This is a genomic window from Cobetia sp. 4B (assembly GCF_018831605.1).
GTDB lineage: Bacteria > Pseudomonadota > Gammaproteobacteria > Pseudomonadales > Halomonadaceae > Cobetia > Cobetia amphilecti.
This window is the reverse complement of sequence record NZ_CP059843.1, coordinates 4,199,515-4,257,033: the sequence shown is the minus strand read 5'-3', so window position 1 is coordinate 4,257,033 and position 57,519 is coordinate 4,199,515. Positions and strand designations below refer to the sequence as shown.

Genomic DNA, 57,519 nt, shown 5'->3' with positions numbered 1-57,519 from the left:
ATCCTACGCGGTGGCTATGTGCCACTGCCGGAAAAGCAGCTGCTGCACTGGCGTCAGCAATTGGGGCTGGAGGATGTGGATGCCCTTTGATTCGCCTTTGTCATCTCTCTGTCATCACTTGGACATAATCTCGGTGCCATACCCGCTTCATGCGTCTGCGGAGTCGACACTCCAGGGCGCGAATCCTTTCGTGGTGATATTTCATGTCGGCAGTTGATGCCTCCCGAATGCAGCGTCGTCGTCTGCGGCATGACCGTCTTGCCAGTCTGTGGCTGACAGCGGCCGGGCTGGGCGTGATGGTCATCGTCGTCGTGATGCTGGCCTATCTGGTCAGCGTGTCGTGGCCGCTGCTCAAGCCCGCCAGCGTCAAACCGCTTCCTCAGCAGGCGCTCGAACAGCAAGTGAGCGACCAGCAGATGCCTGCCGCGCAGACCGATCCTGACTGGCTAAGCGACCCTGACTGGCTGTCCGATCCTGACTGGCTGAGCACCTTGCCTGACATGCCGCTTGCCGCGCGTGACGGGCTGCCTCCCGTGCTGGCCAGTGATGATTCGACGGCGGATTCGCGCACCTCGCCGCTGGCGGGTGTCTGGCTCGCGGATGATCGCCTGCAGGTGGTTCAGCAGTCCGCCGCTGGCGTGCGACTGCGCGGCAGTGCCATCGAGGTTCCCGCTGGGCTTGAGCGCCGCCAGGCAAGCCTGGTGCTCAGCCGTGGCCAGCTGTGGCTGCGCATTCCGTACGAGGAGGGCGATGGTCTGTGGCTGGCGCGTCTGGCCTTGTCATCTCCACACGCCTCCGCCGGCGCGCTGGATGACGATGCAGCAAGCCAGACGCCGCACTCCGAGTGGCAGCAGCAGTGGTTGCCTGGCACGGCCAGGCTGTCTTCGCAGCAGGGGCGTCTGCTGGTCACCGCTGACCGCGATGGCTTCACCCAGTGGCAACTGAGCGAGGCCTCCACCGGGACCAAGCCGCTGGCGCGCAAGCTGGCACATCACGCTGTGAGCTCTTCTGCCTCCGCGTCATCGCCGGCGATCACCGCGATCAGCGTCCTGCGTGGCGGCAGAAGCCTGATCGTCGGGGACGCCGCCGGTGGCCTGAGCCATTACCTGTTGCCGGCGCACGCGCAGCCGCTGGTCAAGGCCGGCGTCTTTGACAGTGACCTGTCGGCGCCGGTGGTGACGATGGCCGCCGCCCATCACAGCCTCGGCTTTGCCGCGCTGGACGCCAACGGCCGCCTTGGCCTCTATCTGGCCACCAGCGAGCGTCGCCGTCAGGTGCTGGACTGGCTGGATGCCGCCCGGGTCGCGGCAGGCGTGGCGCTGGAATTTGACAATGATGACCGCCGCTTGCTGGCATCGGCGTCCCGGGAGGCAAGGCTGCCCGGCCAGCTCGCTCAGGACGCGCCGCTGGGGGCGCTCGGCAAGGCCTATGCCGGGCTTGCGATACACGACCCGCATCAGGCCGTCGGGCTCGACGCCATCTTCGGCAAGGTCTGGTATGAGGGGCGCGCAGCGCCGGAGTGGATCTGGCAGCTGGAGAGCACCGGCACCCACGAACCCCGTCTGTCGCTGGTGCCCATCATGTGGGGCACGCTCAAGGCGGCGCTGGTCGGGCTGCTGTTTGCCGTGCCGTTGGGGCTCGGCTGTGCCATCCATGTCGCCTGCTTCATGGCGCCGCGCCAGCGTTCCCGCATCAAGCCGCTGCTGGAGATGATGGAGGCGCTGCCGACCGTGGTGATCGGCTTCATCGCCGCCCTGGTGGTCGCGCCCTTCGTCGAGCGTGAGCTGATGGCGGTGTTGCTGGGGCTGGTCCTGATTCCGCTGGGCACCATGGTGGCCGGCTTCCTGTGGACCCTGTCGCCGCGCGTATGGCGCAATCTGCTGCCGGAAAACATGGCGGCCTTCGGGCTGTTGCCGCTGCTGTTCGTGCTGCTGTGGCTGGATGTGACCATCGCCGGCCAGGTCGAGCAGTGGTGGTTCGACGGCGACCTCCGCCAGTGGCTGTTCAGCCACTACGGCATCGATTACGCCCAGCGCAATACCCTGGTGACCGGCATGGCGCTGGGGCTGGCGGTGATGCCGACCCTGTTCACGCTCAGCGAGGATGCCCTCTCGTCGGTGCCGCGCGGTCTGGCCGCAGGCTCCGCGGCGCTTGGCGCGACGCCATGGCAGAGCCTGCGCCGCGTCATCCTGCCTGCCGCCGCCGTCGGGCTGTTCTCGGCGATGATGATCGGCATGGGGCGCGCCGTCGGTGAGACGATGATCGTGCTGATGGTGGCCGGCAATACGCCGCTGGTGGATGCCAGCCTGTTCGAGGGCCTGCGCTCACTGGCCGCGACCCTGGCCATCGAGCTGCCGGAGGCCGAGGTCGGCAGCAGCCACTACCGCTTGCTGTTCCTCGCTGCCCTGGCATTGTTCGTCTTCACCTTCGTGGTCAATACGCTGGCGGAAGTGCTGCGACAGCGCTTCACGCCACCCAATCAGGGGAGCTGGGGATGAGTCACCCTGACATCAATCGCGCCGGCTCCTCACTGCTGCGCCCGCGCGAGCCGCTGGTCGGACGCCTGCAGCGCTACTGGCGCGACGGCGGCCCGTGGGGCTGGCTGAATGCCATGGCGGTCAGTGTCTCGCTGGTGCTGGTGCTGGGCCTGCTCAGCCTGCTGGTGGTGGGCTCCTTCAGTCACTTCTGGCCCTCCCGGCTGGTCGAGGTGGAACTGACAGCACAGCCGGGCCAGAGCCCCACGGCCCTGACCACCACGCGCGGTGAGCCGGCGGCCGACAATCGCCATCTGCTCGGCGAGCTGATGCACGAGGAGATGCGCCGTGTCGCCTCGGGCGAGGGGGATGATGCTCGCCAGCAATGGTGGTTGCTGCAGACATCCTCGCGTGACGGGGCCGCGGCCAGCTGGCAGTGGCTGCCGGAGACGCTGCTCGACAGGATGACCTTCCCCAGCCAGGCGCTGATGCTGGAAATGCGCGATGGCCGCACTCTCTACGGCATGCCACGGGCGCTGAGTGATCCGATGACGGGGGAGATGGACCACACGCCCGAAGTCGACGACGGGCCTGCCCGGCCCTTGTCCGAGGACGCCGAGCCACTGTTTGCCCGCCTGAAGATGATCGAGAGCGAGCGCCGCCAGCTGCAGGCGCTGCGCCTGGACAGTGAAGCCTTGAGCAGTCGCTATCAGGCGCTGCAGCAGTCTCTGGCATCCCGGCGCAGCGCCACTGCTGACGGTGACGCGGCGCAGACACATGAGGATGCTGAGCTCGAGCAGCAGATGCAGGAGGAGTTGGAAGAGGTACGCAGTGCCTTCATCGAGCGTGAAGGTCAGCTGAGTGCCCTGCGGGATGCGCTGGCGGGCGGTCAGTTGCTGCTGGGCGGCAATGGCGGCTACGAAGGCCGCATCGCGCTCGATGATATCCGCAATGCCTGGCGGCCCAATGCGATGGGCTTCAGCGGCCGGCTGATGATGACCTTCAAGCGTTTCCGCGACTTCGTGGCCGGCGCGCCCACCGAGGGCTTCGGTGGTGTCTGGCCCGCCATCTTCGGCACCGTGCTGATGGTGGTACTGATGTCGATCATGGTGATGCCCTTCGGCGTGATGGCGGCACTCTATCTGCACGAGGTGGCCCATCAGGGGCGCCTGACGCGCCTGACGCGCATCGCGCTGCGCAACCTGGCCGGGGTGCCCTCCATCGTCTATGGCGTGTTCGGCCTCGGCTTCTTCGTCTATGGGCTGGGCGCCGGAATCGATGAGCTGTTCTATTCCGAGCGGCTGCCGACGCCGACCTTCGGGACCGGTGGCATTCTGTGGGCCTCGCTGACGCTGGCCCTGCTGACCTTGCCGGTGGTGATCGTCGCCACGGAAGAGGGGCTGGCGCGCGTGCCGCGTCGTCTGCGCGAAGGCGCGCTGGCGCTGGGGGCGACACGCCTGGAAACGCTCAAGCGCGTGGTGATTCCGGCGGCCTCGCCGGCGCTGATGACGGGGCTGATTCTGGCCGTGGCGCGTGCGGCGGGTGAAGTCGCGCCGCTGATGCTGGTCGGAGTGGTCAAGCTGGCCCCGGACCTGCCGCTGGATGACAGCTTCCCGTGGCTGCATCTGGACCGCAAATTCATGCATCTGGGGCATCAGGTCTATGATCTGGCCTTCCAGAGCAGCGATGCCTTCAGCAGTCGGCCGCTGGTCTACGCGACCGCGCTGGTGCTGGTGGTCGTGATTCTATGCCTCAATCTGAGTGCCATTCGCCTGCGTCACATGCTGGCACAACGTTACAAGGGAGCCACCGAATGAGGCGTGACTCTGAACAGCCCAAGCCCCAGTTGTTTCTTCAGGAGACGCCTGCGCGGCCGGCTGAGGACATCTGCCTGGAAACCCGCCACCTGAGCCTCGATTATCAGGCACGTGTCGGCAAGGAGAACCAGACGCGCCGCGCACTGGAGGATGTCAGCCTGCAGATCGCACGCAAGCGCGTGACGGCCTTCATCGGGCCTTCCGGCTGCGGCAAGTCGAGCCTGTTGCGTACCTTCAATCGCATGACCGATCTCGACGAACAGTCACGTCTTTCCGGCAAGGTACTGCTCGAGGGCGAGGACATTCATGCGCGCGGCGTGGACGTGCCGATGCTGCGCCGCCGGATCGGCATGGTCTTCCAGACGCCCAATCCCTTTCCGATGTCGGTCTACGAGAACGTGGCCTTCGGGCTGCGGCTGGTCGGCGAGAATGACAAGCGCCACCTCGATGACAAGGTCGAATCCTGTCTGCGCTCCGCGGCGCTGTGGGAAGAAGTGAAGGACCGCCTGCACGACAGCGCGCTGGGGCTCTCGGGTGGCCAGCAACAGCGGCTGGTGATCGCGCGGACGCTGGCGGTCGAGCCGGAGGTGCTGCTGCTGGATGAACCGGCCTCGGCGCTGGACCCCATCTCGACGCTCAAGATCGAGGAGCTGATCCGTTCGCTGCGCTCGCGCCTGACGCTGATCATCGTCACGCACAACATGCAGCAGGCCGCGCGGGTGTCAGACGATACCGCCTTCCTGCATGAGGGCCGCCTGGTGGAATTCGCCCCGACCGATCAGCTGTTCACCAACCCGCGGCGCCGCCAGACGGAAGACTACATCACGGGGCGTTTCGGTTAGCGCGCTCATGCGCGAACGTGCAGCCGGGTAGCCCTTTCGCCCTGATATTGCTGACGATGGCGGCCAGATAGCGCCTTTGCGCCATGGGTGAAACATAACTGCAATCAAGTGTCGGCATGCTGAGGGGGAGCCCGCTGTGTCAGTCAGTAGTGGGCCATACTTGTCACGTCATTCATGTCACGCCCCCTGACTCGGTGGGCGACTTTCCGGGAGAGGGAAATGGATATCACCAGCGATTCGCACGGCAAGCATATCTCAGAGCAGTTCAATCACGAGCTGGATGCACTGAAGACACACCTGCTGGCCATGGGCGGACTGGTAGAGAAGCAGCTGCAGGATGCCGTCACGGCATTGCTGGAAGGCGACAGTGAAACCGCCACGCGGGTGCGCGACAACGACAAGGCTGTCAACGACATGCAGCTCAAGATCGATGACGAGTGCACCCGGGTGCTGGCCCGCCGTCAGCCGGCGGCCTCCGACCTGCGCCTGGTGCTGGCCGTCATCCGCGCCACCTCCGATCTCGAGCGTATCGGTGATGAATCGAGCAAGATCGCCCGCAACGCCATCTCGCTGGTCGAGAACGGCCAGAGCCCGCGCGGCATGGTCGAGGTGCGTCATCTCAGTCAGCACGTGCGCAGCATGGTGCGTGACTCCCTGACGGCCTTCGCGCGCTTCGATACCGACCTTGCCCTCAAGGTGCTGCGTGAAGACGCCTCGGTGGATCTGGAATATCAGAGCGCGATGCGCTCGCTGATGACTTTCATGATGGAAGATGCGCGTCAGATCACGCCGGTGCTCAACGTGATGTGGATTCTGCGTGCGCTGGAGCGCATCGGTGACCACGCCGACAACCTGGCCGAGTACGTCATCTTCCTGGTCAAGGGCGTGGATGTGCGTCACACCGATACCCATGACCTGAAGCCGCAGGACCTGGACAAGAAGTGAGCTGACGCGCTTCCCTGCCCCTGTGTAGCGTCTTTCGCCCCGCTCCTGCTTACCGGCAGGTCGCGGGGCGATTGCGTCGTGGGAGCGCGAGCGGTGTCAGGCGGCCGACAGCTGCGCCGCGCAGGCGGGAGTGCTAGGGTGTGGCTCCGGCCAGCCCGCTGGCTGGCCGGTTCTTTTGAGATGACGAGGACGTCGCATGATTGATGCCGTATCGGCGCTGGTCCGCGGGACCCGCATGGTCTATACCCCCGGGCTGCGCCGCTTCGTATTCGTACCGCTGGCGATCAACCTGGTGCTCTACAGCATCACGCTGTGGGTGTTGTTCAACCAGTTCGGTGGCTGGATCGATTACTGGATGCTCAAGGTTCCGGCGTGGCTGGACTGGCTCAGCTGGTTGATCTGGCCGGTGCTGGTGGTGAGTCTGTTGCTGGTGGTGTTCTTCACCTTCAGCCTGGTGACCAACCTGATCGCCGCGCCCTTCTACGGCATTCTGGCCGAGAAGGTCGAGCATCGTCTGGATGGCACCCTGATCGACGATGATCGTGGCCTGATGAAGATCGGCGTCGACTCGCTGGGGCGTGAAATGGCCAAGCTGGGCTACTTCATCCCGCGCATGATCGCGCTGTTCATCATCGGCTTCATCCCGGGCCTGAACCTGCTCTCGCCGCTGTTGTGGGGACTGTTCTCGGCCTGGAGCATGTCGATCCAGTACCTCGACTACCCGATGGACAACCATCAGGTCAGCTTCGGTGACATGAAGCAGCGCCTCAAGGCGCGCTGGTGGCCCTCACTGACCTTCGGCGCCGCGGTGTTCGTCATGACGCTGGTGCCGCTGGCCAATCTGCTGTTCATCCCGGGCGCCGTCGCCGGGGCGGTACTGATGTGGCAGAGCCACTACCGTCAGTTGCCGGCACCGCGTCGTTGAGACAGCCTGTCGCAGAGCTGGCTTGTCGCTGAACTGATTCGTCGCTAAGTTGGCACGTCGCTGAAATAGCCGCAGCGTCGTCTGATTGACCAAACGAAACGCCCCGCAGACGCCTCCTTTCGAGGTGGCTGCGGGGCGTTCTGCGTTGGGCTGGCGTCCGGGTCAGATCATCACGGAATCAGCCCATCACTGGGCTAGCGCACTGCTGGCCTGGGGAGCGCTCGCCTGACAGGCACGCTCGTCGGGGAAGTGACAGCGGAAGCGCGCGCCCTCGCCGGGGTGGCTGTCGATCTCCAGATGGCCCTGATGGCGAATCAGCACATGCTTGACGATGGCAAGCCCGAGGCCGGTGCCTCCCGTGGCGGTGCTGCGGCCCTTGTCGATGCGGTAGAAGCGCTCGGTCAGGCGCGGCAGGTGGACCGGGTCGATGCCGTCCCCGTCATCTTCCACCTCGACCAGCAGGCCCTGGTCATCCGCCTTCCAGCGCAGGGTGATGTGACAGTCTTCGGGGGTGTAGCGCACCGCATTGAAGACCAGATTCGAGATCGCGCTGCGCAGCTCCTGCTCCTCACCGCGCAGAGACAGGCAGGCATCGGCCTCGATGGAGAAGGTGTGGCGCCCCTGGGACAGGCCTTCGGCGTCGTCGCGGATATGGCCGAGCAGGGCGCTCATGTCGATGCAGCGACCATTGTCGGACAGCTCGTCGGTTTCCAGGCGTGACAGGGTCAGCAGGTCCTCGACCAGGTGCTGCATGCGGTCGGTCTGGCTCTGCATCTGGCCCAGTCCACGCTGCCAGCGCGGTGGCAGGTCATCGGCGTAATCGGAGTAGGTCTCGAGATAGCCGGCCAGTACCGTCAGCGGCGTGCGCAGCTCATGGGAGACATTGGCCACGAAGTCGCGGCGCATCTCTTCAAGACGATAGAGGCGGGTGACGTCACGCAGCATGACCAGACGCTCGTTGTCACCGAACAGGGTGATGGAGATCTGCAGCGTCAGGTTGTCAGACAGCGGCGACTGGAGTGTCAGCGGCTCGCGGTAGGCCAGCCGATTGAAGTAGTCGATGAAGACGGGGTCACGCAGATAGTTGGTGATGTGCTGGCCACGGTCGTGGCTGGCCTTGAGACCGACCAGCTGCTCGGCAGCGCTGTTCCACCATTCCATGTCACCGTGGTTGTCCAGCATCACCAGGCCGTCGCGCATGGCCTCGGAGGATTCCTGGATACGGTTGAGGATGCTGCGCAGTCGCTCCTGAGCCTGACGCTGGCCCTTCTGGTAGCGGTAGAGACGATCGAGCAGGTCTCCCCAGACGCCATCGCCGGGAGGCGGCTCTTCATGGGGATTGGTGATCAGCCAGGTGTAGAGGCTCTTCAAGTGCTTGAGATGGACGAACAGATACAGCGAAAGGCCCAGCGCCAGGCCCCAGCCCAGATGGCCCAGCAGGCCACCGATCAGGCCGAAGCCACCGGCAAGGTAGCCGAGGCGCCATAGCTCGTTGGTCCAATAGCGCATGAATCCCTCAGGCCTGAGCGCTGAAGCGGTAACCGGTGCCGCGGACGGTCTGGATCAGATGCTGATGGCCTGTGCCCAGCGCCTTGCGCAGGCGACGGATGTGCACGTCCACGGTGCGCTCCTCGACATAGACGTTGCCGCCCCATACCTGGTCGAGCAGCTGGCTGCGCGTGTAGGCACGCTCCTGATGCGTCATGAAGAACTGCAGCAGGCGATATTCGGTCGGGCCGACATCCAGCGAGTTGCCGTGGGCGGTGACGCGGTGGCTGGCCGGGTCGAGCATCAGGCCCTCGACTTCCACCGCCTCCTCGACTCCCTTGGGAGTGGTGCGACGCAGCACGGCCTTGAGACGGGCGACCAGCTCGCGCGGCGAGAAGGGCTTGGTGATGTAGTCGTCGGCCCCGGCTTCCAGGCCTTGAATCTTGTTGTCTTCCTCGCCCTTGGCGGTCAACAGGATGATCGGCAGCTCCGAGGTGGTCTCGTCACGCTTGAGGCGCCGCGCGAGCTCCAGGCCACTGGTGCCCGGCATCATCCAGTCCAGCAACAGCAGATCGGGCTTTTCATCGACGACAATGGCGTGGGCGTCCTGGGCATTGTCTGCCTCCAGCACGCGGTAATCCGCCATTTCGAGGGCAACGGCGATCATCTCGCGAATCGAGGATTCATCGTCGACAATCAGTACGGTCTTGGAGCTCATCGCTAGATCCCATGCAGCAGTCGGCGCACGCGCCAGAATGACAAGTCGATGACGATTACAACCCGCTTATATGACAACGAGATGACAACTGCCAGCATGGCAGCTTGCACGCAAGCCTGCCAGCCGCCTTGGAGGCGCGGCAGGCAGGCATGAACCGTGGGCTGGGGAGCAACAGAGGGCAGAGGTCGCTTTAAATTAAATAATACTAATGTTTATGCAGGAGTCAGCTCATCGGCCAGGTCGCCAGGGCGATACCGGCGAAGATCAGCAGACCTGTCCAATGATTGTTGAGGAAGGCCTGGAAGCAGGGCGCACGCTCACGCTCACGGATCAGACGTTGCTGCCAGACGAAGGTGACGGCGGCGGCGGCCAGCCCCAGCCAGTAGAAGATGCCCAGCGCCAGCTGCAGGCCGATGCCGATCAGCACCGCCAGCATGCCCAGCTGCAACAGGCCGATCATCAGCTTGTCGGCACGCCCGAACAGCACGGCGGTGGACTTGATGCCCACCTTGAGGTCGTCGTTGCGATCGACCATCGCGTAGGCGGTGTCGTAGGCCACCGTCCACATCAGATTGGCCGCGAACAGCCACCAGCCGTAGGTCGGTACCTCCTCCAGCGTCGCGGCGAACGCCATCGGAATCGCCCAGCCGAAGGCGGCGCCCAGCACCACCTGGGGCAGATGATGGAAGCGCTTCATGAACGGATAGCTGGCCGCCAGCAGCACGGCGACGATCGACAGCAGCACCGTGGTCAGGTTGGTGAAGCACACCAGCACGAAGGCGGCCGCGACCAGCCCCCCGAACAGCGTCAGCGCCTCGCGCTCCGAAATGCGACCCGAGGTCAGCGGCCGGTCTCGCGTGCGCTCGACATGCTTGTCCCAATGGCGGTCGGCGTAGTCGTTGATGACGCAGCCGGCGGCGCGCATCAGATAGACCCCGGCGATGAAGATCAGCAGGGTCGTGCGCTCGGGAATGCCATCTGCCGCCAGCCACAGTGCCCACAGGGTCGGCCACATCAGCAGCCAGGTGCCGATGGGGCGGTCCAGCCGTGTCAGGGCGAGGTAGTCGGCCAGTCTGGAAGGACGCGAAGCGGCGGAAGTGGATGACGCGGTCATCGGGACTCCTGGGCGGGTGGTAGTGGGCAAGGGAAGAGAGAAACGAGGCCAGTCGGGCGCAAGGCTCAGGCCAGCTGCAGCGCGTGCTGGAAGGCCGGCGTGAAGCCCTCCTGCACCAGCACCTTGAAGCGACCATGCGAGAACATCGAGCGGCGCATCCACAGGCTGGTGGTGCGGGCCAGCGGCCTGGGGCTCGAAAGCACCAGCGGGGCGCGGCTGACATCGATGGCGCTGCGGGTCAGGTCGGGCTGGCGAAACAGCCAATGGCCCAGCGAGCGCTCGCCCAGCGTCGAGAGGCGATGACCGTGAGCCAGGTCCAGCGCCGCCAGCGAGCGTGCGATCACCCATGGCGTATCGCCATGACAGAGCGCCACTTCGCGTCGCCAGACATGCCGGCGTGGGCCGATGCCCAGCAGGCGTGCCTCATCCAGCCGCGCGGGGCCGGTGTCCTGCAGCAGCAGGCGCACGCGCAGGCCCTGAATGGGCTGGCCATCGCGTTCATCCTGCTGCTTCATGGCGCTGGCAAGACGCTGGGTCAGCGAGTCCGACGAGGAGAGCCACGCCCACCAGCCGGCCGGCATGACACCTTGCAGTGCGGCAGCCGGCTGCCAATGACGGCGCACCGCCGCCGAAGCAGCGGGCATGACGCGCGTGGGCAAAGGCCAGCGAGGCGCAGGCTGGCATAGGGGCTCGGCTGACGAATGAGGCGCCTCACAGGTGGAGGTCTGTGGCGTGAGCGCTGCGCGATGAGGCTCGCCTGCTGGGCATCGGACCACGGTGAATTCCCTGTCAGGATGACGAAATGGCGAGTCTAGCATGGCCGGGCGGCAAGGCCTCCCGCTCAGGCATGCCTGCACTGCTGGCGGGCTGGTATGCTGGGCGCATTCATCGGCGTTCATGACGGACGCTGCTGGCGCTCTTTCATCAGCGCTTCCTTCGGATCGATCTCAGGAGATGGTGCCATGCACGACCCTCGCACCCTTGTCATCATTGGTACCGGCATGGCGGGCATTGGTCTGGCGCGCGCGCTGCGTGCGCGTGACAAGGACAGCCGGCTGATCCTCATCAGCCAGGACAGCGGCCACGATTACGCCAAGCCGATGCTGTCCACCGCCTTCGCCAAGAAGATGTCGGCCACCGACCTGTCGCGTCAGGCGCCGGTGGCGCTGGTGGACGAGCTGAATGCCGAGCTGCGTACCCATCAACGCGTCACTGCCATCGACGGTGATGCCCGCCAGCTATGGCTGGGCGAGGAGTGTCTGGCCTATGACGAGCTGGTGCTGGCACTCGGCGCCGCGCCGCGTCGTCCCTTCCCCGTCGCCGCGGAAGTGGCCTCACGCGTGCAGAGCATCAATGACCTCGACGACTATGCGGCCTTCTGCGCGACGTTGTCGAAGGCCCGCGAGCGCGGGGAAGACGGGCACGTGGTGATTGTCGGTGCCGGACTGGTCGGCTGTGAATACGCCAATGATCTGACGGCGGCCGGCCACCGCGTCACGCTGGTCGCGCCGGAGGAAACTCCGCTGGATGGACTGCTGCCGCAAGCACTGGGGCAGCGTCTGGGCGCGGCGCTGGATGGGCTCGGCGTGACGCGTCGCCAGGGCGAGATGGTCGAGACCATCGCCGCCAGCTCAGGCGAGGAGGCCGAGCGTCAGGTCGCGCCGGTCGAGGTGCGCCTGCAGAGCGGTCGTCGCCTGACGGGCTCCGTGGTTCTGCTGGCCACCGGGCTGGCGCCGCGCATTCGTCTGGCGCAGGCCGCGGGCCTGAGCGCCGGCGGCGACGGCATCCGTGTCGACCGTCACCTGGCCACCTCACAGCCGCATATCTGGGCGCTGGGCGATTGCGCCAGTGTCGAGGGCGTCAATGCCATGTATGTCCAGCCGCTGCAGATGGCCGCGCGCACCCTGGCAGCCAACCTGTGTGGTGAGCCAAGCGTGCTCGACTGGAAGGCGTGGCCGGTGCTGGTCAAGACACCGGCCTTGCCGGTGGTGGCCTATCCGCCGCGTTCGGCCGTGGCGCGCTGGGAAATCAACGGTGAAGGCGATGACCTCGAAGCGCGTGCACTGGATATGAACGAACGCTTGATTGGATATGCGTTGACAGGCGCCGCCGTTCGCAGGAAAGTCGAGCTAGCGCGGCAGGCGCCGCCGTTGCTAGGCTAGGCGATGCCATGATCGATGGTCGTAAATCCCTTGCTGCCAGCGCGGTCAGGCACGATAGTGAATGCTCCGTCAGACATGCTGCTCAGCGGGCGTCGTCTGACAGAATGCTGCCATCGACAGGTTTGATACGGCAAAGCTTGCCGGGAGCGGATTGCGTCGCCGCCATACGCCACCGCTAGCAAGTGCAAGAACAACAATGGAAACGGCGGCTTGGCCGCCCGTGCAGAATGCCAAACCAGGAGGGCTTTTCATGCGCAAGCCAGAACTCGCTGCGGCCATCGCCGAGCGTGCGGATCTATCCAAGGACAAGGCCAGTCAGGTACTGAACGTGATTCTCGACGAGATCACTCATACCGTGGCCAAAGGCAATGACGTCTCACTGATCGGTTTCGGGTCATTCACCGTGCGCCAGCGTGCGGCGCGTACCGGCAAGAACCCTCAGACAGGCAAGCCGCTGACCATCCCGGCCAGCAAGACCGTTGCCTTCAAACCCGGCAAGTCGTTGAAGGATGCAGTGACCAAGTAACCTCGGCTCGTGCTTCAGCGCAGACCCGGGGTGGCTGTCGCCATGGCTTTCAATCGTCGTCATCAAAAGTCCTGTCGGCTGTCATGCTGATGCCACCGGTTCCGCCCTGCGGGGCCGGTGGCATTTTCATATGGCCTGCGTGACCGACGCTTCGCGATTCAAGGAATGACACCATGAAGCTCAAGATATTGCTGTGGGTGCTGGGTCTGCTGCTCAAGCGGGCCTTCAAGCGTGACCCCGAATTTCGTGCCGAGCTGGAAAAGCGTCCGCTGGACTGGGGTGTCGCGACCGAAGACATGAGCATCGCGCGTCACTACCGCATGTCCCACGCGGGCGTCACCACGGGCAGTGGCCTGCCGGTGGATACCGAGCTTGAGCTGCGCTTCGCCGATAGCGACAGTGCGGTGGTCTTTCTGCTCAAGCCTTCGCCGCGTGCCTTCCTGCAAGGCCTGATGGACCAGCGCGTGCGGCTGGTCGGCGATTCGGCCCAGCTCAACCGCTTGCAGTCATTGCTCAAGCGCATTCGCTGAATGACCCTGTGCCGTGCCTGCATGAACGAAAGACGCCCCGCTGAGAGAATCAGCGGGGCGTTGTTTTTGTCATGAGCAGTTGTCGCGAGCCTTTCTTGCGAGCCTTTACTTGCGAGGGGCTGTTCGAGAAGACCCTCTCAACGCCCTCGAGGCGTCACAGCAACTGCTTGAGGCCCGGAATGCCTTCGAGCACCTGATCGACCACGCCATCGCCGGCTTCTTCGCGCGCATAGCTCAGCGTCTCATCGGCCACGCCGCGCGCCTGGTCCATGTTCAGGTCCAGCCCCATCAGCTTCTGGCCCAGTTCCAGCGCACCGCCACCGCTGCCGCCGGTGAAGGCGCTGACGGCGCCCATCAGGCCGCCCATGAGGCCACCGCCACCGGACTCGGCGGCTTCCTCGCCTGCGCTGCCGATCAGGCCTTCCGCCCCCGGGATGGCGCCCAGCAGTGAGGCGGCCGGGCCGTCCGGCCCCTGCTCACGCACGAACTTGAGAACCATGCCGACCGCCTGCTCGGCGATTTCCGGTGATAGCCCGAGGGAGCCAGTGACGCGTTCGATTAGAGGATGCATCGGTATTCTCCATGAAAGCCAATGAGGTCAGGAGTCTTCAGAGTGGCACGTCGCGGCGATTCGACATTCGACGCGCCCGCCAACGCTTGCATGCGCCATGGCTCTCGGACACGGCAGAACGGGGTGTTATGCTAGCGATATAAATCTAAAGTCTAATGCGCTGCCCGGCGCCCTGGTCACGGAACACTTCATGACACGCTCTCTCCTGGACTCCCTCATGCACTCCCTGCGTCGTCTGTGGACGCTGGATGCCTTCAGCTATTCGCTGCGCATGTTGATCGCGCTGGGTGGCGTGATGGCGGTGGGGTTCTGGCTCGACGAGATGGCGGTGGTGATCCCGCTGTTTCTGGGCGTGATCGCCTCGGGGCTGGCGGAAACCGATGATCACTGGCGGGGCCGACTGCGCGCGCTGGGCATGACGCTGGCCTGCTTCAGCATCGCCGCCGTCTCGGTGGAGCTGTTGTTCGGCATGCCGCTGCCCTTCGTGATCGGGCTGGCGCTGGCCACCTTCGCGATGCCGATGCTGGGCGCCATCGATGCCCGCTACGGCGCCATCGCGCGCGCCTCGTTGATTCTGGCCGTCTACACCATGATCAGCCTCGAGCAGCAGCATGGTGACGGTCAGATCGCGGTGCTGGAGCGCAGCCTGCCCGAATGGCTGCGGGAGCCGGGGCTGGGCATCAATCTGGTTCAGCCGTTGCTGCTGGTGGTGGGGGCGACCTGGTATGGCCTGCTCTCGGTCGTGTGGTGCGCGCTGTTCTCGCGCCAGCCGCTCAAGCACAGCATGGCGACGCTCTACCGTGAGCTGGGGCGCTACCTGATTCTCAAGGCGCAGCTGTTCGAGCCGCTGCGCAATGTTGACCAGTCTGCCCGGCGTCTGGCGCTGGCCGAGCAGAACGGCCGCGTGGTGGTGGCACTCAACCAGACCAAGGAGATGGTCTTCCGGCGTCTCGCTGGGCGGCGCGATACCACCAAGCTCGACCGCTACCTGCGCCTCTACTTCATCGCCCAGGACCTCCACGAGCGCGCCAGCTCCAGCCATTATCCCTACGGCCAGCTCACCGACGCCTTCTTCCATCACGACATCCTGTTCCGCTGTCAGCGCCTGCTGGAGCAGCAGGGGCGCGCCTGTCGCGGGCTCGGCAAGGCGCTGCTGATGCGCCAGCCCTTCGATGCCAGTGACAGCCAGCAGGCGCTGGAAGATCTCAATGCCTCGCTCGTCTATCTCAAGCAACAGCAGCGGCCCGAGTGGCACCATCTGATGCAGGCGCTGGAAGCCCTCGCCAGCAACCTGCGCCTGATCGAAGGCCAGATCGCGCGCCTGAATGATCTCGAAGCCGTCAGCAATGAAAGCGACAACAGCCTGCTGGACCGCTCACCCCACGGCACGCGCGACATGTTCGAGCGTATCCGCAGCCACCTGACGCCGCGCTCGCCGATCTTCCGCCATGCGCTGCGCCTGACCGCGACGCTGGTGGCCGGCTATGGCGTGCTGCTGGCGGTACACCCGACCCAGGGCTACTGGATACTGCTGACCGGGCTGTTCGTGTGCCGTCCCAGCTACGGCGATACGCGCCGCACGCTGGCGCAGCGGATTCTGGGCACGCTGATCGGTCTGGTCGCCGGCTGGGCGCTGATCAGTCTGTTCCCGGCGCCCACGATCCAGGCCGGTATCGCTGTGGTCGCGGGGGTGCTGTTCTTCGCCACCCGTGGCTCGCGCTATACCCTGGCCACCGCCGCCATCACGCTGATGGTGCTGGCGTGCTTCAATCAGGTCGGCGATGGCTTCGATCTCATCTGGCCGCGTCTGTTCGATACGCTGGTCGGTGGCCTGCTGGCCGGGCTTTCGGTGGTGTTGATCCTGCCGGACTGGCAGGGCCGCAAGCTCTATCGTCAGGCCGGCGTCAGCCTCAAGACCAGCGGCCGCTATCTGGGCGAGGTGCTGTCCCAGTACCGCCACGGCAAGCGCGATGATCTGGCCTACCGCCTGGCGCGGCGCAATGCCCACAACGCCGACGCGGCCTTCTCCAATCTGCTGGCCACGGCCCGCAAGGAGCCTGGCCACTTCCGTCGTGATGTCGAGCCGGGCTTCGGCTTCCTGCTCCACGCGCACACCGTGCTCGGCTATCTCTCGGCATTGGCAGCGCATCGTGGCGAACTGGAATCGACCGCCTCGGCCAGCAGTGGCATCGAGACGCTGCTGCGCCATGGCGAGCGCCTGAGTCAGCAGCTGACGGCGTTGGGAGAGCAATTGGAGGCGGGCGGTGAGATCGCCGTCACGCTGGACAGCGAAGATGAGATCGCGGCACTGGAAGCCGAGGTCGAGCAGGTCGAATCCACCACCGGACGCCTGGCGCTGTCACAGCTGATTCTGGTGCTGCGGCTGTTGCAGCCGCTGGAAAGCGCCGGCTCCCAGCTGATCAAGGCCAGCCGCGCCAGCTGACCTGTGCTGACTGATCTGTTTTGGCCTATCTGAGCGACTGGCGCGGCGGGCCGAGTGATCGAGTGCCCGGGCGGAATAGGTGAGGGCGCCAGGTGAGCAGCGGGCGGCGCACTCAGACGGCGCCGTATTGCCCGGCCGCCTCGCCCAGCCAGCGGCGAATCAATGGCTCCGCGGCCTGCGGGGCCTCGCTGAGGATGGCATCGGCCAGGGTGGTGGTCGGGGCGATCAGGTCACTGTCACGCTCGAGATCGGCGATCTTCATCCCCGCCAGCCCCGTCTGACGCGTGCCCAGCACTTCGCCGGGGCCGCGTAGCTCCAGGTCCTTCTCGGCGATCTTGAAGCCGTCGGTGGTCTCGCGCATCACCGCCAGGCGCTGCTTGGAGTGCTGCGACAGCGGCGGATGATAGAGCAGCACACAGAAGCTCTCGGTGCTGCCACGCCCGACACGGCCACGCAGCTGGTGCAGCTGCGACAGGCCGAGACGCTCGGGATTGTCGATCACCATCAGGCTGGCATTCGGCACATCGACCCCGACCTCGATCACCGTGGTCGCCACCAGCAGGTCATGCTCGCCGTCCTTGAACGCCGCCATCACCTCGGCCTTCTCGGCTGCCTTCATGCGGCCATGGACCAGGCCGATGGACAGCTCCGGCAGCGCCTCGGTCAGCTCGTCACGCGTCACCTCGGCGGCCTGGCAGGTCATCACCTCGGATTCCTCGATCAGCGTACACACCCAATAGGCCTGACGACCCTCGGAGCAGGCGGCGCGGATGCGCTCGACCACCTCGGGACGGCGCGGGTCGGCCACCGCGACGGTCTGCACCGGGGTGCGTCCCGGCGGCAGCTCGTCGATCACCGACAGGTCGAGGTCGGCGTAGGCGCTCATCGCCAGGGTGCGCGGAATCGGCGTCGCGGTCATGATCAGCTGGTGCGGTGTCAGGCCACCGGCTTCCCCCTTCGCCCGCAATGCGAGGCGCTGATGCACGCCGAAGCGGTGCTGCTCATCGACGATCGCCAGCCCCAGGCGCTGGAAGGTCACATCGGCCTGAAACAGCGCATGCGTGCCGACCACCATGCGCGCCCGGCCATCGGCGATGGCGGCCTTGGCATCCAGCCGTGCCTTGCCCTTGAGCTTGCCGGCCAGCCACGCCACCTCGATGCCCAATGGCTCCAGCCATTCGCGGAAGTTGCGATAGTGCTGCTCGGCGAGAATCTCGGTAGGTGCCATCAAGGCCGCCTGACAGCCGCCGCCGATCGCGATCAGCGCCGCCAGCGCGGCGACCACCGTCTTGCCCGAGCCCACATCGCCCTGCACCAGACGCAGCATCGGCACTTCGCGCGCCAGGTCGCGGCGCACATCTTCCAGCACGCGATGCTGGGCACCGGTCAGCGAGAAGGGCAGCTGGGCGAGAAAACGCGTGCTGAGCCCGCCACTGGCGCTCAGCGAGGGCGCGCCATCCTGCTGGATACGCGCGCGCACCTGACGCAGGCTCAGCTGGTGGGCGAGCAATTCTTCCTGGGCGAGGCGGCGCTGACTCGGGTGCACGCCGTCGCTCATCTGATCGACGGGCGCATCCGGCGGTGGCTCGTGCAGAAAGCGCAGGCACTCGATCACGCCGGGCAGGCGAAAGCGCGTGCGCAGCGCCTCGGGGATCAGGTCCGGCAGCTCATGGGGCGTTTCCTCGAGCTGCTTGAGCGCCTGGGCGATCAGGGCACGCAGGCGCGCCTGATTGAGGCCTTCGGTGGCTGGATAGATGGGCGTGAGGTGGTCTTCCACCGGCGCGGCACCCTGGCCGAGCAGGCGGTATTCCGGATGGTAGATCTCGAGACCGGTGGCCCCGGCACGTGCCTCGCCGAAGCAGCGCACGCTGTGGCCACGCTGGAATTGCTGCTGCTGGGCGGGGGAGAAGTGGAAGAAGCGCAGGCTGAGGATGCCGCTGCCATCGCGCAGGCGCACCAGCAGACTGCGGCGACGGCCCTTGACGATGTCACAGGCCGTCACCTCGCCTTCGACCACCGCTTCCATGCCGCTCTTGAGCGTGCCGATGGGCGTGACGCGGGTGCGGTCCTGATAGCGCAGCGGCAGATGGAACAGCAGGTCTGCGACGCGCTCCAGCCCGAGGCGCGACAGCTTCTCGCTCAGCGCGGGGCCGACGCCGCTCAGGCTGTCCAGCGGTTGGGCCAGCGCGCCGGTGGCAAAGACACCGGCGCTGGCGGGCCCGGCAGATGAGACTTCCGTGCCCGCCCTGCTCATGCCGGTTCGTGGCTCTGGGAAGCGGAGCCCTGCATGCCGTTCTCATTGCTCTGGCGCGCACGATTGGAGCACTCGGCGATCGCCTGGCTGATCACGTCGATGGCCTTGGGGCGCGGGAAGCTGGCACGCCATGCCAGCGCCACGCTGCGGCTGGGCGCCGGGTCCTTGAAGGGCCGCGTCTCGAGCACGCCGCTCTCGTAATGACCGGTACCGGTCGCCGAGTAGGGCAGCACGGTGATACCGAGGCCGGAGGCGACCATGTGGCGGATGGTTTCCAGCGAGCCGCCTTCGGCGATCAGCGTATTCTCGGGGTTGTTGATCTGATTGCCGATGGCCGGGCAGGCCTCGAGAATCTGATCACGGAAGCAGTGGCCCTCGCCGAGCATCAGCAGACGCTCGTTGATCAACTGTTCCTTGGCGATGCTGTCTTGGTCGAGCAGGGGGTGGCCGGCCGGCAGCAGGACTTCGAAGGGCTCTTCGTAGAGGATCTTGGTCAGCACGTCGGTCTCGGTGAACGGCAGCGCGACGATGATCACGTCCAGCTCGCCATTGCGCAGCTTGCGACGCAGGTCGCCGGTCATGCCTTCCTCGATGTAGAGCGGCATCTTCGGCGCACGCCGCGTCAGTTCCGGCACCAGGTGCGGGAAAAGATACGGTCCAATGGTATAGATGGCGCCGATGCGCAACGGGCTGGAGAGTTGATCCTTGCCGGAATTGGCCAGTTCCTTGATCACGCTGGACTGCTCCAGCACGCGCTGAGCCTGCTGAACGATCTTCTCGCCGAGCGGTGTGACCTGTACGGTGGACTTGGAACGCTCGAACAGTGCGACTCCCAGCTCTTCCTCAAGCTTCTTGACGGCCACCGACAGGGTGGGCTGCGAGACGAAGCAGCGCTCTGCGGCGCGTCCGAAATGACGCTCCTGGGCCAAGGTTACGATGTAGCGGAGTTCTGTTAGAGTCATGATTCCTGCCCGGAACTGGCATCCTGGGATGCGGTGGGTACCGATTCGTTTTACCAAGGAGCACGGCAAAGGTGAAGAAGACGAGTCTCATCCTCGGTTGTGGCGACGTTGGCAGCGCGCTGGCGCGCGAACTGCTCAAGGCCGGTCAGCACGTCATTGGTGTCAGGCGCGATGTGTCCAAGCTTGCGGATCTCGGCATCGAGACGCTGGCCTTGGACATCACTGCCGAAGGTGCACTGGCCAGCTTGCCAGATGCCGACACGGTGGTACATGTGCTGAGCGCCGACCGTTTCGACGAAGAGGCCTATCGCGCCGCTTACGTCGACGGCATTCGGGCGCTGGTGACGGAGCTGGAGTCGCGCGCCAAGCCGCCGACCCGCGTGCTGTTCGTGTCCTCGACCTCGGTCTACGCCCAGAAGGATGGCGAGGAAGTCGACGAGCAGTCGCCCACCGATGCCACCAGCTTCTCGGGCCAGTTGATGCGCGAAGGCGAGCAGGCACTGCTCGATTCCTCGCTCAACGGCACCGTGGTGCGCTTCTCCGGCATCTACGGGCCGGGCCGCGACATGCTGATCCGCCAGGCGCGTGATGGTCGCATCGCCGCCAGCAACCCGCCACTCTACTCCAACCGCATCCACCGTGACGACTGCGCGGGCGTGCTGGCACACCTGATCGCGCTGAGCCTCGAGGGCAAGCCGGTCGAGCCGATCTATCTGGCCACCGACTGCGATGGCGCACCGCTGCACGAAGTGATGGCCTGGCTGGCGCGTCAGCTCAAGGTCGAGTCCACCGAGGTGATCCAGTCACCGCTGCGGCGTCGTTCCAGCAAGCGCTGCGGCAATGCCCTGTTGCTCGAGAGCGGCTACACCTTCCGTTACCCGACCTTCCGCGAAGGCTATGCCGAGGTGCTCAAGGAGCACGGCGTGACGGTGCCGAAGAGCGAATTGTCGGGCCGCTGATCACCGCCGCTTTCACTTATCCACATGCGGTTGCGCCTCGAGCCGTCTGACCGGGTGTGGATAAGTTGCTCGTCGAGACAGGCTGACGAGCGGCGCAGCGGCCAGTTCTCGAGTGATGAAGCGCCTGGTCAAGTGCCCAGATGAAGTGCCAACTGACAGTGCCCGCCCCGGAATCCCGGGGCGGGCACTGTCGTCTCTGCGTCAGCCACTCCTCGCGGATGACCTGCCATCGTCAGTGAGCGGGTGCTCAGTCACCGATGACCATCACGCCTTCGGCTTCGAAAGCCACGCCCTTGGGCAGCGCCTTGACGCCAACCGCTGCACGCGCCGGGAAGGGCGCGGTGAAGAACTCTTCCATCACCGCGTTGACGCGCGCGAAGTCGTCCAGATCGGTCAGGTAGAGGTTGAGCTTGACGATGTCGCCCAGGCTGCCGGCAGCTTCTTCGCACACGGCATTCAGGTTGGTGAAGACCTGACGCGCCTGTGCCTCGATACCGCCTTCGACGACTTCCATCGTCTGCGGGTCCAGCGGAATCTGGCCGGACAGATAGACGGTATTGCCCGCCTTGATCGCCTGGGAATACGGACCGATGGCAGCAGGGGCCTTGTCGGTGTTGATGATCGCGCGATTGCTCATGACATGCTCCTTGTGACTGCGCTCAAGCCTTGCCGGTTGCGAGTGTTGTGCGGTGGCGGCCTTCAGCAGCGGGTTACGATTGTGGTTATAGGGTCTCGCCGTCCACGGCGAGTTCGGTCGCGGTCAAGGTCCTGCACTGCCGTCGAGCTGACGTACCGTCGAGTTGACGTGCATGGCCTTGGCCGCGACACGGGTGTTCAGAAGAACGTGTCCGATGGCCGCTCTGCGGCAGCCTTGAAAACAAAAACCGCGCCGCCCGCCAGTGGCGGACGACGCGGCCAGTACGGTAGATCAGCTGAGGACGCGGGTGATTCGCTCCACGTGCAACAGGTTGCGCATGCGCTTGATGATGCGCGCCAGATGAATGCGATCACGCACGGCCAGCGTCAGATTGACGATGGCCAGATGGGCGTCGCGTTCCTCGATGCCGATGCGCTCGATATTGGCTTCGGCATCGGTGACCAGCTCGGCCAGCTCGGCGATCAGGCCGCGCTGGGTCTGTGCCTCGATACGCAGCGCCACCGTGAAGTCGCCTTCGACCTGATCGGCCCAGGTCAGCGGGAAGACGCGTTCCGGATCGCTGGCCAGTTCGGTGATGTTGCTGCATTCCTGGCGATGGACCACCAGCCCCTTGCCGGCCGACAGATGACCCATGATCGGCTCGCCGGGCAGCGGGTGACAGCAGCGCGCGTAGCTGGTGACCATGCTGTTGCCACCGCTGACCTGCATCGGGCTGTTGCCGCTTTGCTCCGCCTGGACATTGCCGTCCTTGGCCGAGAACTTGGGCTGCTGCGCCGTGGCGCTGGTCGTGTCGCTCAGAAGGCTCTGGGCCACGCTGTAGGCGGCACGGGTGCCGAGTCCGATGGACTCGAGCAGATCATCACGCCCGCCTTCCAGCTCCAGCTCCGCGGCCAGCGTATCGAGACGCCTGGGCGGCAGTTGCTCGAGGGAAGAGTCAAGCCCGGAGAGCGCCTTGTTGAGCAGACGCTGACCCAGGGTCACAGATTCGCTGCGCTGCTGATGCTTGAGGTAATGGCGCACGGCAGAGCGCGCCTTGGCCGTGGTGACGAAGTTGAGCCACGCCAGATTGGGCTTGGCGCCCGGCGCGGTGATGACTTCGACGGTCTGGCCACTCTCCAGCGGCGAGGATAGCGGCGCCAGATGACGATCGATGCGGCAGGCGATACAGCTGTTGCCGACATCGGTGTGCACCGCATAGGCAAAATCGACCGCCGTCGCGCCGCGTGGCAATTCCATGATGTCGCCCTTGGGGGTGAACACGTAGGTATCGTCGGGGAAGAGGTCGTTCTTGACGTGCTCGATGAACTCGAGCGAGTTGCCGGCATGGCGCTGCATCTCGAGCAGACCCCGCACCCATTCGCGGGCACGCGCATGGCTGCCGGCGCCGATGGGGCGGTCGGTCTGGCCGGCCTTGTACAGCCAGTGCGCCGCGATGCCGTTGTTGGCCATCGCTTCCATCTCGCGGGTACGGATCTGTACCTCGATGGGCATGCCGTTCATGCCGAACAGCGTGGTGTGCAGACTCTGGTAGCCGTTGGCCTTGGGGATCGCGATGTAATCCTTGAAGCGACCCGGCACCGGCTTGTAGAGATTGTGCACCACGCCGAGGATGCGATAGCAGCTGTCCACGTCATCGGTGATGATGCGGAAGCCGAACACGTCCATCAATTCATTGAAGGGCTTCTGCTGGTCACGCATCTTGCGATAGATGGACAGCAGATGCTTCTGACGACCGATCACTGAGCCGGGCAGCTGATCGCGCTCCAGCGCGTTCTGCAGACTGGCCTGGATCTCGCGCATCAGGGTACGACGATTGCCACGCGCGGCGGTGACGGCACGCTTGATGCGTTCGGAACGCATCGGGTGCAGCGCCTGGAAGGAGAGGTCTTCCAGCTCGACGCGAATGGTGTTGATACCGAGACGGTTGGCGACGCGGGCGTAGATCTCGAGCGTCTCACGGGCGATGCGACGCTTCTTCTCGGGGCGCAGGGCGCCGAGGGTACGCATGTTGTGGAGACGGTCGGCCAGCTTGACGATGATGACGCGGATGTCCTGGGACATCGCCAGCACCATCTTCTGGAAGTTCTCGGCCTGGGCGACGGCCTTGTCCTCGAAGGTGATCTGGGTCAGCTTCGAGACGCCATCCACCAGCAGGGCGACGGGTTCGCCGAACTGGCCTGCCAGTGCCTCGAAGGTCACGCTGGTGTCTTCGATGACATCGTGCAGCATGGCGGCCATCAGGCTCTGATGGTCCATGTGCATGTTGGCGAGAATGTTCGCCACCGCCAGCGGGTGGGTCACATAGGGCTCACCGGAACGCCGGCGCTGGCCATCGTGGGCCTGCTCGGCGTAATAGAAGGCGCGCCTAACCTGACGGATCTCTTCCTCGGGAAGATAACCGCCCAGGCGGTCTGCCAGGTCATCGATCGTGAACATTCAGCGGCCTTGGCTCAGAGTGATTCCGGGCCCGCACCCCGTGCTCCGGCCGCAAGGGCGGGAGTGGCAGAGGTGCGGAAGCACACATGCAGTCGGCAGGTTAAGCGTGGGCTCAGTCTTCGATCTGCGGCATTACCGGCTTGCGCTGGATCGGAGCTTCGACCGGCTCGTTCAGGATGTCACGACCGACCAGACCGGCCGCCACTTCGCGCAGGGCGAGGACGGTGGGCTTGTCGTTTTCCCACGGCAGTTGGGCGTTGCGGCTGCCGCGTGACAGCTGACGGGCACGACGAGTGGAGATCATCACCAGCTGGAAGCGGTTGTCGACGTTCTCGAGGCAATCTTCTACGGTTACGCGAGCCATGGCGGTGCACCTATCAATAGCGGGATATTCGGGGTTCGCTGTCGGCGTGTAATCAGCGCAGAGTGCCGCGACCGCTAGGGGTCACTTACCCTGATCATCTGACAGTATCTCGCACACGACGCAAGCACAATGCCGCTGAGCCGGCCCGCCAGGGGCGAGACGGCTCAGCGGCCAATGATTCTGAAAGGGAATCGAGTCTACTCGACGCCGTTGTTGCATGACAAGTCAGGCGCGATCAACTCCTTCGCCTGGCGCGTCTGTCGGCGGCGTACGCGACCACAGCGCGCATGATCAGGACGAAAGCCGGCAAGTCCTGCCCGACTGTCAGGCTGTCCGAACTGCTGTCCGAACTGCTGTCAGAACGGCCGGCCGCGCGGCTGACCGAACGGCTGACTGAGCAGCAGGATTCCCGCCGCCGTCATCAGTCGGCCAGCAGGGAGTCGAGCAGTGCCGCGTGGCGATGCTGCACGCGCGGCAGGCGCGCACGCTGGGCATTGACGAGTCCGCACAGCTCGTCGAGGGCCTGCTCGAAGTCATCATTGATGACGATCAGATCGTATTCGTCGTAGTGGGACATCTCGCTGACCGCATCGCGCATGCGACGCGCGATCACGTCCTCGCCATCGGTACCGCGGCCTGACAGACGTTCGAGCAGCGCTTCACGTGACGGCGGCAGGATGAAGATGGAGACGGCCTCCGGCACCTGGGCGCGCACTTGCTGGGCGCCTTGCCAGTCGATCTCGAGGATGACGTCCTCGCCCTTGCTCAGGCGAGCTTCGACCGCCGGACGCGAGGTGCCATAGAAGTTGTCGAAGACCTGGGCGTGCTCGAAGAAGTCGCCTTGCTCGATCATGGTCTTGAAGTGATCGACATCCACGAAGTGGTAGTTGACGGCATCCTGCTCGCCCGGGCGCTGGCCGCGGGTGGTGTGCGAGACGGACACGCCGATACCGTCCATGCGCTCCAGCAGTGCCTTGACCAGGGTGGTCTTGCCGGCGCCGGACGGCGCGGAAATGATGTAGAGCGTGCCACGTGCGTTGCTGGCCGCCGAGGAAGATGCTGAAGAAGTCGAAGACATGGAAGTGATCCGCTTGCTGTCGCTGAATCGCGGCATTATCGCATAATCCACCCCGCTTCCGCTGCACGCGCGCATGACAGTCCCGTGATGCAATGTTGCAGCTCGGGCATCACAGTTGTCGTCGCGAAGTGGCTGGGTTGGCGTGGCGTTATCTGCAACAATGGTCGTATATTTCAGTTATCACTCAAGCGTCAGCCAGTTCTCGCGCCGGCCTGGGGTCTTGAAGGGACACACGGTTTGCCGCCGCCTCGCCACGCTGGCCTGAGCTTGCGCACTCCCGTGATTTCCATCGCGCCTTGCCAGACGCGTACATAAGTCGATAGAGCAGCGCCAGACGTGCCGCAGGCCTCCGCCAGAGAGGCCGCGCACGAGCGCATCACCCGTTACCTGTCCCGCGCGCCATTCATTCCCGCCTTCCGGCTGATGATGAATGGCGCGCGGCCTTTTGCCCTGCGTAGCGCCAGCCATGCGCGGGCAATGTCAGCCGTGGCCTGCCCCTGACAGTGGCGCCACGGCTGAGTACGGCCACGGGTGTTACCCCCTTTTCAAGTTTCAGGAGACCCGGACATGTCTGCCTCCCCCGTTGCGCGCCATCCGCGCATCGCCGAACTGGCGCTGGCGCTCGGTGCCTTTGCCATCGGCACTACCGAATTCGTGATCATGGGCCTGATGCCCAACATCGCGGCGGACTTCAATGTGTCCTCGCAGCAGGTCGGCTACGCCATCAGTGCCTATGCGATGGGCGTGGTGGTCGGTGCGCCCCTGATCTCGGCGCTGGGCGCACGCCTGCCGCGTCGCGGGCTGCTGATCGGCCTGATGTTGCTGTTCGCGGTCAGCAACGTGGCCAGCCTGCTGGCACCGTCGCTGACCAGCTTTGCCGCGCTGCGCTTCATCGCAGGCCTGCCGCATGGTGTCTATCTGGGCGTCGCGGCCCTGGTGGCGGCGGATGCTGCCCCCGCCGGCGAGCGTGGGCGGGCCGTCGGTCGCGTGATGATGGGCCTGACGGTGGCGATTCTGATCGGGGCGCCAGCGGCGACCTGGTTCGGCAGCCTGTTCGGCTGGCATTCCGCCTTCCTCGTCGTCGGCCTGCTGGCGCTGGCCACGGCGGTGCTGGTGCGTGGCTTCGTGCCCTATCAGGCCGGCAATCAGGACGCGACCCCGCTGACCGAGCTGGCCGCGCTGATCAAGCCGCGGGTGCTCTATACCCTCGGCATCGCCTGTATCGGTTTCGGCGGCATGTTCAGTGTCTACAGCTATGCGGTGGAGACGCTCAACGCCCAGGCCGGGCTGTCCCAGAACCTGGTGCCGATGGTGCTGGCCGTCTTCGGGGTGGGCACCATCATCGGCAACCTGATCGGTAGCCGTGCCGCGGACATCGACCTGATGCGCACCATCCCTGCCGTGCTGATCTGGAGCGCGCTGGTGCAGGGCGGCTTCTACTTCGCCGCCGATGGTGTCTGGAGCGGCATCCTGTTCGTCGGGCTGGTCGGTACCGGCATCGGCTTGGCACCGGCGCTGCAGATGCGCCTGATGGATGTGGCGGAAGACGCCCAGACCATGGCGGCGACGCTCAATCATGCGGCCTTCAACATTGCCAATGCGCTGGGCGCCTGGTGTGGTGGCATGGCCTTCGCCTATGGCCCGTCTCATTCCTCCATCGGCCTGGTCGGGGTGGCGATGGCCATCGCGGGCTTGATCGTCTTCCTGCTCGGTCAGCGTCATGAACGCCGCGAGCTGCAGACGGCTTCTGCCTGATGTGGGCCTGAAGCGAGGCAAGAAAGCCCCGTGAGCACAAGCCGCAACGCAAGACGCCGCCCTTCGGGGCGGCGTCTTGCGTTTCAGTGGCGGAAAGTCTTGGGAGCGGCACCGGCAAGTCAGCAACGGGGCACCGTCAGCGCTGCTGACGCGCGCGCGTCGGCGACATGCCGAAGTAATCGCGGAAGCAGTGGCTGAAGTGGGTGGTGCTGACAAAGCCACAGGCCACGGTGACCTCGGTGATGCTGGCACTGCCCTGTGTCAGCAGCTGGCGTGCCCGCGTCAGGCGCAGCTCCAGATAGTAGCGCGAGGGCGTGGTATCCAGATGGCGGGTGAACAGGCGCTCGATCTGGCGGCGTGACAGCGTCACGCAGTGCGAGATCTCGCTCATGCTCAAAGGCTCCTCGAGGTTGTTGCTCATCAGCTCGAGAATGGTGCGCAGTGCCTCCGGGTGCTGGCTGTCCGGCGCGGGCAGCGTCTGGTCCGGATGCCAGGGGCTGGGCGTCGCGGGGCGCTCGCAGGCGAGGATTTCCTCGACACTGCGCGCCAGGTCATCGCCGTGACGCTGGCGCATGGCTTCCAGCATCATGTTCAGGGCGCTGCCGGCATTGGTGCAGCTGAAGCGCGCCGCTTCCACCACCAGCGGGGCACGCGACAGCTCCAGCTGGGGGAATGACTCGCTGAACAGCGCCGCATTCTCGGGATGGATGGTGCAGCGATGGCCCGCCATCACGCCGGCGGCCGCCAGGAAGTAGCTGCCATTCCACAGGCTGCCGAGGCGACAGCCCTGGTGGTCGGCTCGCCGCAAGACCTCGCTCAGCAAGGGAATCTCGTCCAGCTGCACCCGGTAGCCGCCGCACACGATGATCATGTCGATCTGTGCCTGCCCCAGCGACTCGAGCCCGGCGCTGGCCATGATGTCGATGCCCAGATCACTGCGTACGCTGCCCGCCGTCACCCCGAAGGTGTGAATGCGATAGAAGGGGACATCGCGGAGCAGATTGGCCGTGACCAGCACATCGAGGGCGCTGGTGAAGGCGGGCATCGAGAAGTGCTCCAGTAAAATGAAGGCGACATTGAGCGGTGCGCTCTGGGCACAGGTCACGTCCTTGAGCAGATGCTGGTTGCGACGCTTCATCGCGGGGGTGAAGTCGCGGCGACGGGGCGAGGTCATGGCTTGCGTTCGTTGCAGGGGCCGCGAGCGGCAGTGGATCGAAGGCGACTGGCAGGCTGGCCACCGTGAGACTCCATCCTCGCAGCTGCGCGCTCCCGCGGCGAGCCTCTCGCTGGCGGTTACGGGGTGGCAGGCATGTAATGAGGCTGTTGGCTTGATGATACGTCGCGTTACATGGGTGTAAAAACAATCACTTGTGTCATATTCGGCGCTTTCTCGCCTGTTAGACTGCCCCGTCACTCAGATCATGCCCCGAGGCTGACTAATGACGGATACCACCCGGACTGCCTTGTCCGGCTCCGCAACCCAAGCAGCTCCCCTTTCCGATCACGCCGCATCTCTTGCTGATCACACCACATCCTCTCCCGATCAAGCCGCAGCACTGCCTGATTCCGAGCTCACCGCGCTCAACAGCTCCCGCAGTCTGGACTGGCCGGTCTTCCTCCTCAGTGGAGGCGTGATGGCGCTGTTCGTCGCCGCCGCGCTCATCGACCTGGACGGCGTGTCGGCCCTGATCAATCACGCCTTCGACTTCTCGACCACCTACTTCGGTGCCTATTGGCAGGGCCTGATGATCGTGACCTTCCTCGTCGCCGTCGGCATGACCTTCGGGCGCACGGGGCGCGTGGTCTTGGGCGGGTTGGCGACGCCTGACATCTCCACGCCGCGCTGGATGGCGACTATTCTGTGCACCCTGCTGGCCGGTGGTGGCGTGTTCTGGGCCGCCGCAGAGCCCATCGCGCACTTCGCCTCGCCGCCGCCCGTCTTCGGACCGGATGCTCCGGTCGGCAATCTCGATGCCGCCTACAATGCGCTGGCACAGAGCTTCATGCACTGGGGCTTTCTCGGCTGGGCGGTGCTGGGCAGCCTGACGGGTGTCGTCTTCATGCACCTGCACTATGAGAAGGGCTTGCCGCTCAAGCCGCGCACCTTGCTCTATCCGCTGCTCGGAGAACGCGTGATGCGTGGGCCGATCGGCGCGCTGGTCGATGCCTGCTGCGTACTGGCCGTCATCGCGGGCACCGTGGGGCCGGTCGGTTTCCTCGGTATCCAGGTCAGTTACGGGCTCAATGCGCTGTTCGGCATTCCCGATACCTACGCGACGCAACTGGTGCTGCTGGCCATCCTGACCCTCGTCTACACCCTGTCCGCCGTCAGTGGCGTGATGCGCGGCATCCAGTTCCTGAGCAGTGCCAACGTGCTGATCGGCGGCGCGATGCTGTTCTTCATCGTGCTCTTCGGGCCGACCGAATTCCTGCTCAAGGCCTTCCCGTTGGGCATGGTCGACTACCTGGACAATATCGTGCCGATGGCGGTCTTCCGCGGCGACAGCGGCTGGCTGGATAGCTGGACGCTGTTCTTCTGGGGCTGGTTCATCGGCTTCGGTCCGCTGATGGCGATGCTGGTCGCACGTATCTCGCGGGGGCGCACCCTGCGCCAGATGGTGCTGTTGATCACCATCCTGTCGCCGCTCGCGACCTGTGTCTGGTTCACCATTCTCGGCGGCAGCGGCCTGGCCTTCGAGCTGGAAAACCCGGGCAGCGTCTCGGGCCCGTTCAGCGGCTTCAATCTGTCGGCGGCCTTGATCGCCATCACCCAGCAGCTGCCGTTCGGCTTCATCATGTCGGTGCTGTTCCTGATTCTGTCGGCGCTGTTCGTGGCCACGACCGGGGATTCGATGACCTACGCCATCTCGATGGTGATGAGCGGGCACGACAATCCGCCACGCAGCGTGCGTGTGTTCTGGAGCCTGATCATGGGTGTCGTGGCAGCGATCCTGATCTCGATGGGCAATGGCGGCATCAATGCGCTGCAATCCTTCATCGTGGTGACCGCGGTGCCTGTCTCGCTGGTGCTGTTGCCCAGTCTGTGGAATGCGCCGCGTATCGCGCGGCAGATGGCGCGTGAGCAAGGGCTGTAACTGGCTGATGTGAAAAAGGCCGCCCACTCGGGCGGCCTTTGCATGTCGTCATGCACGGATCAGTCTGGCATGGCCCGAAGAGGGCAGCCGAGGGAGGTCATGAGTTGTTATCACCGATGCCCGGATGTAAAACGGCTGTAGGCTTGGTGATACGTCGCGTTACATGGGTGTAAAAACAATGGCTTGTGTCATAGTTCAGCGTTTTACGGCTGATACACTGCACCGTCACTCAGATCATGCCCAGAGGCTGACTAATGACGGATTCTTCCCGGACTGTTTCGTCCGGCTCCGCCACACCGGTAAATCCCCCCGCTGAACCCGCACACACCCCGCAAGGTATCGACTGGCCCGTCTTCATCATCAGTGGTGGCGTATTGGCAGTGTTTGCCATCGCCGCACTGGTGGATCTCGACGCTGTCTCCGCGCTCATCCAGAGTGCCTTCGGTGTCTCGACCCAATACTTCGGTGCCTACTGGCAAGCGCTGATGCTGGCGACCTTCGTCATCGCCATCGTGCTGACCATCGGCCGTACCGGACGGGTGCGCATGGGCGGGCTGGCGGCGCCGGATATCTCGACGCTGCGCTGGATGGCCATCATCCTGTGCACGTTGCTGGCGGGCGGTGGTGTCTTCTGGGCAGCGGCAGAGCCGATCGCTCACTTCACCTCGCCGCCGCCGGTGTTCGGCGCGGACGCCCCGACAGGCAATGCCGATGCCGCCTACAACGCGCTGGCACAGAGCTTCATGCACTGGGGCTTTCTGGCCTGGGCGATGCTCGGCAGCCTGACCGGCATCATCTTCATGTACCTGCACTACGAGAAGGGTCTGCCGCTCAAGCCGCGCACGCTGCTCTATCCGCTGTTCGGCGACCGCGTCATGCGTGGCCCCATCGGTGCGCTGGTCGATGCCTGCTGCGTGCTGGCAGTGGTGGCCGGTACCGTCGGCCCCATCGGCTTCCTCGGTCTGCAGGTCAGCTATGGCCTCAATGCGCTGTTCGGCATTCCTGATACCTACGCGACCCAGCTCACGCTGCTGCTCGTGCTGACCGTCATCTATACCCTGTCGGCCGTCAGCGGCGTGACCCGTGGCATCCAGTTCCTGAGCAGCACCAACGTCCTGCTCGGCGGCGCGCTGCTGCTGTTCATCCTGATCATGGGCCCGACCGGCTTCCTGCTCGAAGCCTTCCCGCAGGGCCTGGTGCGCTACGTCGGTGACTTCGTCGCCATGTCTTCCTTCCGGGGTGACGATGGCTGGCTGAATGGCTGGACGCTGTTCTTCTGGGGCTGGTTCATCGGCTATGGTCCGCTGATGGCGATGTTCGTCGCGCGTATCTCGCGTGGCCGCACCCTGCGTCAGATGGTGCTGTTGATCGCGGTCATCTCGCCGCTGGTCACCTGCCTGTGGTTCACCATCATCGGTGGCAGCGGTCTGGCCTTCGAGCTGAGCAACCCGGGCAGCGTCTCCGGCCCGTTCACCGGCTTCAATCTGCCGGCAGCGCTGATCGCCATCACCCAGCAGCTGCCGTTCGGCTTCACCATCTCGGTGCTGTTCCTGGTGCTGACCACGCTGTTCGTCGCCACCACCGGTGACTCGATGACCTACGCGGTCTCGATGGTGATGAGCGGCCACGACAATCCGCCGCGCGGCGTGCGCGTGTTCTGGAGCCTGATGATGGGCGTGGTCGCGGCGCTGCTGATCTCGATGGGCGATGGCGGCATCAACGCGCTGCAATCCTTCATCGTCGTCACCGCCGTGCCGGTGTCGCTGATTCTGCTACCCAGCCTGTGGAACGCTCCGCTGATTGCCCGCCGCATGGCGCGCGAGCAGGGCGTCTGATCGACTCCGTTCGAAAGCCATGAGCGTGTCGCACCATCAAAAACGCCGCCCCGCGGGGCGGCGTTTTCGTGTCTGGCGATCAGCCATCAGTCATCAGACGCTGACGTTCAGGGTCACATCGATGTTGCCACGCGTCGCGTTGGAGTACGGGCACACCTGGTGCGCCTTCTCGACCAGCGCATCCGCCTCGGCCTTGTCCATGCCCGGCAGGCTGATATCCAGCGCCACCTCGATACCGAAACCGGCCGGAATCTGGCCGATGCCCACCTTGCCGGTGATCTCCAGGCCTTCCGGCAGTGTCACGCCGTCAGTGCTGGCCACGTGCTTCATGGCACCTATGAAGCAGGCAGAGTAACCCGCCGCGAACAGCTGCTCCGGGTTGGTACCTTCACCGCCACCACCGCCCAGCTCCTTCGGCGTGCTCAGGGTGACATCCAGCGCCCCATCGGAAGAACGCGACTTGCCCTCACGACCCCCAGTGGTAGTGGCTTCTGCACGGTACAGCACTTGTTCGATAGACATGCCTGACTCCTTGAGCGGAAAAGCCCTCAGTCGAGGGGTGGAAACAAGATGGTGGCTCTGAAAGAAAAATCAAGGTTACATTAGGATAGGTTTTTAAGTTAACTTTGCTAATCTAAGCAGTCTAATTTTGATTTCAAATTAATTATTTCAGGTAAAGTGTTATGCCGCTTATACAAGATATAGAGAGATTTTTGAGTAGCTGGAAGGATGCTTGTAAAGAAACATTTACTAATCACGCGATTGCTGAACTATTTAAAGTTGATATAGGTGGTCGAGTTAAGACCTTTGTTCATACAAAGCACCCAGATTTTATTGTCAAGGCTAGTGTTGGTGCTGGTAATTGGGCAAATGTACCTTGGATTTCGATGCTAAATCCGAGAATAACCACTAGCACTAAAGATGGGGTATATCCAGTATATCTTTTTAAAGCTGATGGTTCCGGCTTTTATTTGTCACTTAATCAAGGCACGACTAACCCGAAAGATAAGTATGGTAAGGTTGTTTCAGAGAAAAGGTCTGAAGTTATCGTACAGCATATTCGAAATGAAATACCCGAACTAATAGATTGGGAAAATGTAGATTATGTACAGCTAAATGCTTCCACCAGTCTTGGGAAATCATATGAAAAGCCAAATATTGCCGCTAAATTTTATGCATTTGATAATCTTCCCGAAGAAGAAGAGCTTTTTAATGATCTTACCGAATTGTTGTACTATTATAAGCGAGTTGAGACGTTATCTATTCTTGACAGCATTGATACCAAGTTGAGTGAAGTCAATGACTCTAAGCAGCTCGGTTTTAATACAAATAATGTAGACGAGCCAGATAATGTTGGCTTATCTGTGAACTTCACTCCTGATATATTTATTTATAAACCGTTTCTCTTGCTTGCTGGTATTTCAGGAACAGGAAAAACTAGATTTGTGCGTAAACAAGCAGAGGCAACTGGGTCACTAGCTGATACTTATTGTTTAAGCTCTGTACGCCCAGACTGGCATGAGCCAAGTGATCTTCTAGGATACATATCTCGCCTTAATGGAACGCCGCAGTTTGTAGTTACAGATGTGCTATTTTTCATAGTTAAAGCATGGCGTGAAATATTTTCTGCAAAAGTAAAGTTTGAAGTATCAAAAAACGGCCAGTTAGAGGTTATCGGTGATAACAAAGACCTTGGCTTAATTAGACCCTATTGGCTTTGCCTTGATGAGATGAATTTAGCACCAGTAGAGCAGTATTTTGCTGATTATCTTTCAATATTAGAGACACGTTCATGGTCATGGAGGGGCGGGTCATTCTCATATAGTAGCGACCCGTTACTCAAGTCATCTACAATATCTCAATTAGGAGAAGACTCCACATTAAGAGAAGATCTTGGGCTTCAAGGCTCTACCTACGATATGGCATGGGAGATGTTTGAGCAGTATGGCATCGGAATACCTTTCAACTTAATCGTTGCAGGCACGGTTAATATGGATGAAACAACCCATGGCTTTTCTAGGAAAGTGATAGACAGAGCGATTAGTTTTGATTTTGGCGCTTTTTTTCCAAATAGCTTTGATGAATTCTTTTCACCTACCATTCAAAATAAAGCTTTGAGCTATCCGCTACAGGCACAAGTAAGTCAATTAGACTTGGAATCAACTTGTGATCGTAATGGTGAAAAAAGTATTGTGTTTTTGAAGGCGATTAATGAAAGCTTGGAAAGTACGCCTTTCGAGCTGGCGTATCGTGCGCTTAATGAGTTGTTATTAGCAGTTGTTTGTGCGCAGCCACAAGACGATAAAAGTCTGATAGCGATGTGGGATGATTTTATGATGTGCAAGGTGCTTCCTCGCATTGAGGGAGATAGTGATAAACTTACAACTGCAGGAGGGGAAGAGATACTAATAAAGCTGAAAGCTGTGCTGCAGAGTCAGTTCGCATCTATTTTGAATCGAAGCGATAGCAATTTAATTCAGCGGCCAGATCTTTATCGGGAAAAAATAATAACAGATAGTAATAGCGAAAAGACATTAAATATCCCATGTCGCTCTATAAGCAAACTGGAGTGGATGCAGCAAAGATTAGTTAGCGCTACCTTCACCAGCTTCTGGCCTTGATCTTCTGCTTATAGTGGCAATAGACAATATGGAGGTCTAGCTATGCCAGAGTTATTTCGATTACAAACTCCTGATTACGAGTTTTCAGTCTGGTCTAGTGATATTAGTCAGCGTGTCAAAATGTATAATACCACTATGGCTAGAAATTCTAGTTCGACCACTAGTAGTTCTAATGGGGATTGGAAGGAGAATAATGTTTCTGCGGTACTTACAGAGGATATGTCGACTCCTAGTTACCAGTTACGCTTTTCACCTGAAATCGAGCTTGTTGATTTTCATTTAGAACCAAGTTCAAACCTGGTGAATACAAGTACTTCTGTGGCAACAGAGCTATCCACAAATGTTTTAGGACCTAAAAAGAAAGATAATATATTATTAAGTTCACCAATTTTTTTTGAGAATACCCAATATCAGTTTGAGTGGGTTTTCTTTTCTAAAGTGACGTTTGCATGCATAAAGCACCGTAGTCAAAATGTTAATGACACCTTTCGATTCTCAAAGCAACGAGGGCCAATGCCGGCTCGTTTGACAGGAACTATAAATACTGGGAACGATATAGGATGGATGCGCTTGCCTTTATCTTTTGAAATTGAAGGCAAGATCTATCTACAAAATATCGCGTTCGAAGTGCTGCCAGTCAAGATGATGTTGCATCGTGATCTCCCATGTATGTATCGAGCGATTGATTCTATTTATCCGTTGTGGCGTTTCAGCCTTGTAGAAAAAACTGAGCAAGATACAGCGCTAGGGAATCAGCGAGGTCATTTCCCTTTAATGTGGCTAGCGAATTTTGCTGCTTTAAGGTTACGTTTTGAGCAGGGACTCAAAGTGGTTTGTGCAGCACCCCATAGTCGCCTGCAGTCGCATATTGATAGTATCAAGGCTTCAAAGTTAAAGGGACGTCTTCCTAGAAAGCTAGCTGAGCGCGTGAAACAGGATTTTTCTTCTGGGCAATATGATAAGCGATATAGAGTGAGTAAAAAAAGGCTTAGTGTTGATACTCCCGAAAACAGGTTTATCAAGATGGCGGTAAGCCAAAGTAAGCGAAAACTAGCAAATTTCGAAAACAAGTTGCGCGCTAATAATAGTGCGCCTGAGAACCAGCGGTTATCAAATTATTTTTTAGATGAGCTACATTGCTGGCAGAAGCCTTTAAATAAAGTATTAACTCAAAGCTTTATTAGCGAGGTCGGCTCTTTCTCTGGAATGACTCGAGAGTCATTGGTGCTACAACAAAAAACTGGTTATAGTGCAGTTTATCGAGTCTGGCAAGAGTTGAAATACTATCTCGATGCCTTTGACAGTCAATCTAGTATGTCTATGAAGTCGGTGTCTGAGATTTATGAGGTATGGTGTTTTTTATGCCTGAAGAAAATTCTTGAAGATGAGCTTGGTTTTAATGTGGTTGATAGTGAATTAATAAGTTTAGCTCAAAATGATTATTTTGAGTATCAATTAAGAGATGGATTTGCAGGCGCCTTTTGTTTCAAGCGAAGTGATGGTGTAACAGCGAGGTTGGCTCATGAGCCAAAGTTCACCAAAAAAGGCAAAGACATACGTTCCTATCTGGTGAGCCAGGAACCCGATATTGTATTAGAAGTCACGATCCCAGGGGATAATCAATCGGAAGAGGCACAAAAGTTTATTTGGATATTTGATGCGAAGTACCGCATAAAGAATTATAAGGGACGTTATGATGATCAGTCTGAAGATGTCGACAATATAGACCGAGTGCCAGATGATGCAATCAATCAGATGCACCGATATCGTGACGCGTTAATCCGCTTAACTGATCCCAATAAAAAAAGTGATAAGTTTGATGCTTCTTATCTAGTGAGAAAAAGTCGTCCCGTTTTTGGAGCATTTGCTCTTTATCCTGGATTTTTTGATCAGAAAGCACATGATAATCCATATGCTCGTGCGATTGAGGAGGTTGGGATCGGGGCTTTTGCATTGCTTCCTAGTCAAGCTGAGGCGAAGTATTGTGGGCATCAATGGTTATTGGAATTTCTAAGGGCTCAAATTGGTGTAGCCCCTTCGGTAGAAATGACTAAATATTCCTCCTCAAGTATAAAAGAAAATCTATATGTACAAGAGGCTTCACGTATACCCTATTCTGGTATGCAGCAAGTACTATATTCAGATTTAACAATGACAGTAGCATTAAGTGGTAAGCGTAAGCGAGATAATGGCTACTTTGAGGCATTTGAACAAGGGGTTGCGCGCTGGTATCACATGCCGCAAAGTACTTTCTTGGGTAAATTTAAGCAGCATGTTGTAGAAGAAATTCGCTACCTGGCTTTGGCATCTACATCTGATGTCCAAACTAGCACCAAAAAAATAGATAAGCTTTGGCCAGTTAAGCGCGTAAGGCTCCTCCCTCGATATGAGATCGACGAAGAGCAGGCTGGAAAAGCTTCTAATGCGTCTGAGCTATATTATTTATTTGAGCTTGGAAAGCCACTTACATTACACGTTCCGGTAACGCGTGTGCCACATCGACCAATAGCTCATTCAATGAAACTCACTACTTTAACTCAGTTAGAGAGCGTAACAACTTTTGCGGATGTAGAGAAAGTTTACAATGAGGCAATGGTGTAACCGTGACTGGCGGAGGCCATGAATAATTTACCTTAAGCTATAAAGGCAGTTTGGCAATGGCATCCGCCAGTTTCTTAATGCTGTTGGCCGCTATCACTCAATATTCTGAATCTGCTCGCGCATCTGCTCGATCAGCACCTTGAGCTCGACGGCGCAGCGGGTGGTGTCGGCGACGACGGACTTGGAGGAGAGGGTGTTGGCTTCGCGGTTGAGTTCCTGCATCAGGAAGTCGAGGCGGCGGCCGATGGGGCCTTTCTGGGTGAGCTGACGACGGACTTCGCCGACGTGGGTGTCGAGGCGGTCGAGTTCTTCGTCGACGTCGGCTTTCTGGGCCATCAGGGTCAGTTCGGCTTCCAGGCGTTGCGGGTCGAGGGTGGCGCGGACTTCTTCGAGACGAGCGAGCAGGTTCTCGCGCTGACGGGCGAGGATGTCGGGCATCAGGCGTCGGACTTCAGCCACATGGGTGTCGACGCCATCGAGGCGTGCGCTGATCAGCTCGGCGAGGCGTTCGCCTTCGCGGGCGCGGCCTTCGATGTGCTCGTCCAGCGCGCGCTTGAACAGGTTGAGGGCATCGGCCTTGATGCGTTCTTGATCGGCGCCTTCGCGCACCAGCACGCCGGGGTAGTCGAGCAGGGCGAGGCGTGAGGGCTGCGGGGCGTCCGGGCAGTGCTGGCCGACTTCGGCGAGCACGCGGCTGAGTTCACCCAGGCGTCTGGCATCGACGGCGAGGCTGTCGGCACCGGCTTCGGCGTCAAAGCGCAGCGAGAGTTCGACCTTGCCGCGGTTGAGGCGCTTGCGCAGGCCTTCGCGGAAGGCACTTTCGAGTTCGCGCAGGCTGTCGGGCAGACGGAAGTGCGGTTCGAGATAGCGCTGGTTCACCGAGCGCAGCTCCAGCGTCAGGGTGCCGTAGTCGGCTTCATGGGTCTGGCGGCTGAAGGCGGTCATGCTGTGGACCATGACGTGCTCCTTGTCGGTTGGCTGTCAGAAGAGAGGCGGTGCATGAGCGACCGCGCTGATAGCCTGAAGTGTACGCGTGCCGCTCTTGAGCGCCCAGTGATCAGGAGCAGGTCTGGCCCGCGCGGCGCGAAGGTCGTCGCCCGTGGCTGCGGCGTGTAGACTCTGGCCTCCCGAATACTGCAACAAGGAATCCCCATGAGCGAAGCCAACGTGACCCGTCCCAGTGGCCGTACCCCGGAGCAGCCGCGCGAGATCCGCCTGACCCGTGAGTTCACTCGTCACGCCGAGGGTTCGGTGCTGGTGGAGTTCGGGGAGACCCGCGTGCTGTGCACCGCCTCTGTCGTGGCGGGCGTGCCGCGCTGGCTGCGCGGTTCCGGCAAGGGCTGGCTGACCGCCGAGTACGGCATGCTGCCGCGTGCGACCCATACCCGTAATGATCGTGAAGCGGCGCGTGGCAAGCAGGGTGGCCGCACGGTGGAGATCCAGCGTCTGATCGGCCGTGCGCTGCGCGCCGCGGTAGATCTCAAGAAGCTGGGCGAATACACCATCACCATCGATTGCGATGTGCTGCAGGCCGATGGCGGCACGCGTACCGCGGCGATCACCGGTGGCTGTGTGGCACTGGTCGATGCGCTGCAGGGCCTGCAGCGTGAGCGCAAGATCAAGACCGACCCGCTGGTGAGTCTGGTCAGCGCCGTGTCGGTCGGCATCTACAAGGGCGTGCCGGTCACCGATCTCGACTACCCCGAAGACAGCAAGGCCGATACCGACATGAATGTCGTGATGGCCGAAGGCAAGGGGCTGATCGAGGTGCAGGGCACGGCCGAAGGCGCGGCCTTCGATCGCGCTGAGCTCAATGCCCTGCTGGATCTCGCCGAGCGTACCGGTGAGCAGCTGTTCGCCGCGCAGCGCGCCGCACTCGGCATGCCGGCCGACGCCTGAGTTCTGCGACACGGCGCTGTGTCATGAGTGCCATGTCATGAGTGCTGTGTCATGAGTGCTGTGTCGTGAGTGTCATGTCATGAGCGCTTGATGCCAGACAGAAAACGCCCCCACCGCTTGCGCGATGGGGGCGTTTTCGTCAGTGCCCGAAGGCACATCATGCGACTGGCAGGGTGGCCCGAGGCCGAACGCTCAAGGGGTGACAGCGTGCATCACAGCTCGAGGTCGTACTCGACGATGACCGGTGCGAACTCGCTGAAGGTGGCATCGGTGTCGATCCAGGCGTCCTTGATATGACGACGCAGGTTCGGGTCGATGACCTGATAGTCGAGGCGCCAGCCTTCCTGACGGGCGCGCGGCTGGTCACTGTCCAGCGCTGGCCACCAGGAGTACTGGTCGGCATCGCGATTGACTTCGCGGAAGGCGTCGATGAAGCCGATCGGGCCGAAGACCTGATCCATCCATGCGCGTTCTTCCGGCTTGAAGCCCGGCGTCATCTGATTGTCGGACCAGTTGGCGAGGTCGACAGTCTTGTGGGCCACATGCCAGGTGCCGCAGATCATGTAATCACGACGCTTGCGGCGCAGCTTGCTGAGGTATTCCTGATACTGCTCCATGAAGGCGCCCTTGGCAGCCGGATCACTTCCGTCAGGCATCAGGAAAGAGCAGATGCTGAAGCGGTCGTAATCGGCCTGCAGGTAGCGGCCTTCGTTATCGCACTGCTCGAAGCCCAGTCCATACATGATGGCCTTGGGAATCTGGCGGCAATAGAGGCCAACCCCTGAGAAGCCGTCTTTTTCGGCGTCCAGGAAGTAGCCTTCGTACCCTTCCGGGTAGAGGATGCTGTCGTCGAGCTCGAAGCTCTTGGCCTTGAGGTTCTGGATGCAGACGACGTCGGCGTCCTGACTGGCAAGCCAGTCGAGGAAGCCGCGGCTGACCGCTTCTCGAATACCATTGACGTTAACTGTAGCGATTTTCATACGTGGTCCCTGGTTCGTCGCGCCTGTATGATACCCGAGCTTTAGACGATTTGGTAAATGGCTAACGAATTCAAAGGTGATATCGGATGCAGGACTACCAGCGGGAGTTCATTGAGTTTGCCATCGAGCAGGACGTGCTGCGGTTTGGCGAGTTTACGCTCAAGTCCGGGCGGGTGAGCCCCTACTTCTTCAATGCTGGTCTATTCCGCTCCGGACAGGCCCTGGCGCGTCTGGGACGCTTCTATGCGCGTGCCATCGTCGAATCAGGCCTGGAGGCCGATGTGCTGTTCGGCCCGGCGTACAAGGGTATCCCGCTGGGTGCCGTGACGGCCGTGGCGCTGGCTGATCATCATGATCGTGACATGCCGTTCACCTTCAATCGCAAGGAAGCCAAGACCCACGGTGAAGGGGGCTCGTTGGTCGGCGCGCCCCTCGAAGGCCGCGTGATGATCATCGACGATGTCATCACCGCCGGCACCGCCATCGGCGAAGTGATGGAGATCATCCACGCCGAGAGTGCCAAGGCGGCGGGCGTCGTGATCGCACTGGACCGTCAGGAGCGCGCTCCCGATGGCCAGGGAGGCCTGAAGGCGAACAGCGCCATTCAGGAAGTGGAGGCACGTTTCTCCATGCCCGTGGTCAGTATCGTGACGCTCGACCAGGTGCTCGAATATCTGGAACAATACGCACAGCAGGAACTGTCTGGGCATGCGGTCGCGATTCGCGACTACCGTGCGCAATACGGTCTCCAGGGCGCCTGAGAGCGTTCATGACCCGCGCAGCATTACCTTCCCAGTCACGTACAGAGGTGCATACATGACAGCTCACCGTAACATTCTCGGCCTTTCGGCAGCCATCCTCGCTGCCAGTCTGTCCGCCCCGGCCATGGCCGGCAACGCTGACCTCAACCTGAATACTGAAGCCGTTCAGGGCGAAATCAATGGCGAGATCGGCAATGGCGTCCAGCTCGGCGGCGGTATCCTGTCCAGCGATGACCACGACGACGTCACGGCCGGTCACGTCCAGCTGCTGGGCACCGAGCGCACCAGTGAATACGACGTGGGCCTCGGCGCACGCTGGAGCCAGTACGACACCGACCACGGTGACGGCGGCGGTCTGGGCCTCGGCGGCTATGGCTACTACTACCTGCCGGGCGCACCGCGCGTCTCGCTGGGTGGCTACGGCTACGTGACTCCGGATGTCGCGACCAGCAACGACCTCGAGCACAGCTACGAATACGGCCTGCGCGCACGGTATCAGGTCATCGACAACGTCGAAGGCTATGTCGGCTACCGCAAGGTGAAGGCCGACTTCGAGAACCGCGACGAACGCACGCTGGATTCCGGCCCGCTGGTCGGCATGCGTCTGCAGTTCTGAGGGGGTTCTCGGCAACGCGTGCTCCGCGTGAGTCACGCATTGCGGTAAGATGGCGGGCCCTTCGGGGCCCGCTTTGCGTTGTCATGGCCAGGTGAGCATCGCCGGCCAGCCCCCTGTTTTCGCCTTCTGCCGCGAGTCTGCTCATGCTCGATATCGTGCTCTATCAGCCCGAGATTCCGCCCAATACCGGCAACATCATCCGGCTGTGTGCCAATACCGGTTACCGCCTGCATCTGATCGAGCCGTTGGGGTTCGAGCTGGATGACAAGCGCCTGCGCCGTGCCGGTCTCGATTATCATGAGTGGGCACGTGTGCAGCGCCATGCCAGCCTCGATGACTTCGTGGCAAGCGTGAAACCTTCGCGGGTCTTCGCGCTCTCGACGCGTGGGCGCACCGCGCCGCACGAGGCCAGCTTCCAGGCCGGTGATGCGCTGGTGTTCGGCCCCGAGACCCGCGGTCTGCCACAGGCGATGCTCGACAGCCTGCCCCGCGAGCAGGTGTTGCGCCTGCCGATGCTGGCCGACAGCCGCAGCATGAACCTGTCGAATGCCGTCGCCGTGGTCGTCTATGAAAGCTGGCGTCAGCTCGATTTCGCCGGCGCCGCAATTCTCGATTGATCAGCCAGCCCTCGATTGATCGGCCAGCCCTCGATTGACCGACCATCGCCCCGCGTGAGATGCATTTCCGCTCCCTTTCTTCGCCCAGCAGGACACCGTGATGACCGAGATCCGTGATCGCCTCGCCAAGCTCAACCCCCGCCAGCAGGAAGCCGTGCGCGCCATCGATGGCCCCTGTCTGGTGCTGGCCGGTGCCGGATCAGGCAAGACCAGCGTGATCACGACCAAGATCGCCTATCTGGTGCAGGAATGCGGCATGAAGGCACGCAACATCGCCGCCGTGACCTTCACCAACAAGGCGGCGCGCGAGATGAAGGAGCGTGTCGGCAAGATGCTCAAGGGCCGCGAGGGCCACGGGCTGATCGTCTCGACCTTCCACACCCTCGGCCTGACCATCATTCGCGGAGAGCTGAAGACGCTGGGCTACAAGCCGGGCTTCTCGCTGTTCGATACCGATGACGCCAAGGTGTTGATCAAGGAGCTGATGCACAAGGAAGCCGACACCGACGCCGAGCAGATCAACGCGGTGCAGAGCCAGATCTCCACCTGGAAGAATGACCTGATCCTGCCCGGGGCGGCGCTGTCGCATGCCGAGGATGAAGACGCCCAGTACGCCGCGGTGATCTACGAGGCCTACAACCGGCACCTCAAGGCCTACAACGCGGTCGACTTCGATGACCTGATCCTGCTGCCGGTGGTGCTGTTCCGTGATCACCCCGAGGTGCTGGCGCGCTGGCAGCGGCGCATCCACTACATGCTGGTCGATGAGTATCAGGACACCAATATCAGCCAGTATCTGCTGGTGAAGATGCTGATGCAGGAGCGCCAGACCTTCACGGTGGTGGGCGATGATGACCAGTCGATCTACGCCTGGCGCGGCGCGCGCCCCGAGAACCTCGTCACCCTCGGTGAGGACTTCCCGCGCCTGAACCTGATCAAGCTGGAGCAGAACTATCGCTCCACCGGTATCATCCTGCGCGCGGCGAACACCCTGATCGCCAACAATCCCCACGTCTACGACAAGACGCTGTGGTCGCAGATGGGCGATGGCGACCCGATCCGTATCATCATGAATCGCAACGAAGAGGCCGAGGCCGAGCGCGTGGCGGGCGAGATTCTCACGCGGCGTATCAAGGAAGGCGCCGAATGGCGTGACTTCGCGGTGCTCTATCGCGGCAACTTCCAGGCGCGCCTGCTGGAGCTGAAGCTGCAGCACTACCAGATTCCCTACAAGCTCTCCGGCGGCACCTCCTTCTTCGGGCGCAACGAGATCAAGGACGCGATGGCCTACCTGCGTCTGCTGATCAATCCGGCAGACGACAACGCCTTCCTGCGTATCGTCAATGTGCCGCGGCGGGAAGTCGGGCCGGGCACGCTGGAGAAGCTGGCCAACTACGCCACCGGGCGTGGTGTATCGCTCTACGCCGCCTGCAGCGAGATGGGCCTGCGCGAGCAGCTGAGCGAGCGTGCGCTGGACCGCCTCGGCCGCTTTACCCACACGCTGGACCGCGTGCGCCGCGAGATGGATGCCGGCCAGTCGATCAGCGCGATCCGCGAGCTGTTCCGCGAGGTGGATTACGAAGGCTGGCTGTATCAGAACGCCAGTGCGCCCAAGATCGCCGAGCGGCGCATGGCCAACGTCTGGATTCTGGTCGATCAGCTCGAGAAGTCGATCAGCGGCAATCCGCAGGAAGAGGTGGAGGAGCTGGAGGGCAGCGAGGCGATGATCGGCGATACCGAGACTGGCGATGTCGCGGCGGCCATCTCACGCCTGGTGCTGCGCGACATTCTCGAGCAGCAGGCCGAGGAAGATGACTCCGACCGCGTGCAGCTGTTGACGCTGCATGCCTCCAAGGGCCTGGAGTTTCCGCATGTCTACGTGCTGGGGCTGGAGGAAGACCTGCTGCCGCACCGCAACTCCATCGAAATGGAAACGGTGGAGGAGGAGCGCCGCCTCGCCTACGTGGGCATCACGCGGGCGCGGCGCACCCTGGTGCTGACGCTGGCGCGCCAGCGCAAGACCTACGGCGAGATGATGGACTGCGTGCCGAGCCGCTTCTTGGATGAGCTGCCGCCGGAAGACCTCGAGTGGGAAGGGCGGGCCGACAAGCCGCAGGATCAGGAGAAGAAAGTAGCCCGCGGGCGGGATGCCATCGCGGGCCTGCGTTCGCTGCTGGGCTGATGTTGATTGTCGGGTACTGTGCGCTGAGACTCAGCGCACGGAGTCGAGCAGGTAATCCACCGCGGCCTTCACTTCCTCATCGGAAAGCGCCGGGTTGCCGCCCTTGGCCGGCATGGCATTGAAGCCTTCGATGGCGTGGGTGTAGAGCGTCTCGTCGCCCTTGGAGAGGCGGCCTTCCCAGTCGCCGGCCTCGCCCAGGCGCGGGGCACCGGCGGCGCCAGTGGTGTGACAGGCCATGCAGATGCCACCGTAGACCTTCTCGCCGTCTATCGCGCTGGCGGCACTGGCTTGCCCGCCAGCGCCGCTGTCCGCCGGCTGAGAACTCGCTGCCGAGCCATCACCGGCGCAGGCATCGCCCTTCACGCATAGCTCGCCCACCGGCTTGAGTCGCTCGGCAATCGCCTCGCGGGAGTTGTCTGCGGCCTGTGTGGACGCGCTGACAAGCACGCTGAACAGCATCGCGCTCAACGAGAGTGACAGGGAAGAGCGCTTGAGGAGAAAAGCAGCTGGCCGGCGAGCTTGCATGGCGTGCACCTTTTGGGGCTGTGTATCGAGCCAGTATAGCGCTCGCCGGAGGCGCAGCAACCGCGTGGCTGGCGGGATATCTCGACATCGTAGAATCAAGACGTTACCATAAGCGCGCCTCGGTTCACTGCAACCTTGGCATGCGCGCCCATAGCTCAGCTGGATAGAGTACTGCCCTCCGAAGGCAGGGGTCGCAGGTTCAAATCCTGCTGGGCGCGCCAACGAATTCCCGTCACCGGCGCCATTGCCGGTCGACACCCGAAAAGCCCTCGTACCTCACGGTGCGGGGGCTTTTTGCATTGCGGCGCGCACCAGCGGCGCAAGCGACTTTCTTTGACGTCATCAAACGAGTGTTCTAAAACGGGATGAGCCACGCTGGCGATTCTCCGCGCGCCGGTCGCTACCGACTGGTACGCCATACTCGTGGCTGTCTGCCTTCGCTGCTGGCTTCGCCGGCCCTCACTGGATGTTCTCATGACGACTGCCGCCCCTGTTGATCCTGCTTCGCCTGAATCTGTTGTCTCGTCTGCTGGCTCGTCTAATGAGAGCAGCGAGACTGCCACTCGGGAGATCACGCGCATGCAGGCGCTGCTGGAAGACCAGCGCGCCGCCTATGGCCTGTCGCCGATGCCCAGCGCCAATGAGCGCCAGGCCTGGCTGACCTCGCTGCGTGATGCGCTCAAGTCACACGAAGAGGCCCTGATCGCGGCGATCAGCGCTGATTTCGGCCACCGCAGCGCCCATGAGACGCGTCTGGCCGAACTGGTACCGAGCTACGAAGGCATTCGTCATGCACGCCGTCACCTGAAGGGCTGGATGAAGCCCTCCAAGCGCCATGTCAGCGCCGCCTTCCAACCGGCCTCTGCGCGCGTCGTCTATCAGCCGCTGGGTGTGGTCGGCATCATCGTGCCCTGGAACTATCCCCTCTATCTGGCGATCGGCCCCTTGATCAGCGCCCTGAGTGCCGGCAATCGGGTGATGATCAAGATGAGCGAGTTCACCCCCGAGACCGCTGAGGCGCTGCGCATGATGCTGCTCGATGCCTTCGATGAGGTGCAGGTGGCCGTGGTGATCGGTGAGGCCGATGTGGCGGCGGCCTTCTCGGCCTTGCCCTTCGACCACCTGCTGTTCACCGGCAGCACGGCGGTCGGCAAGCATGTGATGCGCGCCGCGGCGGACAACCTGACCCCCGTGACGCTGGAGCTGGGCGGCAAGTCGCCGGTGATCATGTCGCGTGAACTGATGGCGGATGAGGCGCAGCGTCGTGAAGCGGCCGGGCGGCTGGCCTTCGGCAAGGGCATGAACGCCGGCCAGACCTGCGTCGCGCCGGATTATGTGCTGTGCAGTGAGGACCAGGTCCCGCTGCTGGTCACGGCGCTGGGTGAGGCCTTCCAGCGCTTCTATCCGCGCTTCTGCGAGACGCAGGACTATTCGCGCATCATCAATCAGCGTCAGTACCAGCGCTTGCGAGAGGTGCTCGAGGACGCCTTGGCGAAGGGTGCGACACTCAGGCCTCTGGTCGACAGTCCCGACTGGAATGACCCGCAGCTGGTCGAGAAGCGTCTGATGCCGCCGCTGGCGTTGCTCGAGGTGACGGATGAGATGCGCGTGATGCAGGAGGAAATCTTCGGCCCGCTGCTGCCGATCGTCGGCCTGTCGGACCCGGGGGCAGTGGATGAGGCGGAGGGCGAGATGAGTGTGAGGGACACGTTGCTGGAGGCACCGGCGGATACGCTATCCGTCGCGATGGCCTATGTGAACGCCCGGCCCCGGCCGCTGGCGCTGTATTACTTCGGCCACGACAAGCACGAACAGCAGCGGGTCACCGAGGGCACGCATGCGGGCGGAATGTGTCTGAACGACACCCTGCTGCATGTGGCGCAGGATGACATGCCGTTCGGCGGTATCGGGCCGTCGGGGATGGGCCATTATCATGGCAAGGAAGGCTTCCAGACGCTCAGCAAGGCCAAGGGAATCTTCGCCAAGGGGCGCATGAATGGCGCGCGACTGATGTATCCGCCCTATGCCGATGGGCCGACAGCGCGCGCCATCCATGGTCTTATCCGCCGGCTGCTGATGCGCTAGGTGATATCAGCGGTGCAGGTCGCCGGCACTTTCCGGCTGGTAATGCAGCGCCTCGATACGCACCTCGTGCAGGCTGCCATCCGGCAGCCGCCACTCGATGAGGCTGCCGACCTTGAGGCCGAGCAGGGCAGCCCCCAGTGGCGCCAGCACCGACAGGCCATCCTGCTGGCCGGGCAGCGTATGCGGATAGACCAGCGTGCGCACCAGAGTCTGCTGGCGAGTCAGGTCCGTGAACTCCACGCGGCTGTTCATGCTGACGATATCGGCGGGCACCTCGTGAGGCTCGACGACCTCGCCGCGCTCCAGCTCATCCTCAAGCTGTTCTGCCACCTGACGGTCGGCGGCGGCAACGCGATCAATCAGGCGCTCGAGGCGTTCGGCGTCCAGACGATTGATGATGATCGAGGGAAGTGTGGCCATGAGACCTCCTGTCAGTCGTGGTGTCAGCCCCTTGCGAGCAAGGCCTTGCGGGACACCAAAAAAACAGCCCTCCGCCGGGAAGGGCGAAGGACTGTGTGCAGAAGTCATCATATAAACTTCGCTCGGCGATGGATAGCCCATTCAGGCAACTGAGGTCAGCGCGAGGGCAGACCCGCTCACTCCCGCGTCAGGCGCTGGAGCTGACGAACAGCCAGTCAGTGATCTCGTCGCGATTGAGCACGACCAGCTGCTGGGCGCGCGGAGACTCTTCCAGATGGTCCGGATTGATGCCCAGCTCGCGCAGGACGTATTGCACCAGAGCGCCGCGTGTCGGCAGGTGCAGCTCGCCATCCACCATGCCGTGGTCCTGCTCTATCAGGCCGCACTCGGCGGGCGTCAGGCGCGGATCGGCGCCCAGCTTCAAGGTGACTCGCGTCTCCCAGCCTTCATCGCACTCGCGCTGGCTGCCCTCGAGGGCTTCACCGAACAGCTCCGGCACCGCGCGGAATCGAGACAGCACGAAGTCACGAAAAGCCCGGTTCTTCTCGCAGAAGGCGCGCACGTGCCAGCGGCCAGCGGCGTAGACCAGCGTATGCGGACACAGGATGCGCTCCTCCCCCTGGGGAGAGTTGAGAGAGGCATAGGTCACCTCGAGACGCGCGCCCTGACTGGCGGCTTCGATCAAGGCCCTGACCACCGGCGGACTGGCGCTGCGTGACGGCAGGCGCAGGGCCTCGGTGTTTGCCTGGCCTAGCCCCAACCCGGTGAAATGCGGATTCAGATTGTCGTGATTGCCCAGCAATTGCAGGTATTCATCGACCTCACCCCGCGTCAGCATGGGGCAGAAATTTGCCGACGGACGGTAGCCCTTGATGACGGGGTCATACTCGAGATTGTTCTCGGCGACCGTCTCGCGGTAGGTCTTCATGACGCGCGAGGCTTGCTGTCTGGCGATACCGAAGGCGTTGCCCAGATGACGCGAAGTGACTCGCCCCTCCCACAAGGCGATGATCTCGATCAGGCGGTAACGCGCCAGCGTGTCCCATGGCAGGACTTCGAGGCGTTGCTTGATGCTCATTGCTGAATCCTTTCATACGGGTCTTCTGGAGCGTATTCGTGACGCATTGCACACACCTGGCTTGGCAATGGCGACACATGGCGAGTGCTCACGAGGATCGGTAAGAGGACCCTGCTCCGGGTGGCGTGTGGCGAACAAGTCTTCGTTAACTGCAGGATATGCATAAAGAAAGCTCCGGCAGAAGATACCTGCTCCGTTGCGTTGACCCTAGTGACTGCGCATCGACGTCTCGTTTTTGCGTCGTTCAAACGCGACGCATCATTAGAATTCGACGATTTATCCTCGCTCGGTGACGTGTGATTGCGCGCTATCAACAGATCAAGACATTACGTTGCGCAGGGGCGTTGGCCGTGTGTGGCATGCTCTGAATGAAGACGCTATATGCGCAACACGAATATGCCTCATATAACCCTCATTTAAGTGTTAGAGATGCCTCAGGCCAAGGTATCGCGCAAAGTTCCCTTATTCTGCGAGCCCTAATAGCGACGCACTTCCTGCAATGACATTCATAAGTATTAGAGAGATGGTCATGCTGTCCTTTGCGGCAACAGCGAAAAGTGCTCAAACGCAAAAGACCCGCCGAGTTGGCGGGTCTTTTGCGTTTGAGCACGATGCCCCCTGCCATCAGGCAGGGGGCAGGCTGGGCCAGCTTACTTGCTGGCGCGCTTGCGCTCGTTCTCTTTCAGGTACTTCTTGCGGATACGGATGTGCAGCGGAGTGACTTCCACCAGCTCATCGGAATCCAGGAACTCGATCGCCTGTTCTAGGGTGAAGCGAATCGGCGGCGTCAGCACGATGTTTTCATCGTTGCCGGTAGAACGCATGTTATCGAGCTTCTTGGCCTTGGTCGGGTTCACGACCAGGTCATTGGCACGGTTGTGGATACCGACCAGCATGCCTTCATAGACTTCGGTACCGTGACCGATGATCAGCTTGCCACGTTCCTGCAGGGTGTACAGGGCGTAGGACAGTGCCTTGCCCGGCACCATGGAGATCATGACACCGTTGCGACGCTCGACGCCTGCGCCTTCCTTCAGATCACCGTAGTGATCGAAGCGGCTGGTCAGGATGCCGGTACCGGAGGTCAGGGTCAGGAACTGACCACGGAAGCCGATCAGACCGCGAGACGGGATGATGAAGTCCAGACGCACACGACCCTTGCCATCCGGGTTCATGTTGGTCAGCTCGCCCTTGCGGTAGCCCAGCTCTTCCATGATGGAGCCCTGGTGCTGCTCTTCACAGTCGATGATGACTTCTTCGTACGGCTCCTGCTTCTTGCCGTCGATTTCCTTGATGATGACTTCCGGACGGCCCACGGCCAGTTCGAAGCCTTCACGACGCATGGATTCGATCAGAACGGAGAGGTGAAGCTCACCACGACCGGAGACGACGAACTTCTCCGGAGTCTCGCCCTGTTCGACGCGCAGTGCGACGTTGTGGATCAGTTCCTGGTCCAGACGCTCACGGATGTTGCGGCTGGTGACGAACTTGCCGTCCTGACCGGCGAACGGAGAGTCATTGACCTGGAAGGTCATGGAGACGGTCGGCTCATCGACGGTCAGCGGCGGCAGCGCCTCGACAGTGGCGGTGTCGCAGATGGTGTCGGAGATCGCGAGGTTCTCGATACCGGTGATGCAGACGATGTCGCCGGCAGTCGCCTTGTCGGTCTGCACGCGGTCCAGACCCATGTGAGTCATGACCTGGCCGATCTTGCCCTTACGGACAGCGCCTTCCTTGGTGATGATGGAAACCTGCTGACCCGGGCTGACGGCGCCGCGCTTGATGCGACCCAGACCGATGACGCCGACGTAGCTGTTGTAGTCCAGTGCGGAGATCTGCATCTGGAACGGACCGTCCAGCTCGACCTTCGGCGGCTCGACGATGTCGACGATGGACTGGAACATCGGGTCCATGGTGTCTTTCAGGTCTTCCGGATCCATACCGGCAATGCCGTTGAGGGCAGAGCAGTAGATGATCGGGAAGTCGAGCTGCTCGTCAGTCGCGCCCAGGTTGTCGAACAGATCGAAGATCTGGTCAACGACCCAGTCAGGACGAGAGCCCGGACGGTCGATCTTGTTGACGACGACGATCGGCTTCAGGCCCTGGGCGAATGCCTTCTGGGTCACGAAGCGAGTCTGCGGCATCGGGCCATCGACGGCATCGACCAGCAGCAGCACGGAATCGACCATGGACATCACGCGCTCGACTTCGCCACCGAAGTCAGCGTGCCCAGGGGTATCCACGATGTTGATGTGGTAGTCGTTCCACTGGATCGCGGTGTTCTTCGCGAGAATGGTGATGCCGCGCTCTTTTTCCTGGTCGTTGGAATCCATGATGCGTTCCTGACCCTCGGCCTTGCGGTCCAGGGTGCCAGACTGACTCAGGAGCTTGTCGACCAGGGTAGTTTTACCGTGGTCAACGTGGGCGATGATGGCTATGTTGCGAAGTTTCTCGATCACGACGGGAACCTGTGCGGAAAATGGGCGCTCGCGTACCGGGCGCTTGTGATTTGGGGCGCATTATAGGGGGCATGGCATGCCTCCTGCCAGCATCGTGCATTCACGAGGCGAGTCAGCGAGTGCCTTCAGTTGGCCTGAAGTGCCCAAATGGTTGTCTCTCAAGTCTTTTCCGCGCCCTTGTCGCGGATGAAAAAAACTTGTGAGTCGAGGCAAACATGAGGATGAAAGAAAGAAATGACCGCAATGTGATGCTGACGTGATCATCGGGTGTGAGCGGAGAAATCCCCGGGATTCAGTGTTTTGCACCAATGTGGAGCAATGGCGTTTTTTGGTGCACTCAAATGATGAATCTGCACTGCGCGGCAAGAATTTTTGCACCTTGTCGGCCCATCTTTGGTCGGGTTTTCGTGCTGCATGCATGAAGATGGTGATGTTTTTTTTCAGCATATTCATGAGCTTACTGAAATTAGCGCTGCGGCGTGCGCCATTCTGGCACGCTCGCTGCATTGTTAGAGCATCCTGTCTGATGGCTGGCATAACGACGCCGACCATGAGAGAAAAGGCTTACAAAATAGAGCAATAACCCCAGACAACGCTGACACCAACTGTAACCAGAGCCGCCGGCTCCATCGGAGAATTACCATGGCTGAGAAGACACTTGCCCTGATTGAAGAACACGAAGTCAAGTGGGTTGATCTGCGCTTCACCGACACCAAGGGCAAGGAGCAGCACGTCTCCATCCCGGCGCGTACAGTGGATGAGGAATTCTTCGAGAACGGCCAGATGTTCGATGGTTCCTCCATTGAAGGTTGGAAGGGCATCAACGAATCCGACATGATCCTGATGCCGGACGACGGCACTGCCTTCCTCGACCCGTTCACCGAAGACACCACCCTGGTGCTGCGCTGCGACGTCATCGAGCCGGCCACCATGCAGGGCTATGAGCGCGATCCGCGTTCCGTCGCCAAGCGTGCCGAGGAATTCCTGAAGTCCACTGGTCTGGGCGACACCGCCTTCTTCGGTCCGGAGCCGGAATTCTTCATCTTCGACGAAGTGCACTGGAAGAACGAGATGAACGGTTCCATGTTCAAGATCTCTTCCGAAGAAGGTGCCTGGGCGACCGATTCCACGCCGGAAGGCGGCAACCTGGGTCACCGTCCGCGTCTGAAGGGCGGCTACTTCCCGGTCCCGCCGATCGACAGCTTCCACGATATCCGTGCTGCCATGTGCAACACTCTGGAAGCCATCGGTCAGGAAGTCGAAGTTCACCACCACGAAGTGGCGAACGCCGGCCAGAACGAGATCGGCGTCAAGTTCAACACCCTGGTCAAGAAGGCCGATGAGGTTCAGGAACTCAAGTACGTGATCCACAACGTGGCTCACGCCTACGGCAAGTCCGCGACCTTCATGCCCAAGCCGCTGGTCGGTGACAACGGTTCCGGCATGCACGTTCACCAGTCCTTCTGGAAGGATGGCGACAACCAGTTCGCCGGTGACGAGTACGCGGGTCTGTCCGAAATGGCCCTCTACTACATTGGCGGCATCATCAAGCACGCTCGTGCCCTGAACGCCTTCACCAATGCGTCCACCAACTCCTACAAGCGTCTGGTGCCGGGCTTCGAAGCGCCGGTCATGCTGGCTTACTCTGCCCGCAACCGTTCCGCTTCCATCCGTATCCCGTACACCGCCAGCCCGAAAGGCAAGCGTGTCGAGGCGCGTTTCCCGGATCCGACGGCCAACCCGTACCTGGCGTTCTCCGCGATGCTGATGGCCGGTATCGACGGTATCAAGAACAAGATCCACCCGGGCGACGCGATGGACAAGAACCTCTACGACCTGCCGGCCGAAGAAGCCAAGTCCATCCCGACCGTGGCCGAGAGCCTCGAACAGGCCCTGACCGCGCTGGACGGCGATCGTGAGTTCCTGACCCAGGGCGGCGTCTTCACCGACGACATGATCGATGCCTACCTCGAGCTGAAGGGCGAAGACGTCCAGCGCCTGCGCATGGCGACTCACCCGCTCGAATTCGACATGTATTACAGCGTCTAAGTACTGCAGCGCCTAAGTACAGCAGCGTCCAAGCGCTGCAGAGGTTGAGGCAGCCATTCGCTAGCCACGCCATCTGACGGAGTGCCTTCCCGGTGAAGGCAAGCCTCGGAAGATGACGACAGCAGGGCCACACCGACAGGTGTGGCCCTGTTTTTCGTTGTGGCCCTGTTTTTCATTATGGCCCTGTTTCGTTCTATCTCTTTGCTCTGATCCTTTGCTCTGCCCCTGATCCTTTTCCCTGAGATCGGCCATGCTGCTGACAGATATGCAGGGCGCGGTGGTAGCCTTGCGTGACAGTCAATGCACACAGGCGTCTTGTCGAAGGCCCCAAATGCTGGCATCAACGCGGTAAGCTTTGTAACTTGTTAGCCTTGTCATCAGGCTGCAGGATCGCCTGTCGATAGACCCAACCCGCTGGAGCTGCCTGCGGCTTCTGGCCTCCCATGACTCTCTTCAGGAATCTTCGGATGTGGCCCTTCGTATCCTCCCTGCGCGTCGCGAACCCCGCGACTGACTCGCGTGCACTGCCAGCAGCGCGCCCCGAGCCACTGCAGTGCCTGCTGCTGGCAGCGACGCTGATGCTGTCGAGCCTGTCGTTCGATCTTCAGGCGGCCCAGGTCTATCGTCACGTCGATGCCAACGGCAACGTGGTCTTCAGTGATCAGCCTGCGGGCGGCAGCAAGGTGCAGCTGACGCCGCTCAGCGTGGTGCCGTCGACGGAATCCCTGCCGCCGCGACGCAGCACGCCGTCGCGCGTGAGTTCTTCCTCATCCAGCGAGAGCACCCGCACCCGGGCGCCTGCGGTGGATGTGGCCTTCCGTGGCTATACCACCTTCACCATCCAGAGCCCGTCCAACGAGGAGACGCTGCAGACCGGGCAGGCGGGCAATCTGGCGGTGCGCCTGGGGATCGAGCCCAAGCTGCGCCCGGAAGACAAGGTGCGCGTGACCGTGGACGGTGCGCCGTCTCAATCCGCCATGCACAGCACCGTCTTCATGGTGCCGGCGCTGGAGCGTGGCAAGCATGTCATCCAGGCGGAGCTGCTGGATTCCACCGGCCGCGTGCGCCAGACCAGTGAGCCGAAGGTGGTCTATGTGCAGCGCGCCAGCGTCAATCTGCCTCGCAACCCCAACAACCCTGCCAATGCTGGTGGTGGCTAGCAGCGTCTGGGCGGCCTTTTTCTTCGCGCGTTTCTCCTTCGCTGACAGGCCGCCTTCGGGCGGCTTTTTCGTGTCTGGGCCAGTCGATGTCGGGCCGCCTGGCGGCGAAGTGAGGCAACGCGGGTTCGAGCGCGATTTTTCGCCTGCACCATTTTGGTGCCAAGATGAGGGGCCAGAAATGGTTGCACAGCATCGGACGCCGTGTTCTCGGTGCCTGCACCAGACTGGCGCGGTTATTGCAGAACAGGGAGACGTACTGCAGATGGCGAACAAACCCATGCATCAACGACTGCTCGAACACCTGAACACTGCCGTGGTGGTGCTGGACTCACAGCTGCAGATGGTCTGGATGAATCCCGCCGCGGAGACGCTGCTGGCGGTGAGTCTGGCGCGTGTGAAGGGCAGTACGCCCGACAACATGACCGGGCTGGATGACACCCTGATCAATGTGCTGCGCAAGGCGCTGGAGGAACAGCACCCCTACACCCAGCGTGAGGCCGAGATCATCAACGCGGCCAATGAAGCGCTGACGGTGGATTTCACCGCGACGCCCATCAGCGCCAATGAACTGCTGGTCGAGATAGAACCGCGTGACCGCCTGATGCAGATCTCGCGCGAAGAAGCGCTGATCGCCCGCCAGGAGGCGGTCAAGGTGCTGACGCGTGGTCTCGCGCATGAGGTCAAGAATCCGCTCGGCGGCATTCGTGGCGCCGCCCAGCTGCTCGAACGTGATCTGCCCGAACCGCAGATGGTGGAGTTCACGCGCATCATCATCGAGGAGGTGGACCGCCTGCGTGATCTGGTCGATCGCATGCTCGGGCCGAACCGGCCGCCGCTGCAGGCGCCGGTCAATGTGCATGCGGTGACCGAGCGGGTGCGGGCCTTGCTGCAGGCGGAAGGCAGCGCCATCACCTTGAGCGCCGACTACGACCCGAGCCTGCCGGAGGTGATCGGCGACGAAGGCCAGCTGATCCAGGCGGTGCTCAACATCGCGCGCAATGCCACCCAGGCCCTCAATGAGCAGCCACAGCCCGATTCACCGCAGCCTGACGCCGCTCCCTACGAGATCACGCTGCGGACCCGCGCTCGTCGTCAGTTCACGCTGGGCCATGAGCGCCACCGGCTGGTCTGCGAGCTGGCGATCATCGACAACGGCCCCGGCATTCCGGAGAGCCTGCGCGAGACGCTGTTCTACCCGATGGTCTCGGGGCGCGCCGAAGGCTCAGGGCTCGGGCTGTCGATCGCCCAGGGCATCCTGCACCAGCATCAGGGGCTGATCGAGTGTGACTCGCGCCCCGGCCATACCGAATTCCGATTACTCATTCCGCTAGCCGGCACTTCTGGAGATCACACATGAGCGAGACTGCCCGCGTCTGTATCGTCGATGACGACCGTGCCATTCGCTGGGTGCTGGAGCGCGCTCTGGCACAACCCGACCTCGAGGTGGAAACCTTCGAGCGTGCCGATCAGGCCGAAGCCAGCATCATGCGCCAGTGCCCGGATGTCCTGATCACCGATATCCGCATGCCCGGAACCGATGGGCTCGACCTGATGGCGCGCGTGCGCGAGAAGTACCCGGACCTGCCCGTCATCGTGATGACGGCGCATTCCGACCTCGACAGCGCCGTGGCCTCTTATCAGGGCGGCGCCTTCGAATACCTGCCCAAGCCGTTCGATGTCGATGAAGCGCTGGCGCTGGTACGGCGCGCCGTGGCACATGCCCGTGAATCCAAGGCGCCCGCCGCCGTGCCGGAAGGGCTGACCAAGGAAATCATCGGCGAAGCGCCGGCGATGCAGGAAGTCTTTCGCGCCATCGGCCGCCTGTCTCAGTCGCATATCACCGTCTTGATCAACGGCGAGTCCGGTACCGGCAAGGAGCGCGTGGCCCAGGCGCTGCATCAGCACTCGCCGCGCGCCGCCAAGCCGTTCATCGCGCTCAACATGGCCGCGATTCCCAAGGACCTGATGGAATCGGAGCTGTTCGGCCACGAGAAGGGCGCCTTCACCGGCGCCACGGCGCTGCGCCGCGGGCGCTTCGAGCAGGCCGATGGCGGCACGCTGTTCCTCGATGAGATCGGTGACATGCCCGCCGAGACCCAGACCCGCCTGCTGCGCGTGCTGGCCGATGGCGAGTTCTATCGTGTCGGTGGCATCACGCCGGTCAAGGTCGACGTGCGCATCATCGCCGCGACGCACCAGCACCTGGAAAAGCTGGTCGAGGATGGGCGTTTCCGTGAGGATCTCTTCCACCGCCTCAACGTGATTCGCGTGCATCTGCCGCGCCTGTCGGAGCGCCGCGAAGACATTCCACGCCTGATGAGCCACTTCCTGGGCGAGGCCGCGCGTGAGCTGTCGACCGAACCCAAGGTGCTGACGGAGGCCGCGGAGAAACACCTGACGCGCTTCGACTGGCCGGGCAACGTGCGCCAGCTCGAGAACACCTGTCGCTGGCTGACGGTGATGGCCTCGGGGCGTGAAGTGATGATCGAGGACCTGCCGCCGGAGCTGCGCGATGCCAGCGGCACCGAGGCGGCCTCCGGCGATTGGCGTGGTGCCTTCCGCGAATGGGCGGACCGCGCACTCGCCGCCGGCCACACCCATCTGCTGGAAGAGGCGGTGCCCGACTTCGAGCGCATCCTGATCGAGACGGCTCTCAAGCATACCGGTGGCCGCAAGGGCGAAGCCGCCGAGCTGCTGGGCTGGGGCCGCAACACCCTGACCCGCAAGCTCAAGGTGCTGCTGCCGGCGCTGGCCGAGGACTGAGGACAGCCTGAGCGGGTTTGAGGAAGGCCTGAGCGGGCTGGAGACAAGGAGAACAGGGTGCCACAATCCCTGTTCTCTTTTTTTATGCGCGTCATTCACCTGTTATCTGCTCGCCGGCGCCAGTGCTCGGCGCCTGCCAAGGAGTTGCCTGATGTCATCGATGAGCTGGGAGCGACTGCTGGAACCGAGTCGCCTGCATGACGCACCGGGCACCGTATCGCGTGAGATGGGGCGGACTCCCTTCCACAAGGACCACGACCGCATCGTGTTCGCGGGCTCCTTCCGTCGCCTGGGGCGCAAGACCCAGGTCCACCCGCTGACCGACAACGACCACATCCACACGCGGCTGACTCACTCGCTGGAGGTCGGCTGTGTCGGTCGCTCGCTGGGCATGATGGTCGGCGAGAAGCTCAAGGAGCAGTTGCCCGACTGGATCACGCCGTCGGATCTCGGCGTCATCGTCCAGACCGGCTGCCTGGGGCATGACATCGGCAACCCGCCCTTCGGGCATGCGGGGGAGTACGCCATCCGTGACTGGTTCGCCGCCGAGGCCGCCAGTGATCACGGTCGGCTGGCCGGGCTGAGCGATGCCGAGCGCGAGGACCTGCTCACCTACGAAGGCAATGCCCAGGGCTTTCGCATCGTCACCCAGATCGAATACAACCAGTTCCATGGCGGCATGCGCCTGACAGCAGCGACGCTGGGCACGCTGCTCAAGTACCCGTGGACGGTGGAGCACGCCACGGCCGGCG

The 57,519-nt window shown here is 62.1% G+C and carries 46 protein-coding genes and 1 tRNA gene (2 of these 47 cut by a window edge); 28 read left to right on the top strand and 19 right to left on the bottom strand.

Going from position 1 to position 57,519, the window contains the following annotated elements; translation table 11 throughout:
- The 6 genes from H2O77_RS17505 to cysZ all read left to right on the top strand — a co-directional run.
- On the top strand, positions 1 to 90 hold the 3' portion of the coding sequence (locus tag H2O77_RS17505) for a phosphate ABC transporter substrate-binding protein (RefSeq protein WP_054556469.1). The gene continues 870 nt to the left of window position 1, outside the view; only the last 90 of its 960 coding nucleotides appear in the window; its start codon lies off the left edge, out of view; its stop codon occupies positions 88 to 90.
- A 113-nt stretch (positions 91 to 203) separates the two neighbouring features.
- Positions 204 to 2,498, top strand: a complete 2,295-nt coding sequence (locus tag H2O77_RS17500; protein ID WP_215823632.1) for an ABC transporter permease subunit — start codon at positions 204 to 206, stop codon at positions 2,496 to 2,498.
- A complete protein-coding gene (gene pstA / locus H2O77_RS17495; protein WP_240548654.1) occupies positions 2,495 to 4,291 on the top strand; it encodes a phosphate ABC transporter permease PstA in 1,797 nt (598 codons plus the stop codon). The genes H2O77_RS17500 and pstA overlap by 4 nt, the downstream gene beginning before the upstream one ends.
- Positions 4,288 to 5,133, top strand: coding sequence for a phosphate ABC transporter ATP-binding protein PstB (gene pstB, locus H2O77_RS17490; RefSeq protein ID WP_084589238.1), 846 nt, complete (start codon positions 4,288 to 4,290; stop codon positions 5,131 to 5,133). Before pstA ends, pstB begins: the two co-directional genes overlap by 4 nt.
- Before the next feature lie 219 nt (positions 5,134 to 5,352).
- Positions 5,353 to 6,078, top strand: a complete 726-nt coding sequence (gene phoU / locus H2O77_RS17485; RefSeq protein WP_043331737.1) for a phosphate signaling complex protein PhoU — start codon at positions 5,353 to 5,355, stop codon at positions 6,076 to 6,078.
- Between the two features lie 196 nt (positions 6,079 to 6,274).
- Positions 6,275 to 7,003 carry a sulfate transporter CysZ gene (gene cysZ / locus H2O77_RS17480; protein WP_107335789.1) on the top strand — a complete coding sequence of 243 codons (729 nt, stop codon included), beginning with the start codon at positions 6,275 to 6,277 and terminating at the stop codon, positions 7,001 to 7,003.
- A gap of 186 nt (positions 7,004 to 7,189) precedes the next feature.
- On the opposite strand, the gene phoR is transcribed toward cysZ, so the two are convergent.
- The 4 genes from phoR to H2O77_RS17460 form a co-directional block, all read right to left on the bottom strand.
- The gene (gene phoR / locus H2O77_RS17475; protein ID WP_215823631.1) at positions 7,190 to 8,512 is read right to left on the bottom strand and encodes a phosphate regulon sensor histidine kinase PhoR; all 1,323 of its coding nucleotides are present in this window, start codon (positions 8,510 to 8,512) and stop codon (positions 7,190 to 7,192) included.
- Positions 8,513 to 8,519: 7 nt separating this feature from the next.
- The gene (phoB, locus tag H2O77_RS17470; protein WP_043331741.1) at positions 8,520 to 9,209 is read right to left on the bottom strand and encodes a phosphate regulon transcriptional regulator PhoB; all 690 of its coding nucleotides are present in this window, start codon (positions 9,207 to 9,209) and stop codon (positions 8,520 to 8,522) included.
- Positions 9,210 to 9,432: 223 nt separating this feature from the next.
- Complete coding sequence (ubiA, locus tag H2O77_RS17465) at positions 9,433 to 10,323, bottom strand: 4-hydroxybenzoate octaprenyltransferase (RefSeq protein ID WP_043331742.1); 891 nt, start codon at positions 10,321 to 10,323, stop codon at positions 9,433 to 9,435.
- A gap of 65 nt (positions 10,324 to 10,388) precedes the next feature.
- The gene (locus tag H2O77_RS17460) at positions 10,389 to 10,967 is read right to left on the bottom strand and encodes a chorismate lyase (RefSeq protein ID WP_215823630.1); all 579 of its coding nucleotides are present in this window, start codon (positions 10,965 to 10,967) and stop codon (positions 10,389 to 10,391) included.
- Between the two features lie 318 nt (positions 10,968 to 11,285).
- On the opposite strand from H2O77_RS17460, the gene H2O77_RS17455 reads away from it, so the two are divergent.
- From H2O77_RS17455 to H2O77_RS17445, 3 genes are all read left to right on the top strand, one after another.
- Positions 11,286 to 12,485 carry an FAD-dependent oxidoreductase gene (locus H2O77_RS17455; protein WP_215823629.1) on the top strand — a complete coding sequence of 400 codons (1,200 nt, stop codon included), beginning with the start codon at positions 11,286 to 11,288 and terminating at the stop codon, positions 12,483 to 12,485.
- A 250-nt stretch (positions 12,486 to 12,735) separates the two neighbouring features.
- Complete coding sequence (locus H2O77_RS17450; RefSeq protein ID WP_024952843.1) at positions 12,736 to 13,011, top strand: HU family DNA-binding protein; 276 nt, start codon at positions 12,736 to 12,738, stop codon at positions 13,009 to 13,011.
- Positions 13,012 to 13,184: 173 nt separating this feature from the next.
- A complete protein-coding gene (locus H2O77_RS17445) occupies positions 13,185 to 13,541 on the top strand; it encodes a hypothetical protein (protein WP_215823628.1) in 357 nt (118 codons plus the stop codon).
- Between the two features lie 154 nt (positions 13,542 to 13,695).
- Here the strand turns inward: H2O77_RS17445 and H2O77_RS17440 are convergent, their stop codons facing one another.
- On the bottom strand, positions 13,696 to 14,112 hold the full coding sequence (locus tag H2O77_RS17440) for a DUF2780 domain-containing protein (RefSeq protein WP_054556347.1): 417 nt from the start codon (positions 14,110 to 14,112) through the stop codon (positions 13,696 to 13,698).
- Positions 14,113 to 14,302: 190 nt separating this feature from the next.
- On the opposite strand from H2O77_RS17440, the gene yccS reads away from it, so the two are divergent.
- A complete protein-coding gene (gene yccS / locus H2O77_RS17435; RefSeq protein WP_215823627.1) occupies positions 14,303 to 16,555 on the top strand; it encodes a YccS family putative transporter in 2,253 nt (750 codons plus the stop codon).
- 112 nt (positions 16,556 to 16,667) lie between these two features.
- Here yccS and recG read toward each other — a convergent pair whose 3' ends face one another.
- Positions 16,668 to 18,809, bottom strand: a complete 2,142-nt coding sequence (recG, locus tag H2O77_RS17430; protein WP_215823626.1) for an ATP-dependent DNA helicase RecG — start codon at positions 18,807 to 18,809, stop codon at positions 16,668 to 16,670.
- Entirely contained in the window at positions 18,806 to 19,771 is a 966-nt protein-coding gene (locus tag H2O77_RS17425) for a hydrogen peroxide-inducible genes activator (RefSeq protein WP_215823625.1), read from the bottom strand. Before H2O77_RS17425 ends, recG begins: the two co-directional genes overlap by 4 nt.
- 71 nt (positions 19,772 to 19,842) lie before the next feature.
- Between H2O77_RS17425 and H2O77_RS17420 the strand changes: the two genes are divergently transcribed.
- Positions 19,843 to 20,730, top strand: coding sequence for an SDR family oxidoreductase (locus H2O77_RS17420; RefSeq protein WP_043331750.1), 888 nt, complete (start codon positions 19,843 to 19,845; stop codon positions 20,728 to 20,730).
- 247 nt (positions 20,731 to 20,977) lie between these two features.
- On the opposite strand, the gene H2O77_RS17415 is transcribed toward H2O77_RS17420, so the two are convergent.
- The 4 genes from H2O77_RS17415 to gmk form a co-directional block, all read right to left on the bottom strand.
- Positions 20,978 to 21,367, bottom strand: coding sequence for a RidA family protein (locus H2O77_RS17415; protein ID WP_043331752.1), 390 nt, complete (start codon positions 21,365 to 21,367; stop codon positions 20,978 to 20,980).
- Positions 21,368 to 21,658: 291 nt separating this feature from the next.
- Positions 21,659 to 23,824, bottom strand: coding sequence for a bifunctional (p)ppGpp synthetase/guanosine-3',5'-bis(diphosphate) 3'-pyrophosphohydrolase (locus tag H2O77_RS17410; RefSeq protein WP_043331753.1), 2,166 nt, complete (start codon positions 23,822 to 23,824; stop codon positions 21,659 to 21,661).
- A 112-nt stretch (positions 23,825 to 23,936) separates the two neighbouring features.
- Positions 23,937 to 24,188, bottom strand: coding sequence for a DNA-directed RNA polymerase subunit omega (gene rpoZ / locus H2O77_RS17405; RefSeq protein ID WP_043331755.1), 252 nt, complete (start codon positions 24,186 to 24,188; stop codon positions 23,937 to 23,939).
- Positions 24,189 to 24,609: 421 nt separating this feature from the next.
- Positions 24,610 to 25,266, bottom strand: a complete 657-nt coding sequence (gene gmk / locus H2O77_RS17400; RefSeq protein ID WP_052384319.1) for a guanylate kinase — start codon at positions 25,264 to 25,266, stop codon at positions 24,610 to 24,612.
- Positions 25,267 to 25,833: 567 nt separating this feature from the next.
- Here gmk and H2O77_RS17395 point away from each other — a divergent pair.
- Positions 25,834 to 27,021: an MFS transporter gene (locus H2O77_RS17395; protein ID WP_215823624.1), complete on the top strand. Its 1,188-nt coding sequence runs from the start codon at positions 25,834 to 25,836 to the stop codon at positions 27,019 to 27,021.
- Between the two features lie 136 nt (positions 27,022 to 27,157).
- Here the strand turns inward: H2O77_RS17395 and H2O77_RS17390 are convergent, their stop codons facing one another.
- Positions 27,158 to 28,195 (bottom strand): GlxA family transcriptional regulator, encoded by a 1,038-nt coding sequence (locus H2O77_RS17390; protein ID WP_215823623.1) that lies wholly within the window; start codon positions 28,193 to 28,195, stop codon positions 27,158 to 27,160.
- A 265-nt stretch (positions 28,196 to 28,460) separates the two neighbouring features.
- On the opposite strand from H2O77_RS17390, the gene H2O77_RS17385 reads away from it, so the two are divergent.
- Positions 28,461 to 30,116 carry a BCCT family transporter gene (locus H2O77_RS17385; protein WP_215823622.1) on the top strand — a complete coding sequence of 552 codons (1,656 nt, stop codon included), beginning with the start codon at positions 28,461 to 28,463 and terminating at the stop codon, positions 30,114 to 30,116.
- A gap of 254 nt (positions 30,117 to 30,370) precedes the next feature.
- The gene (locus H2O77_RS17380) at positions 30,371 to 31,951 is read left to right on the top strand and encodes a BCCT family transporter (protein WP_153636711.1); all 1,581 of its coding nucleotides are present in this window, start codon (positions 30,371 to 30,373) and stop codon (positions 31,949 to 31,951) included.
- 93 nt (positions 31,952 to 32,044) lie between these two features.
- On the opposite strand, the gene H2O77_RS17375 is transcribed toward H2O77_RS17380, so the two are convergent.
- Positions 32,045 to 32,473: an organic hydroperoxide resistance protein gene (locus H2O77_RS17375; RefSeq protein ID WP_054556341.1), complete on the bottom strand. Its 429-nt coding sequence runs from the start codon at positions 32,471 to 32,473 to the stop codon at positions 32,045 to 32,047.
- 161 nt (positions 32,474 to 32,634) lie between these two features.
- Here H2O77_RS17375 and H2O77_RS17370 point away from each other — a divergent pair, with 161 nt between their 5' ends.
- Together H2O77_RS17370 and H2O77_RS17365 are read left to right on the top strand one after the other, a co-directional pair.
- Positions 32,635 to 34,572, top strand: a complete 1,938-nt coding sequence (locus tag H2O77_RS17370) for a DUF3578 domain-containing protein (RefSeq protein WP_215823621.1) — start codon at positions 32,635 to 32,637, stop codon at positions 34,570 to 34,572.
- Between the two features lie 42 nt (positions 34,573 to 34,614).
- Positions 34,615 to 37,173, top strand: a complete 2,559-nt coding sequence (locus H2O77_RS17365; RefSeq protein ID WP_215823620.1) for a DUF2357 domain-containing protein — start codon at positions 34,615 to 34,617, stop codon at positions 37,171 to 37,173.
- 93 nt (positions 37,174 to 37,266) lie between these two features.
- On the opposite strand, the gene H2O77_RS17360 is transcribed toward H2O77_RS17365, so the two are convergent.
- Positions 37,267 to 38,130 (bottom strand): YicC/YloC family endoribonuclease, encoded by an 864-nt coding sequence (locus tag H2O77_RS17360; RefSeq protein WP_043331763.1) that lies wholly within the window; start codon positions 38,128 to 38,130, stop codon positions 37,267 to 37,269.
- A 195-nt stretch (positions 38,131 to 38,325) separates the two neighbouring features.
- On the opposite strand from H2O77_RS17360, the gene rph reads away from it, so the two are divergent.
- Entirely contained in the window at positions 38,326 to 39,072 is a 747-nt protein-coding gene (rph, locus tag H2O77_RS17355; RefSeq protein ID WP_043331764.1) for a ribonuclease PH, read from the top strand.
- 212 nt (positions 39,073 to 39,284) lie between these two features.
- Here rph and H2O77_RS17350 read toward each other — a convergent pair whose 3' ends face one another.
- Positions 39,285 to 40,052, bottom strand: coding sequence for an exodeoxyribonuclease III (locus H2O77_RS17350; RefSeq protein WP_043331765.1), 768 nt, complete (start codon positions 40,050 to 40,052; stop codon positions 39,285 to 39,287).
- A gap of 86 nt (positions 40,053 to 40,138) precedes the next feature.
- Here H2O77_RS17350 and pyrE point away from each other — a divergent pair, with 86 nt between their 5' ends.
- The 4 genes from pyrE (at position 40,139) to rep (ending at position 44,228) form a co-directional block, all read left to right on the top strand.
- Positions 40,139 to 40,813, top strand: coding sequence for an orotate phosphoribosyltransferase (gene pyrE / locus H2O77_RS17345; RefSeq protein WP_107335804.1), 675 nt, complete (start codon positions 40,139 to 40,141; stop codon positions 40,811 to 40,813).
- Between the two features lie 55 nt (positions 40,814 to 40,868).
- Complete coding sequence (locus H2O77_RS17340; protein WP_043331768.1) at positions 40,869 to 41,429, top strand: YfaZ family outer membrane protein; 561 nt, start codon at positions 40,869 to 40,871, stop codon at positions 41,427 to 41,429.
- A 143-nt stretch (positions 41,430 to 41,572) separates the two neighbouring features.
- The gene (trmL, locus tag H2O77_RS17335) at positions 41,573 to 42,046 is read left to right on the top strand and encodes a tRNA (uridine(34)/cytosine(34)/5-carboxymethylaminomethyluridine(34)-2'-O)-methyltransferase TrmL (protein ID WP_054556337.1); all 474 of its coding nucleotides are present in this window, start codon (positions 41,573 to 41,575) and stop codon (positions 42,044 to 42,046) included.
- Positions 42,047 to 42,146: 100 nt separating this feature from the next.
- Positions 42,147 to 44,228 (top strand): DNA helicase Rep, encoded by a 2,082-nt coding sequence (rep, locus tag H2O77_RS17330; protein WP_043331771.1) that lies wholly within the window; start codon positions 42,147 to 42,149, stop codon positions 44,226 to 44,228.
- Between the two features lie 30 nt (positions 44,229 to 44,258).
- Here the strand turns inward: rep and H2O77_RS17325 are convergent, their stop codons facing one another.
- Positions 44,259 to 44,753: a c-type cytochrome gene (locus H2O77_RS17325; RefSeq protein WP_215823619.1), complete on the bottom strand. Its 495-nt coding sequence runs from the start codon at positions 44,751 to 44,753 to the stop codon at positions 44,259 to 44,261.
- A 144-nt stretch (positions 44,754 to 44,897) separates the two neighbouring features.
- Between H2O77_RS17325 and H2O77_RS17320 the strand changes: the two genes are divergently transcribed.
- Both H2O77_RS17320 and H2O77_RS17315 read left to right on the top strand, forming a co-directional pair.
- Positions 44,898 to 44,974: transfer RNA gene (locus tag H2O77_RS17320), tRNA-Arg, on the top strand.
- Positions 44,975 to 45,332: 358 nt separating this feature from the next.
- Positions 45,333 to 46,838, top strand: coding sequence for a coniferyl aldehyde dehydrogenase (locus tag H2O77_RS17315; RefSeq protein WP_240548653.1), 1,506 nt, complete (start codon positions 45,333 to 45,335; stop codon positions 46,836 to 46,838).
- A gap of 6 nt (positions 46,839 to 46,844) precedes the next feature.
- Here the strand turns inward: H2O77_RS17315 and rnk are convergent, their stop codons facing one another.
- From rnk to typA, 3 genes are all read right to left on the bottom strand, one after another.
- Positions 46,845 to 47,258, bottom strand: coding sequence for a nucleoside diphosphate kinase regulator (gene rnk / locus H2O77_RS17310; RefSeq protein ID WP_215823617.1), 414 nt, complete (start codon positions 47,256 to 47,258; stop codon positions 46,845 to 46,847).
- Between the two features lie 187 nt (positions 47,259 to 47,445).
- Complete coding sequence (locus tag H2O77_RS17305) at positions 47,446 to 48,336, bottom strand: WYL domain-containing protein (RefSeq protein ID WP_215823616.1); 891 nt, start codon at positions 48,334 to 48,336, stop codon at positions 47,446 to 47,448.
- A gap of 650 nt (positions 48,337 to 48,986) precedes the next feature.
- Complete coding sequence (gene typA / locus H2O77_RS17300; protein WP_043335760.1) at positions 48,987 to 50,795, bottom strand: translational GTPase TypA; 1,809 nt, start codon at positions 50,793 to 50,795, stop codon at positions 48,987 to 48,989.
- A 642-nt stretch (positions 50,796 to 51,437) separates the two neighbouring features.
- Between typA and glnA the strand changes: the two genes are divergently transcribed.
- The 5 genes from glnA to H2O77_RS17275 all read left to right on the top strand — a co-directional run.
- Positions 51,438 to 52,844: a glutamate--ammonia ligase gene (gene glnA, locus H2O77_RS17295; protein ID WP_043335758.1), complete on the top strand. Its 1,407-nt coding sequence runs from the start codon at positions 51,438 to 51,440 to the stop codon at positions 52,842 to 52,844.
- A 467-nt stretch (positions 52,845 to 53,311) separates the two neighbouring features.
- Positions 53,312 to 54,004, top strand: coding sequence for a DUF4124 domain-containing protein (locus H2O77_RS17290; protein ID WP_054556333.1), 693 nt, complete (start codon positions 53,312 to 53,314; stop codon positions 54,002 to 54,004).
- A 262-nt stretch (positions 54,005 to 54,266) separates the two neighbouring features.
- On the top strand, positions 54,267 to 55,361 hold the full coding sequence (glnL, locus tag H2O77_RS17285) for a nitrogen regulation protein NR(II) (protein WP_276315211.1): 1,095 nt from the start codon (positions 54,267 to 54,269) through the stop codon (positions 55,359 to 55,361).
- Positions 55,358 to 56,767 carry a nitrogen regulation protein NR(I) gene (ntrC, locus tag H2O77_RS17280; RefSeq protein WP_043335756.1) on the top strand — a complete coding sequence of 470 codons (1,410 nt, stop codon included), beginning with the start codon at positions 55,358 to 55,360 and terminating at the stop codon, positions 56,765 to 56,767. Before glnL ends, ntrC begins: the two co-directional genes overlap by 4 nt.
- A 151-nt stretch (positions 56,768 to 56,918) precedes the next feature.
- On the top strand, positions 56,919 to 57,519 hold the start of the coding sequence (locus H2O77_RS17275) for a deoxyguanosinetriphosphate triphosphohydrolase (protein ID WP_043335753.1). 737 nt of this gene lie beyond the right edge of the window; only the first 601 of its 1,338 coding nucleotides appear in the window; the start codon lies at positions 56,919 to 56,921; its stop codon lies off the right edge, out of view.

Excerpts from the sequence above, each read along its gene's own strand:
- ntrC (WP_043335756.1), top strand. The coding sequence starts at position 55,358 with ATGAGCGAGACTGCCCGCGTCTGTATCGTCGATGACGACCGTGCCATT.
- ubiA (WP_043331742.1), bottom strand. The coding sequence starts at position 10,323 with ATGACCGCGTCATCCACTTCCGCCGCTTCGCGTCCTTCCAGACTGGCC.
- H2O77_RS17385 (WP_215823622.1), top strand. The coding sequence starts at position 28,461 with ATGACGGATACCACCCGGACTGCCTTGTCCGGCTCCGCAACCCAAGCA.
- H2O77_RS17350 (WP_043331765.1), bottom strand. The coding sequence starts at position 40,052 with ATGAAAATCGCTACAGTTAACGTCAATGGTATTCGAGAAGCGGTCAGC.
- pstA (WP_240548654.1), top strand. The coding sequence starts at position 2,495 with ATGAGTCACCCTGACATCAATCGCGCCGGCTCCTCACTGCTGCGCCCG.
- H2O77_RS17325 (WP_215823619.1), bottom strand. The coding sequence starts at position 44,753 with ATGCAAGCTCGCCGGCCAGCTGCTTTTCTCCTCAAGCGCTCTTCCCTG.
- phoB (WP_043331741.1), bottom strand. The coding sequence starts at position 9,209 with ATGAGCTCCAAGACCGTACTGATTGTCGACGATGAATCCTCGATTCGC.
- H2O77_RS17410 (WP_043331753.1), bottom strand. The coding sequence starts at position 23,824 with ATGTTCACGATCGATGACCTGGCAGACCGCCTGGGCGGTTATCTTCCC.
- rep (WP_043331771.1), top strand. The coding sequence starts at position 42,147 with ATGACCGAGATCCGTGATCGCCTCGCCAAGCTCAACCCCCGCCAGCAG.
- pyrE (WP_107335804.1), top strand. The coding sequence starts at position 40,139 with ATGCAGGACTACCAGCGGGAGTTCATTGAGTTTGCCATCGAGCAGGAC.
- H2O77_RS17340 (WP_043331768.1), top strand. The coding sequence starts at position 40,869 with ATGACAGCTCACCGTAACATTCTCGGCCTTTCGGCAGCCATCCTCGCT.
- H2O77_RS17315 (WP_240548653.1), top strand. The coding sequence starts at position 45,333 with ATGCAGGCGCTGCTGGAAGACCAGCGCGCCGCCTATGGCCTGTCGCCG.
- rpoZ (WP_043331755.1), bottom strand. The coding sequence starts at position 24,188 with ATGGCTCGCGTAACCGTAGAAGATTGCCTCGAGAACGTCGACAACCGC.
- gmk (WP_052384319.1), bottom strand. The coding sequence starts at position 25,266 with ATGTCTTCGACTTCTTCAGCATCTTCCTCGGCGGCCAGCAACGCACGT.
- recG (WP_215823626.1), bottom strand. The coding sequence starts at position 18,809 with ATGAGCAGGGCGGGCACGGAAGTCTCATCTGCCGGGCCCGCCAGCGCC.
- H2O77_RS17360 (WP_043331763.1), bottom strand. The coding sequence starts at position 38,130 with ATGGTCCACAGCATGACCGCCTTCAGCCGCCAGACCCATGAAGCCGAC.
- H2O77_RS17380 (WP_153636711.1), top strand. The coding sequence starts at position 30,371 with ATGACGGATTCTTCCCGGACTGTTTCGTCCGGCTCCGCCACACCGGTA.
- H2O77_RS17440 (WP_054556347.1), bottom strand. The coding sequence starts at position 14,112 with ATGCATCCTCTAATCGAACGCGTCACTGGCTCCCTCGGGCTATCACCG.
- H2O77_RS17450 (WP_024952843.1), top strand. The coding sequence starts at position 12,736 with ATGCGCAAGCCAGAACTCGCTGCGGCCATCGCCGAGCGTGCGGATCTA.
- H2O77_RS17395 (WP_215823624.1), top strand. The coding sequence starts at position 25,834 with ATGTCTGCCTCCCCCGTTGCGCGCCATCCGCGCATCGCCGAACTGGCG.
- yccS (WP_215823627.1), top strand. The coding sequence starts at position 14,303 with ATGACACGCTCTCTCCTGGACTCCCTCATGCACTCCCTGCGTCGTCTG.
- rph (WP_043331764.1), top strand. The coding sequence starts at position 38,326 with ATGAGCGAAGCCAACGTGACCCGTCCCAGTGGCCGTACCCCGGAGCAG.
- H2O77_RS17370 (WP_215823621.1), top strand. The coding sequence starts at position 32,635 with ATGCCGCTTATACAAGATATAGAGAGATTTTTGAGTAGCTGGAAGGAT.
- H2O77_RS17460 (WP_215823630.1), bottom strand. The coding sequence starts at position 10,967 with ATGCCCGCTGCTTCGGCGGCGGTGCGCCGTCATTGGCAGCCGGCTGCC.
- H2O77_RS17365 (WP_215823620.1), top strand. The coding sequence starts at position 34,615 with ATGCCAGAGTTATTTCGATTACAAACTCCTGATTACGAGTTTTCAGTC.
- H2O77_RS17290 (WP_054556333.1), top strand. The coding sequence starts at position 53,312 with ATGTGGCCCTTCGTATCCTCCCTGCGCGTCGCGAACCCCGCGACTGAC.
- phoR (WP_215823631.1), bottom strand. The coding sequence starts at position 8,512 with ATGCGCTATTGGACCAACGAGCTATGGCGCCTCGGCTACCTTGCCGGT.
- H2O77_RS17390 (WP_215823623.1), bottom strand. The coding sequence starts at position 28,195 with ATGACCTCGCCCCGTCGCCGCGACTTCACCCCCGCGATGAAGCGTCGC.
- H2O77_RS17305 (WP_215823616.1), bottom strand. The coding sequence starts at position 48,336 with ATGAGCATCAAGCAACGCCTCGAAGTCCTGCCATGGGACACGCTGGCG.
- H2O77_RS17500 (WP_215823632.1), top strand. The coding sequence starts at position 204 with ATGTCGGCAGTTGATGCCTCCCGAATGCAGCGTCGTCGTCTGCGGCAT.
- trmL (WP_054556337.1), top strand. The coding sequence starts at position 41,573 with ATGCTCGATATCGTGCTCTATCAGCCCGAGATTCCGCCCAATACCGGC.
- H2O77_RS17415 (WP_043331752.1), bottom strand. The coding sequence starts at position 21,367 with ATGAGCAATCGCGCGATCATCAACACCGACAAGGCCCCTGCTGCCATC.
- pstB (WP_084589238.1), top strand. The coding sequence starts at position 4,288 with ATGAGGCGTGACTCTGAACAGCCCAAGCCCCAGTTGTTTCTTCAGGAG.
- rnk (WP_215823617.1), bottom strand. The coding sequence starts at position 47,258 with ATGGCCACACTTCCCTCGATCATCATCAATCGTCTGGACGCCGAACGC.
- glnL (WP_276315211.1), top strand. The coding sequence starts at position 54,267 with ATGGCGAACAAACCCATGCATCAACGACTGCTCGAACACCTGAACACT.
- H2O77_RS17425 (WP_215823625.1), bottom strand. The coding sequence starts at position 19,771 with ATGACTCTAACAGAACTCCGCTACATCGTAACCTTGGCCCAGGAGCGT.
- H2O77_RS17455 (WP_215823629.1), top strand. The coding sequence starts at position 11,286 with ATGCACGACCCTCGCACCCTTGTCATCATTGGTACCGGCATGGCGGGC.
- phoU (WP_043331737.1), top strand. The coding sequence starts at position 5,353 with ATGGATATCACCAGCGATTCGCACGGCAAGCATATCTCAGAGCAGTTC.
- H2O77_RS17445 (WP_215823628.1), top strand. The coding sequence starts at position 13,185 with ATGAAGCTCAAGATATTGCTGTGGGTGCTGGGTCTGCTGCTCAAGCGG.
- glnA (WP_043335758.1), top strand. The coding sequence starts at position 51,438 with ATGGCTGAGAAGACACTTGCCCTGATTGAAGAACACGAAGTCAAGTGG.
- H2O77_RS17375 (WP_054556341.1), bottom strand. The coding sequence starts at position 32,473 with ATGTCTATCGAACAAGTGCTGTACCGTGCAGAAGCCACTACCACTGGG.
- cysZ (WP_107335789.1), top strand. The coding sequence starts at position 6,275 with ATGATTGATGCCGTATCGGCGCTGGTCCGCGGGACCCGCATGGTCTAT.